Origin of the sequence: Segatella copri (assembly GCF_026015295.1) — a bacterium.
GTDB lineage: Bacteria > Bacteroidota > Bacteroidia > Bacteroidales > Bacteroidaceae > Prevotella > Prevotella copri_C.
Map to the genome: position 1 here is coordinate 2,217,501 of NZ_JAPDUW010000001.1, position 57,671 is coordinate 2,275,171.

A 57,671-nucleotide genomic window follows, 5' to 3' on the forward strand; every position below is an offset into this window, starting at 1 on the left:
TCGTTATGGCACTTAAGCCGACACCTCACGGCACGAGCTGACGACAACCATGCAGCACCTTCACAGAGGCCCCGAAGGGCGTCATTGTCTCCAAATCCTTCCTCTGCAATTCAAGCCCGGGTAAGGTTCCTCGCGTATCATCGAATTAAACCACATGTTCCTCCGCTTGTGCGGGCCCCCGTCAATTCCTTTGAGTTTCACCGTTGCCGGCGTACTCCCCAGGTGGGATGCTTAATGCTTTCGCTTGGCCGCTGACCTATTCAGACCAACAGCGGGCATCCATCGTTTACCGTGCGGACTACCAGGGTATCTAATCCTGTTCGATACCCGCACTTTCGAGCTTCAGCGTCAGTTGCGCTCCAGTGAGCTGCCTTCGCAATCGGAGTTCTTCGTGATATCTAAGCATTTCACCGCTACACCACGAATTCCGCCCACTTTGTGCGTACTCAAGGAAACCAGTTCGCGCTGCAGTGCAGACGTTGAGCGTCTACATTTCACAACACGCTTAATCTCCGGCCTACGCTCCCTTTAAACCCAATAAATCCGGATAACGCCCGGACCTTCCGTATTACCGCGGCTGCTGGCACGGAATTAGCCGGTCCTTATTCATAAGGTACATGCAAAAAGTCTCACGAGACTCACTTTATTCCCTTATAAAAGCAGTTTACAACCCATAGGGCCGTCATCCTGCACGCTACTTGGCTGGTTCAGACTCTCGTCCATTGACCAATATTCCTCACTGCTGCCTCCCGTAGGAGTTTGGACCGTGTCTCAGTTCCAATGTGGGGGACCTTCCTCTCAGAACCCCTACTGATCGTCGCCTTGGTGGGCCGTTACCCCGCCAACAAGCTAATCAGACGCATCCCCATCCATCACCGATAAATCTTTAATCTCCTTCAGATGTCTTCTAGAGATATCATTGGGTATTAGTCTTACTTTCGCAAGGTTATCCCCAAGTGATGGGCAGGTTGGATACGCGTTACTCACCCGTGCGCCGGTCGACGCCCATCAAAAGCAAGCTTTCGATGTCGTTTCCCCTCGACTTGCATGTGTTAAGCCTGTAGCTAGCGTTCATCCTGAGCCAGGATCAAACTCTCCATTGTAAAATATCATTTCTACCTAGCCTTGCGGCTTGGTTTGTTTGTTGTCTGTACTTAGGACGAATATCCTTTTCGTTTATTGAAGCTTAGTAAACCTGACTTGTCAATTGCTTGACGGTTCGTTTCTTTTACCCAGTCAACTTTCTTATTTCTAAGAAGTTAACCGCTTCTTGTACTACTTGTCTGTTTATGTAAAATCTTTCAAAGAACTCTTTCTTTATTGCTATGAGTAATGCTTGATTTCTCAAAAGCGAGTGCAAAAGTACTAACAAATTTCCATTCCACCAAATATTTCTAAGAAAAAGTTTGTTTTTACCCTATTATTTAACACTTGTAAACAGTAAATTGGTATTTTGAAGCTATTTTCGCCTATTTTAGCGAAAAGACAAGGAATACCATTTAATGCGGAAAAGAATCACTTTTATGTTAAGATTAAGCAAAAGTCAAGAAAGATGAAACTGTAACAAACATTCGCGCGTGCGCACAGGAACATTATATTTATTATCTCAAAGATATGCAGAAGAACAGGGCACCCATAGAGAGAACAAACGACAACCAAAACGTACTAAGCAGAGTTTTAAGACAGAATTGACATATATCAGCACAAAGTGCTATACATTTCACTTAATGTCCGTTAACACACAAGAAATCGATGAGTTAAAGGGGCTGAAAGGCTTAAAAAAGTAAAAGCCTACATAAAACAGACATTTTAACAGCAAAAAAGCGACGAGTTTGCGAAAAAAAATATGCCTTTACACCGTATATATACATTATATTAAAGAAATTAAGAGAATTAAATATCTAAGAATGAAATAAAAAAGAGTCAATGCGTGTCCTCAATGCAATGCTACTCAAAGCTACGTTGTCACAGGCGCGAATGGCTTATTTATAGAGTTTGACAACATAAGTTTAATAAATCTGGCTGGGACTAACAAGAACATTGCCCAGCTCATTGCTCAGCAGGCTAAAGATGTAGAGGAGCTTACTAGAAAGTTAGAAGCTATTAAGTCTTGCAGCTGTACAGATGAAAAGACTAAGCAGTTGATTGAGAATCAGATTAAGACAAACCAAAACATCATCCAGGAATTAAAGAGACAGTTGACAAACAACATTACTAATGATGTAGATGTTCAAAATGCGATTTTCAACTTAACTAAAGGCAGTATTGAGGAAGGTCAATTGAACGAGACCATCAAAAAGCTTATATTGGGTGAATACCAGGATTTTAATATCGCCATTCTCAATTCACGGGCTTATAAGGATGTCCTAGATAAAATCGCAAGTAACAATAAAGAGTTGTCTGACAGCGTAGCTAAAATCTGGGGTACTCTTTATGACAACAAAGAGACTGGTACTGTTGGCATCACCTCTAAGGTAGACCAGTTAGTAAAGGACATGACCTATACAAAGGCATTAGCTATAAACAACTCTGTACGTATTGACACTCTGAGTGATCGCTTGTACAAAGAGATTACCAATGCAACTATAGAGGTTAGCAAAAAGATTCTTGAGAAATTAAAGCACCCTAAGTCAACGAACTTGCAGCTTGGCGACATTGCATCTACTCTCAACAGTACATTCAACAACCGTTTAACCATGTATGCTGTAGAGGCATCCTGGTCACAACGTGGTACAGACGGCAAGTTGGTTAATAAGAAAGTAACTTCAAAGTATGAATTGGCAGCAACACCATTAAATCCATTGTCATTCATATTCTTGGAGAATGGCATCAATGCTGACCTCCCTACGATTCCTACATTGCAGTCTAAGATTAACTTTAATAACTACAAGTTTACTTGGACTCCTATTGAGCATATGGGAAATATCAAGACGAAAGTTACTCTCGAAGGTATTCCTGATGTAGATAACATTAAAATCAATGGTAATGTATGGGTTCCAAAGCCTGAAGTTGGCGTAACAATTATTGGTAAGGATAAGATTACAGGTACACTCAGCAGGGTTAACAAGACTGTTATCTTCGACTTATCAAGCCTTGGTGCAAAAGCTGATGTAACAATCGGAAGTGTAAAGATTAACCATGAAGATGTACAGGTAAAAGTAGGAAAGACTACAGGTACATACGATGTTACCAGCCCTATGGATGAGTTCAACAAGATTATCGACAACATTAACAATCAGGTTGGTAACATAATTGGCAATGTTAATGGAATAGTTGACAAGGTTAACAAATTCTCTGATGCTATCGATGGTCAGTTAATCAATCGCATTAACGCTTACATCAATAAGTTCGAGAACTTACTGACAAAGGCTAACTCTTTACTCCAGCCAGCAATGTTCTATACCACTAATAGTGGCAGTTGGGGTCAGTTGGCACGCGTTGAAGAGGGTGCATCTCACCTGAAGTTGAATGGTGGACAGGCTTCTACCGTATTCGTTGCATCTTCTTACTCTGCAGAATTGCTAGCTCCTGCTTACTTAAAGGAGATTTCTGTTGATGGTGGTGCAACTTTGACTGCTGCAGGACAGAGTGGAAGTAAGGTTGTATTGAAAAGTGGCCAGTATAAGGTTGGTTTCAATGCAACAAAGGCAGGAGTTTATACTATTAAATATAGTGCCGTAGACTACTTTGGTAATACAGTTACCAAGGAGTTCTTCGTTAAGGTAGTAGATTAATTTAAGAAACAATTGTTAGTGACAATTTTGATTGTCACTAACAATCTTAAAAAGAATTTTAATAAAGAATTATATTATGAAAATTAAGAGTATATTACTATCAAGTTTATTGGCATTGGGTTGCACAGCAGCTTCTGCTCAAGAAGAAGCTAAGACAGTAAACGTCTTCAACCCTCACGGCTTCGTGTTGTTAACTTCGGTGTATTTGGTGGTATTGGTGCCAACATCGCTTAGAACAATAATGAAGCAACAACAGCACAGGACAACATGAATAAAGCATACAACAGCATGCTCAACTCCGCATATGGTGACAAAGTTAATGATGCTAACAAGATTGCTAAAGCAGAATCAGGCTTGGCTTACCTTTGGACTGATTCAAAAGTTCGCCTTGCTGCCCGTGTTGGAGCTAATGTTGATTTCCGTGTCAGCGACCGCGTAAGCTTGGGTCTTGAGGTTTCTGCTAACACATTGAGCGACCATTACAACTCAAAGAAGGCTGGCAACCCAGACTGGTACTTCAACGCATTGGTAGGTTCAAAGATTGCTTTGGGCAAGACACACACCACCAAGACCATTCCAGCTCCAAAGCCAGTAGAAAAGATTATTGAGCGCGTAATTGAGAAGCAGATTGTTCCAGCTCCAGTAGAGACCAAGAAGGAAGTTGCGCAGAAGAGTTCCGTCGTGATATCTTCTTCACCATCGGTAACTCTGTTATTGCACAGTCACAGGCATCAAAGATTACTGAGATTGTCAACTACATGAAGGAAAATCCAGATGCTAAGATTACTCTTACCGGTTATGCTGACAAGGGTACCGGTTCTGACGCAATCAACGACAAGGTAGCAGCTCGCCGTGCTCAGACAGTTTACAATGCACTTGCAGCTAAGGGTGTTGCCAAGAGCCGCATGATTAAGAAGTCTGCCGGTTCACGCGTTCAGCCATACTCAGAGAACGGAATGAACCGTGTTACAATTTGTATTGCAAAGTAATTTGAAATATAAGAAATAGAAAACACATCAATATTAATAAAAGATAACCGGTTTTCATACTTATCTAATTTATTGTGATAATACATGAGAATCGGTTATTTTTATATTTATAACAGACATAATGAAAAAGATTACACTTTTTTGCTCCTTGCTTGCATGCATGTGGGTACTATGCATGCACAGTTAAAAGGCGATGGTTTCTATCGTATTCAAAATGTAAAGACTGGCAGATACATGACACTTGCTGACCGTCATAGTCGTGGAGCCAATGCACATACCACCACAGTTGATGCAGGAGCTCTCGCTACCAGAAAGAAATGGAGTGATATCGAATCTGATCCAGGTTCAATATTTTACATCAAAAAGGTAAATGGTTCGGAATACAATATTATTTCACAGGGTATAGATATGTACCAACATATTAAATACTATGTACGTATAGATACCGATAATAACGGAGCATCTTATAAATTCTGGGAAACAGATAAAGGCACAAGACTTTATTTGAGCGACGAAAATGTAAGTAACGAAGGTGCTGATAACAGTTACGTAAAAACAAGAGGTGAAGATACCCGTCAATGGAAAATTATACCGCTTAATAATTCCGGAAGCAACTATATTGGCGTTACCCCTCTAGTGAAAGCAAATAATGGCAAATACCATGCTACCTATCTGACTGGATTCCCATACAAACTTCAGTCAAGCGGCATGAAAGCATTCACTATATCATCCATCAACAATGAAAAGGGAGAAGCTACATATCAAGAGATTACAGGCGAAATCCCTGGAAAAACTCCAGTGCTCATTGAGTGCAGTTCTGATAAAGCTAAAGACAACTTAATTACACCATTAGTGAGCACGAGCAATAGCATTAAAGCTACAAACCGCTTAGAAGGATTTTTTTCTGCCTAGGTGATTGGCTAAGCCAACATCTCATCTACACCGAGTTTAATGCCAACACTATGAGAGTATTAGGTATTAATGAAAGTGGCGAATTAGTTTTCAATAACTCAAATAAATACATGTCACCAGTTGAATTTTATAATGGTGACCGCGATTACTATTATATCGCCATTCCTCACAACACAGCCTACCTCCCAGTAACTGCTACAACTCCAAGCGAATTGAAACTGGTTGATTATAATACTGGTATCACACCAATTGTCATTGAATCAGATGCAAACATATCAAACGACATCTATACGATAAATGGCATAAAAGTTCGTGAGAACGCCACATCAGTAGAAGGTCTTCCTGAAGGCATCTACATTTTTAAGAACAAGAAATATGTGGTAAAATAAGGGATTAATCTATCAATTAAACAAAGAGGGTGAATCATGAGTTAATGATTCACCCTCTTTTTGTTGGAATATATAGGATATCTTGTTGGAAAAGATAGGATATATTTTAGAAACAGTTAGTATCCTCGGTCGCACAACAGCTGTTGTGCGCTTGCATAACAGCTGATATGCGCATGCACAACAGCTGATGTGCATGCGGTGGACAGCTGTTATGCGCCAACTATTATTAAGACTTATTACACATCTTCTTTTTCTTTATAAAAAACTCTTTTTCCGGTTAGAAGATACGGTGAGTTAAACGCAACTCCAAGACAGGATAAACTTTTACTGCTTTGAAAAGACTTACATAATCGCCCACTTTTCCAGAGATATTCTTCACATCTTTAGCCAGGTCTACCCCATCGTGAGTAATGATACGGGGAGTTCCACCCCAGAACATGGCACCGCAATCAAACGAAATCCAATTACGGTCGCTACGATTCGACAACTTACCACCATAACCGAAACCTAAGTAAGGACGGAAATTGTTCACCTTAATCTTGCAGGAAACCATATTGTTGGCATCCGGCTCCATACGGTAAGGAGTTCCATCAGGATAATCACCGACATGAACACCCATTCTACCATAATCCATAAACTTATTGTAGAGAGACTCATCAGCATAAATTTTATTACCGCCGATAGAGATATAAGGTATAGGAATCACATTCGGATCATCGCTAATCTGACTCTCCCACGATTCCTTTACACGGTTATAAAGATTATTATAGATAGCAACACTCACCAAAGAGGTAGCATCATAAGCTGCATTTTCAGCCTTGGCTACTGTAGATGGTCCCCAATAGAAACCGGTGGTTACATGCCAATGCTTGTTGCGGAAAGGAAAGACATCCACCAACAGCTTGAAATTCTTCATCGTAGGCTTACCTTTCATATCCACATTACGGTCTACCTCAAATGCGAACATCTCATTCAAGGTCTGAGAGAGTTTGTTGAACTTCTCATCCTGTATCGTAGGATCGGTATCATCACCCACCTGCACCCCGAAGTGCATGGTTTGCTCATAATGCGGAAAGAAGTTGAAACCTGTGCGCACCTGCACCATTTTACCAATAGGCATTGCCAAATCTACACCCACGCCAGTGGTTCCCAAAGAGATAGAACCATCCAGATGATTGAGAATGTTCTTATCTCCCTTATCACCAGAAGGCTCTATCGTCTGTGCAAAGGCACAGGAAGCAGTCAATAAAGCTGCCACGATAAATCCGAAACGCTTTTTCGTAAATAATATAGTTTTACTTTCTCTAGTCACCCAGAACTTCTATACAATTGATATAACGTGGCAAAGATACGACATTTTTTTGAAAAATAACGCCTAAAAAAGCAAAATATAGCAGAATGATGCTTTTATTTTGAGTTTCAAGTGGTTGTGGCTGTTGTTGGCATTAAGTGGCATAGACGAGGAATAGCGAAAAACGCAGATTGGAGAAATAGAAACGCTTTCAAATCATTACCTCGCAGAAACGCCCTAATAAGCATTTTTAACGGTGACGGTTCAAATTTCCCCATTCTGCGTAAGTTTTGATTTTGCCATGCAGCTCTCATAGTTTAATTTTGCACCGAACAAAAAAGTAAGAATTATGAGATGCACTTTCAAGACAGTCTTCTATGTAAATGGAAGCAAGGAGAGAAACGGAATTGTCCCTATCATGGGACGTGTGACAATCAACGGAACTATCGCACAGTTCAGTTGCAAGCAGAGCGTTACCAAGGCTATCTGGGATGCCAAGGGCAACAGAGCCATAGGCAAGAGTAAGGAAGCCAAGGAGGTGAATTTTGCGCTCGACAACATCAAGGCTCAAATCGCCAAGCATTACCAACGACTTTCCGACCGTGAGGCGTTCGTTACCGCTGAAATGGTGAGAAACGCCTATCAAGGCATAGGCACCGAATACGAGACCTTGCTCAGAGCTTTCGACAAGGAGAACGCAGCCTTTGCCAAGCGTGTAGGCAAGGACAGAGCCAAGAACACTTACAACAAGTATCTTGTGGTGAGAAAGTACGTTGCCGAGTTCATCAAGTATCAGTACAAGCGCAGCGATATGTCCATGAATGAGCTTACCGAGGAGTTTATCCGTGACTATTGCCTTTACTTGAAAAATGTGGTAGGGCTTGCGCAGTCCTCCATTTGGATTTACTCAATACCTCTGAAACATATCGTTACGGCGGCACACTACAACGGCAAGATACCGAGAAATCCGTTTGCCATGTACCACGTTGACCCAGACCACAAGGAACGTGAGTTCTTGACCTTGGATGAGCTTACTGCCATGACTAATATAAAGTTGGAAGACCCCAATATGGCATTTGCAAGAGACCTCTTTATCTTTGGTTGTTGGACAGGTATATCATTCATTGACATCAAGAACTTGACTGAGGACAATATCAGCATGGTAAACAGTGCTCCTTGGATTGTGTCCAAGCGTCAGAAGACAGGCGTGCCGTTTCAAATCAAGCTGATGGATATTCCTATGCAGATTGTTGAGCGATACAAATCTTTCAGAAAGGGCAACCACTTGTTCAACATTGGTAATCTTGACGGCATCAACAAGCGCATTAAAAAAGTAGCTGTAATGTGTGGCATCAAGAAGCGGGTTTCGTTCCATGTATCCCGTCATAGTTGGGCTGTTTTAGCCTTGGAGTATGGTATGCCGATAGAAAGTGTGAGTAAGATTCTTGGTCACACGAACATCACCACAACGCAGATATACGCTAAGGTGACAAGCACCAAGCTTGACCATGACATAGCAGTCTTTGAAAGTCGAATCAAGGGGCATTTGCCAGTTATGGGAGGAATGGCATGAAAAGGACTGTAATCACCGTGGGCGGAAATGGAATGTTATCCATTCCGTCCAACTTGGAGAACTTGTGGATGAGTGAGGGCGAGTTGGTGGATATGCTTCATGTTACCGCCCCGAAACTCAACTCTGTGATACGAGCCATATATAAAGAAGGTATGTTGTTGATGTCGGAAGTCCAACAGAGGCAAGAACTTTCCAAAGGTATTTGGCAAACATTGTATGGATTCCCTATGGTTGTTGCCATTTGCTTCCGTCTCACCTCTAATGGTGCAGCGCAACTTCGTGATGCCATCTTCAAGAGGTTGTACGGAGCAAAAGAGAAAACAGCCATTGTCCTGCAACTCTACGGAGGGACAAATGCTTTTAGTTGAGAATGGTCGCATCTTTGACGCTTGGATATTCACTGTCGTATTGACTTATTGATTTACTGATTTACTGTCATATAGATTTATTGATTCACAAAATTCTTGATAGGGTGATTTATATTGCACATGAAGAAAAATATGAAATCTCATGCAAGTTTTTGATACGGTCTGCGTTTATTAGATATAAGTGTAACCCTTTAATATTGAAGAAATGTATGAAAATTAAAATGATTCTTATTGCATTAACCGCTTTGCTATCTTTGGCAAGCTGCGGTGATGATGACTCTGGTATTCAACTCACACAAGACGAAATCATTGGTGACATAAATACTGGTAAAAAGATTGTGATTACCTCTCTTACCACCTATACGGAAAGTAGCAGCAAAGTTAATGTAAATGGAGCTAAAGGCAAAATATCAGCAACATCTTCCGATGAAAGTATAGCCAAAGTCTCGTGCTCAACAAATGAAGCAGAGAAAGAAATCTATGTAAGTGGTGTTTCTGTAGGAAATACCACTATCACCATAACCGATTCCGATGGAAATACTGCTGTATTAAAGGTTGAAGTAAAAGATTGGACGACTCTTTGGGAACTTAGTAGAACAATGTATGTGGTAGATAGAAAATGTTTTGTTGAAGGTGTTTCTTCTGAGGATTCTGCAACTATTGCAGCTGATGCCATAGAGAAAGACTCATACAATAAATATTATACAATACGTACTCGTGATTATATTCCTTTCGGCTCTTATGTAACCAAGAGACTAACCATTACAGATGATAAAGGAAATGTCCGCATGGATGGAATTCTTAAGATTCAGCCAAATGCCGATAACTCCGAAGTTTGGCATTTATTACCTATTGGTAATTATACGGAAGTCGTTTTGGCTACATTTTACTATGACCAAGAAAGTATAGTCAAAGATGTGACAGATTATTATAAAACGGCATATCCTAAGATTAAGAAAGTTGAACTACATGCCATTTATGCAGTAGAAGAATTAGAACCAGACAAGTAAAAGTATAATGTAAAATTACTTTTTGTTCATCCCGAGGAAAGGTTTACAAGGAAGCCTTTCTTTGGGATTTTTTTCGTTTTATTTTATCCCGAAAGCCTACATCAAGCGCCTTGATTTCCAATCTTTTAACATTGCCGGTGCAAACTTCTCCATTCTGCGCAAGTTTGTGTTTTGCGTTTTGATTTTCCACCCTTACCTTTGCAACTTTAATTTTATCAACTCACAAAGGTTAGATTATGAGCAAGACAAACGACAACAAACAACCTGTAGCTGTGGAAAGAAAACAGCCACAGGCAGCACCTCCGCCAAACGAGGTGTTCATCCGTGTTGGCACTACCTTGTACAAGGTGGTTGACCAACCTAACATCAGTGGTGGAAAGGTAAGAAAGCGCATTCCTTGGAACATGGAGACCTTGCGTCAGGACTACGGCAAAGAGTTCGTCAAGTACGTTCACAAGTATGACGGCTTCTGTACCGTTCCCGAACATGTGAACCACCGCACGGTGATAGACGGTTTCCTCAACCTATACGAGCCGATAGGACATAAGCCGATGCAAGGGGACTTCCCTAATATCAAGAAGTTGGTTAGTCACATCTTCGGTGAGCAATATGAGCTTGGCATGGACTACCTGCAACTGCTCTATCTCAGACCTGTGCAGAAGTTGCCCATTCTGCTGCTCGTATCAGAGGAGAGGAACACAGGCAAGACCACGTTCTTGAACTTTCTGAAAGCGTTGTTCCAAGACAACGTGACATTCAACACCAACGAGGACTTCCGCAGTCAGTTCAATTCCGATTGGGCTGGCAAGCTGCTGATTGTCGTGGACGAGGTGTTGCTCAGTCGCAGGGAGGATTCCGAGCGGTTGAAGAACCTCAGCACCACCCTCTCGTACAAGGTGGAAGCCAAGGGCAAGGACAGGAACGAGATTTCCTTCTTTGCCAAGTTCGTGCTGTGCTCCAACAACGAATCACTCCCTGTCATCATTGACGAGGGCGAGACCCGATATTGGGTGAGGAAGATTTCATCGTTGCAATCTGACGATACCGACTTCTTGGAGAAACTGAAGGCGGAGATACCCGCTTTTCTGTTCCATCTGCAAGGCAGAACGCTATCCACAGAGCACAAGAGCCGAATGTGGTTCGCCCCCGAACAGATAGCGACCGATGCTCTGAGGAGAATCATACGCTGCAACCGTAACAGACTTGAGGTGGAAATGTCGGAGCTGTTCCTTGAGGTCATGGAGAACACCCAAACCGATAGTTTGCAATTCTGCCTCAATGACGCAATCGCCTTGTTGCAATGCAACCACGTGAAAGCGGAGAAGCACCTTGTGCGAAAGATAGTGCAGGACTGTTGGAAGCTGCAACCTTCAGAGAACGCCCTCACCTACACCTCATACGAGTACAACTACAATAGCAGCGGTCACTACTCGCCAACAAAACGTGTGGGCAGGTTCTACACTGTAACGAGGGACAAGCTAAATAGCATATAATTTTGTTGAATTGTTGAATATGATGAAAGAAGTGTTGAATATCAAGTATTTAAGGCTCAACATTTTCTCAACAAATCTCTCAACAAAAGAAAGAGACTGTTGAAAAGAGAAAACATGACAGCTAATGCCTGTCTTTCTCTTTTGCCCGATGATTTTGTTGAAAAGAACCATTTGTTGAGAGTTTGTTGAGAAGATAAGTATTTGACTATCATACCAATACATACCATTCTCAACAATTCATCAGAAATACATACACCACTTAATCCACAGTAAAACATGAACATTCAAGAAGCAAAGCAAATCAAGATTGCAGACTACCTGCAAAGTTTGGGACACCGCCCTGTCAAGCAGCATGGCGCAAACCTTTGGTACAAGTCACCGCTGAGAAATGAGAGCGAGGCATCTTTCAAGGTGAACACCATGATGAACAGTTGGTTCGATTTCGGAATGGGCAAGGGCGGCAACATCATCATCCTTGCGTCATACCTCTACGCATCAGACAGCTTGCCATATCTCTTGGACAAGATAGAGAAGCAAGCACCCCATGTACGCCCGATCGACTCTTCTTTCCCTCAGCAAGCTTCCGAGCCGAGTTTTGAGAGATTGGAGGTTAGGGAGCTCAACCACCCTGCACTCCTGCGCTATCTGAGCGAGCGGAATATTGACCTGTGCATAGCCCGAAAGGAATGTGTGGAACTCCACTTCTCGCATAATGGCAAGAACTACTTCGCCATCGGCTTCAAGAACAAGTCGGGCGGTTACGAGGTTCGTAACCGATTCTTCAAGGGTTGCATGTCCCCCAAGGACATCACACATATCCGACAGCAAGGCGAGCCAAGATACTCTTGCTATGTTTTCGAGGGCATGATGGACTATCTTTCCTTTCTCTCGTTACGCATGGAGAAGTTTCCGTCTTGTCCGTCATTGGAAGCGCAGGACTACGTGATACTCAACTCCACAAGCAATGTGGACAAGGCTGTTGACGCACTCCACGGCTACGAGCGCATCAGTTGTCTGCTCGACAACGACGAGGCAGGGCGGAAGGCAACGCTTGCCATCGAGAACGCCCTCAGCTACCGTGTGAGGGATGCATCCCACTTGTACAGCGAGTACAACGACTTGAACGACTATCTGTGCGGAGTGAAATCCAAACAGTCGGTACACCAAGTACAGCCTGTTAAGCGGACTGCTCCACCTCGGAAGAAAGGCGCAGCCTTAGGTATGTAGGCGGTTCCTGCTCCAATGGCTATTCTGAACGGAAAAGCCATAGCTCAATAGGGCGTTTTCTTGACGCAGTGGCACGCCACCGCTAAAAACACCCATTTGAGCAAAGGGGCATCCCCTTTTGAAACCCCGTGAGCCATGCGCAGGGCGCAATGCGGCAAGCGGATTTGTACAACTCAAAAACAAGTTTATTATGGGACATTTCAGTTTGGATTTCAAGAAGGCAAAGGGCAGCTCTGACGCAAGGGAGTCAGACCACATAGAGCGCAAGGTGATACCCGACAACGCTGACCCTACGAGAACTCACCTCAACCGTGAGCTTGTCAAGATGCCGAGCGGTGTGTATGGTCGTGACGAAGCCATCGCCCACCGCATCAAGACGGCAGGCATCAAGCGCAAGATAACCAATGACCAGGTGAGGGTGATTAGAACCGTGCTGTCTGGAACGCACGAGGACATGATGAACATCGCAGCCAATGATCAGCTTGACGATTGGTGCAACGACAGCTTGAAGTGGTTGCAGGACACGTTCGGCAAGGAGAATGTCGTTTCGGTGGTTCTCCACATGGACGAGCACACGCCACACCTCCATGCCTCAATCGTTCCGATAGTGACAGGCGAGCGAAGAAAGGCGAGGAGTAAGACTACGGACGAGGGCAAGCGGACATACCGCAAAAAAGCCAATGCCGTGAGGTTGTGTGCCGATGATGTACTCAACCGAGACAAGATGATTGGCTATCACGACAGTTATGCTGAAGCCATGAACAAGTATGGCTTGATGAGAGGTATCCGTGGATCGGATGCGAGGCATACCACCACGGCACAGTATTACCGCAACATCAAGCGAGAGACGGAGAGACTTCAAAACTGCATGAAACTATTGCAATCCGATGTAGAGGAAGCAGAACAACTTCTACAACAAACCAAGAGTGAAATCAGCACGGAGAAGCTACAGGCTGCTAAGATGGAAGCAAAGACCGCCCTTCTTTCAAAGATTGGTTCTCTTTTGGGCAGTGGAAAATTGAAGGAGGTGGAACAACACAACCGAAAGTTGTGTGAGCTTGTAACAGACCGAGAGCAATACATAGACGAACTCCATGAGAAGGTGCAGCGAATGGAGGACAGCCACAGTAAACAGCTTGGCGAGATGCGGCAGAAGCACCAATCGGAGGTTGCGAATTTAGAGAGCAAGCACACAGAAGAGGTTTCTTTACTCAACGACATCATCCGCAAAGCCAAGCGTTGGTTCCCTATGTTGGATGCACGCTTGCAAATGGAAGACCTGTGCAGGAAGATTGGCTTCTCCATCGAGCAAATCGGAGTGCTTCTGACCGGAAAGGCACTCAACTTTAGCGGTTCACTCTATTCCGAGGAACACAGAAGAAAGTTCAAAGTGGAGAATGCAGAAATCAAGGTGTTCGCTGATTCTACCAAGCCTAACCAATTGTTTTTATATGTCAATAGACAGCCTATTGTTGAATGGTTCAAAGAGCAATGGAATAACCTAAAGTTACATTTGTTTTCAGAAACAAAAAGTCTAAGATTATAAAAATCTATGAGGGTACGCTTAGCGCCCTCATGGATTATCAAGTTTTACGATATAACTTTCCTTTAAAATTTCTCTTTATTACCGATGCTTAATACATACCAGCATGAAGTGGTGAAGAAATTTCTGATATACTTCACTCTCCAGACCCAATGAGGCAAGAGCCGTGGGGTAAGATGGAACTTCTGCTTGTAATGAGGATTGATGAACCAAAGTTTTTGGTCAGTTACCGAAAAGCCACATTGGTGTATGAGTCTTTCAAACAACTCTATACTTGTTCGGCAATCTTTTATGCTCATAAGTTCATTTATTGTTCCTTTCTCTTCATTGCATGTTTTTAGCAACAACTTGTATAAAGGGTTTGACAACAAGTGAATGAATGGAAGATGGGAGCAAAGTTTGCTTCTGCAAATCTGTTGATGTCCCCCAAAAGGCATCTGCCATGCTGGAAATCCGACAAACAGCACACCTTTTGTTTTCAGAAATTTTCTTAGGTGTACAAGAAAAAGTTCTTTTGTCGGAACGTGTTCTATCACATCATGCAATAGTATTACATCATATTTATCCTCTTCATTACATGGAACAGGATATTGCATGAAATCACAGCATACAAATGTTGCATGATTACAGATCTCAGAAAAGTATGCCTTAGCATCTTTGATTCTGCATTCCGCAACATCTATGCCTGTCACCTTGCAGCCCAACTGTGCAAAGGGAACTAAGTTTCCTCCTTCGCCACAGCCAACCTCCAAGATTCTACTCTTTGATGTCAGTTCCGTGAAATCTGACAAGTAACTGATGTAAAACTCCTTAGATGTTATCTCCAAGTCACGGAAATACATCTTCCTGTCTGTATGTCTTTTTTGCATGTATCTTATTTTTTGAACTTTCTGTAAATATAGATACAGAAAGTTCATAAAGACTGCACGCAAAATGAGACTTTTTTACCAAGAGAACCTAATGCCGAAAGGCACAGTCAAGGTAAATGGACGTTCTGTCCAAGCATTCTTGACAGCACTTCCATTCGGAATATACCAATTCAGCGTAGGCTCAACAAATAAAGTCAGCTTTGGTGCAAATTGATATTGTATTCCAATGTTTGTGTTAACAGTCCACTGCATTGAAGATGTTGTCTTCCAATCCGTTGTATAGCCAGACTTTCCTCCTACTATATAATCTGCATAAGTCTTTCCATATAATGGTATCTGAATGCTTGCTCCTGCTGAACCATAAGCTGACAGCCTCTTGTACCTCATGAATTGGTATGAGAGCTTGACAGGAATACCGATGTAATGTAACTTTTGTTCCTTGTCAACACGGTAATCGCCTGTACCTAAGGTGAAGTATGATTTCAAGTAAGAGTATTGGAGTCCTGTTTCCAAACTCCAATGCTTTCCAATATTCTTGTTCACAGCCAATCCTAATGTTATAGGTTTGTCATGATGTTCTGCCTCTTCAATTTTACCCTTGTTGTTATCGGCAATATCCATCATGGCAACATTTTCAGCCGTATGGTCTGTTGGAGTTAAGCGATGTAGATATTCCGCATACTCTTCCCATGTCGTAAAGCTCTTTTCTGATGGTTGTTCACTCGTTATATCATCACCGCTGCCTGCTATAATCTTATAGACGTTTTGTGCAAGAGTAGTACCCAAAGAACCTGCTGCAAGCAATTGCCATTTACTTTTCTTGTGCGTCCTTGTATCACCTGCAATCCATTTTTCCTCATTTGGAATAGGTGTATAGACAGAATCTTTTATGATGATACTATCTCGCTTGTTATCTGCCAAAAAATGTTGGCTCTCCTGCAAAGAATCGGATATTTCGACAATAACATTTTGACCAGCCTTAATAGAATCACTAACAGTTATTACAGTGTTCTTTCCATGTTGAACACTTAGATAATTAGAGCATAAAACAGCATTTTGCGCACTACTAACAGAAACATTAGGTTTCTTTTGCATAGGCGTAATGCCTTTACTTGGCTTTCGGGTTCTAACTATATTCACATCATTTTTAGAAACGAGTTTCTTCTTTGCTGTAAAATATCTATATACAGGAATGACTATCAACGCCAATGCGATGAGAAGCATAGCCCTTGGAAACAATGTATTTCGCAACATTGCCTTTGCCCTTGCCAATTGTGAGGAAGAACTATGTGGGGCAATATCAAGCAATTCTCCGATTTCTCGATGTGATAAGCCATCCAATACGGACATATTGAATATTTTCTTATACCCTTCTGGCAAATTGTCTATTGCCGACATGATTTCCTCATACTGAATTGATTGCTGGGAAGCACTGTCATTTTCCAACACGATACTAAAATCTTCCTCTATTTCAGACAAGGAAATGAAATTGTACTTCTTACCTTTCTCCTGATATTTCAAGACAAGGTTAGTGGTGATACTTGTAAGCCATTGACTAAACCATGAGTATTTTTCAAGTCTTTCAACGAAACAAACGCAAGTACAAAAGCATCTTGGACAAGGTCATCAACGACAGCCTTGTCCTCTCTAAGAATATTGATGCATATCCCTTTCATCTTAGGATAATACATCTGGTATAATGTGCTGAAAGCGTCAGCGTCACCTAGTTTTGCTTTTTCTACTAATGTTGTTATATTCGAAGCCATGAGCGAATTGTTTCGTACTATCTATTTTGATATAGATACACCAATGGCTTGATGACTGCACGAAATTTGGTTAAAGAATGTAAATATGAGTTATTTTAAGGCATTGATTTTGGAACAGACACTCTGCACATGGTCGAGCCCATACAACACTGAGCGAGAATCTATTCCCATCCAAGAGAATAAAGTCTGAATTTTCTGGTATTCATTGACGATGTAACTTGTGTCAATTTCCGATGCATGAAGTCTGAAACAGATAGGTTCATGGTGTGCAATTCTGTTTCTCAAACTGTTCACCTTGTCAAGTTCATTGAATATGTATGTGTTGTTGTATTGAATCGCAGCTGACGAACGAGGTTTGTTAGGGAATGCCCTTAGCAGACATTGTCCTGTCACACGATATTGTAGTGAGGAATACATATATTTCCAAACACCAAATTCCATTTCTGCAATCAGTTTGGAATGAGAGTATATGCCTTGTCTATTCAATCGGTTGTATGCCTTTTCTATGATTTTCCTTGTCTCGTTCATGCGTCCATTGGAGAATATTCCATTGTCTTGAACAGAATCTTTCAGCCAATTCTCTCCCAAGGTCGGCACCAAAAGACTATCAATCGCATTACGCAATGCCACTTCAAAGCAGCTAACTATCGTAAACATCTCCTGCGACAAACGTAAGTTGTAGCGATACAAAGCCATAGCCTTGCGAGTGTCACCATTCGCAGCATCCTTATATCTCTGCATTCGTTTGGCAGACAAGATTCGCTCAAATTCTAAATATTCCATAAAAAATCGTCCATTTACTTGGTTGTAACAAGAAAAAACACTATCTTTGTAGCGTTGATTCCCGGTAGCCTCTGATTCGTCAAGCTATCGGGTCTTGTTTTTATATGATTCTTGCCTACAAAAATACATTTTTTTTCTGTGATTACGATTATGCCACATTATATAATTACAGAAATTTAACTGTAAAAGTTGCAAAAATCCCTTGCGGTTTCGTGTTATTGTTGTAATTTTGCAGTTAATAAGAGTTGTTAGGTAAGCAAACGTATGCAGATTGCAGAAATTAGAACCGTTGCTAAATCATTACCTCCATTGAGGTGAAACACTCATAAATCGCTCATTCTAAGCTATTCAGCAGATTTTAGCGTAATTTTAATGAAAAAATCGCCTATTTTGCTTTATTTTTTAACTCCTTATCCCATTTCTGGAGCATTTTGTACTCGTTCTTGGTAATTCTCATGAAACTGCCATGCTGAGGAGCCGTAACTCCCTTGATATCTACAGGATCGGAGAAATTGCGGAGATACTTATCTGCCTTGCAGATACGATAATGTTTAGGATGGTCGCTGTACTGGATGTAAGCCACACGCCAGGTATCATCACCGATAAGCTGGAAGGCAGAACTTCCTTCTGTCAGTTTATTTCCCTCGAAACTTACAAAGTCATCATCGACAGGAGCGCTCCAACCATGATTGAGATATTTGCTGGTAGCGGTGAAGATACCTCTCTTTCCACCCTCTTTCTTGATGAGCATGTGGTAAAGTCCATCGCTCTTCAGGAAGTTGATATCGGCATCGATGGTAGCATAGCCCCAGTCGAAAAGTAGCTTAGGAGTGGTGAGTTTGGTGAATGTTTTGTCGGCATAACTGTAATACATGCGGTCGTACTTCTCCTCAGCACGGTTGAGCATGGAATAGTAGATCATGTATCCGCCTTTTTCTCCATTTTCCCAACGATAGTCAGGATCCCAGAAAATCTGAGGTGCCCATACACGGTTGATGGTGCTCCAATCCTTATAAGGAGATGTAGCTGTAGCAGCATCGCAGAAGTTCTGCATGCCCTTGCGGAAATCGAAGGTAACGCTGGTCCAGTTCTTCAAATCCTTACTCTTCAGGAGATCGATACCATAGTTATCCCACTTGTGGCTCTTGCGCACGCACATATCGGTGGTAACCATGATGTAACCCTTGCCATTGTGCATGCGGGTGATGTAGGCATCGCGGGTACCGCCTTCGATGCGGGCGTGCTCTTCTGGATTGAAGATTGGGTTGCCACCATTGATGTCCTGATAGTTGTAACCATCACGAGAAATGGCATAGGCTGTCCACTCACCCTTATCGCTCATGTGACAATAGAGATAACCATAATCTCCCTTTACAGGATTCTGTGCTGTCATTGGCATAAAGGCAGCCAATGCTAAAAGAACGGTTGATAATTTCTTTTTCATTTTCTGTTATTTCCTTAGTTTAATTATAATTAGCTGAAGTTTTTTGAGTGCAAATTTACACTTTATATTTGAGAATGCCAAATTATTAAGGGAAATATGGGGAGAATTCACGAATAATGGTCTTTTTTTATTGATTATTATTCATGGGACAGGCGATGGAATCGCCTGGAACGGGGGCAGAAGGGGGACGGAACAGAAGACAAAGGAGAGGGAGGAAAGAAAAAAAGGAGGAAAGAAAAAAGGGAGGGAGAAAAAAGGGAGGAAAACCTCATCACTGAGGTCAACCTCCCTACACTTATAGTTAAAAATAACCGATTTATTTGTTCAGGAACTTATCTACCTGGGCAGCTATTTTTCTGCCGCTTGCCATGGCGCGTACTACCAGAGAGGCACCGCTTGCTGCATCGCCTGCCACGAATACATTCTCGGCAAATTCAGGCTGCTGTGGCTTCAAGAAGCCCATTGCCAGGAATACAGCCTCAGCCTTGATTATTTCTGGCTCACCAGCCTCTACCATCAACGGACGGCCACCCTCAGGGTTTGGTTCCCAATCAATAGGCTGAACCTTCACGCCTGTCAACTTGCCATTCTTTCCGAGGAACTCCAGAGAGTTGATGTTCCAGCGGCGAGTACAGCCTTCCTCATGACTTGAAGTGGTCTTCAGGGTGCGAGGCCAGTTTGGCCAAGGATTCTTAGGATCCTCAGGGCCTTCTACAGGCTTCGGCATGATTTCTATCTGGGTTACGCTCTTGCAACCCTGACGATGAGCAGTTCCGATACAGTCGGAACCCGTATCACCACCACCGATTACCAATACATCCTTGCCCTTGCAGTTAACCAGTTCGTCCTTAGAGAACTCCATACCGGCGAGGATACGGTTCTGCTGAGAAAGCAGCTCGAGGGCGAAATAAACGCCCTTCAATTCTCTTCCAGGAATTTTCAGGTCGCGTGCCGTTGGCGTACCGGTAGATACCACATAGGCATCGAAGCCTTCTGACAACTTGGTAACGTCAATATGCTGGTTGTATCTGAATTCAATACCCTCCTCTTCGAGAAGACGGAGACGGCGGTCGATGATGCTCTTGTTGAGCTTGAAGTTTGGAATACCATAACGCAACAGACCACCGGCATTCTCACGTGCCTCGAATACAGTTACCTTATAGCCCTTATGGTTCAACTGGTTGGCAGCTACCAATCCCGCAGGACCGGCACCGATGACAGCCACCGTCTTGCCATTACGCTCAGGAATCTCAACATGTACATAATCCTCAGAGAAGGCGTGCTCCACGATGGCACACTCATCCTCACGGTTGGTGGTTGGCTCATGATCCATGAGATTCAATACACACGCCTTCTCGCAGAGTGCAGGACAGATGCGTCCTGTGAACTCAGGGAAGTCGTTGGTGGAATTTAGGAGGCGGTAAGCCTGCTCCCAGTCGCCCTTGTAGAGGGCATCATTCCACTCCGGTGCCTTATTGCCCAGCGGACAAGCCCAGTGACAGAAAGGCACACCACAATCCATGCAACGTGAAGCCTGCTGTCGGCGATCGTTGCTATTCAATGTCTGTTCTACCTCGCTAAAGTCGAGGATTCTATCGTGAATTGGTCTATAACCTGCTTCCTTGCGAGGTATAGTCAAAAATGCTTTTGGATTTCCCATCTTTTTTCTAATTTTAAAATTAGTAATCTCGCTGCATATCCGCAATCTTCTGCTGCAACTTCTTTACCTGCTCCTCCTGGAGAACTCGCTTGTACTCGATTGGCACTACCTGGATGAAATCCTCTACGTAGTGGTTCCAGTCGTCGAGCATGGTACGGGCAAGCTTACTGCCAGTGTAGAGATAATGCTGACGGATCAGCTCATGCAACTCCTTGCGATAGGTGCTGTCCTCCACGAGGTTGATCTCCACCATATCCATGTTACAGAAGTAATCGAAGTTGTGGTTCTTATCCCATACGTAGGCAACACCACCACTCATACCAGCGGCGAAGTTACGGCCAGTTTCACCGAGCACTACTACTCTACCGCCCGTCATATACTCGCAGCAGTGGTCGCCAGCACCCTCAATCACGGCGATGGCACCGGAGTTACGAACACCGAAGCGCTCGCCTACCTTACCATTGATATACAACTCACCGCTTGTGGCACCATACAGACCGGTGTTACCGGCGATGATGTTATCCTCAGCAGAGAAGTTGCTGCGGATAGGAGGAAGGATGGAAACACGACCTCCTGAAAGTCCCTTGGCGAAATAGTCATTGGTCTCACCTTCGAGTTTGAAATCCACTCCCTTAACCAGGAAGGCACCGAAGCTCTGACCTGCAGAACCCTTGAACTTCACGTTCACGGTCTTGTCTGGAAGACCAGCCTCACCATATTTCTCGGCAATCATACCGCTCAGCATCACACCGGCAGCACGATCGGTATTCTTGATGGCAAAATCGAGGTTCACCTCTTCCTGGTTCTCGATGGCACGCTGTGCACCACGAATCAACTGCTGGTCGAGTACATTGTCGAGGTCATGAATCTGCTCGGTAGTATGATAGAGCGAGCAATGACCTGTCTCACGATGCAAGAGACGAGAGAAATCGAGCAAGTCGGCCTTCTCCTTGATGCTCTTGGCCACCTCTGGCTCTACGGCATCCGAACCCTCGGTAGGAACAATCTCCTCATCCTTCTTGCGGATGATGAGCTCGGTATGGCCGATGATATCGTTCAATGAGGTGTAACCCATCTCTGCCAGATACTCACGAACCTCCTCAGCGAGGAAGCGGAAGTAGTTGATAAGATACTTGTAGCTGCCACGGAAGTGCGCACGGAGCTTAGGATCCTGTGTGGCAACACCCATAGGACAGGTATTCAGGTTACACTTACGCATCATGACACAACCCAATACGATGAGGGCGGCAGTACCGAAACTGAATTCCTCAGCACCGAGCAAAGCCATCAGAATGATGTCACGACCGCTCTTCAACTGACCATCTACCTGCAGGCGAACCTGACCACGAAGACCGTTCTTCACCAGTGTCTGCTGGGTTTCAGAAAGTCCGATTTCAGGAGAGATACCAGCGAAACGCATACTTGATGCAGGGCTGGCACCTGTACCGCCCTCAGCACCAGAGATAACGATGAGGTCGGCCTTTGCCTTAGCCACACCGGCAGCGATGGTACCCACACCACTCTCAGCAACCAACTTCACAGAGATAGCCGCCTTAGGGTTTACGTTCTTGAGGTCGAAGATGAGCTGAGCCAAATCCTCGATACTGTAGATATCGTGATGAGGTGGAGGAGAAATCAAGCTGATGCCAGGGATAGAGTGACGGGTCTTGGCGATGACCTCGTTAACCTTGAAGCCAGGCAACTGACCACCCTCACCCGGTTTAGCACCCTGTGCCACCTTGATCTGGATTTCCTCTGCATTTACCAAATATTCTGTAGTCACACCGAATCGACCGGAAGCCACCTGCTTAGTTTTGCTTGAGAGGCTGATGCCATCCTGTGTAGAATGGAATCGCTCGTTATCCTCACCACCTTCACCGGTATTGCTTCGGGCACCGAGGGCGTTCATGGCGAGTGCCATTGCCTCGTGAGCCTCTTTGGAGAGGGCACCGAAACTCATCGCACCGGTAACGAAGTGCTTCACGATTTCCTCTACCGGCTCCACCTTATCTATAGAGATAGGATTCTTGCGGAAGGTGAAGAAGTCGCGGATGAAGATAGGCTCCTGCTTATCGTCAACGAGATGTGTATATTTCTTGAAGAGATCATAATCGCCCTTGCGGGTTGCGAGCTGCAGGGTGGCGATGGTCTCTGGGTTCCAAGCGTGCTTGATACCGTCCTTGCGGTAGTGGAACTGTCCCATACTTGGCAGGAACTCGAGCTTCTTGGTCTCGAATGCCTTGTCGTGCAGGCGGATGGCATCACGGGCGATGGTCTCGAGTCCGATACCGCCGATGGTGCTCACCTCTGTTCCGAAGTAGCTCTTCAGGAGGCTCTCGCTCAAACCGATGCTCTCGAAGATCTTGGCTCCACGATAGCTTCGGATGGTAGAAATACCCATCTTAGCCATAATCTTGAACAAGCCCTTCTTCACAGCCTTGATGTAGTTCTGCTCGGCTGTATGGTAATCCTCCTGAATCTTTCCCTTCTTTACAAGGTCGTCGAGGATGGCGTATGTCAAGTATGGACAGAGGGCTGATGCACCGTAACCCAACAGGAGGGCTGCATGCATTACCTCACGAATCTCACCGCTCTCTACGATGAGGGCAGTCTGCACACGCTTGCCGGCATCAATCAGATAATGATGTACGGCACTCACGGCGAGCAGAGATGGAATGGCGGCATGGGTCTCATCCACGCCACGGTCGCTCAAGATGATGTAGTTGTAACCATCATCCACGCTCTGTGCTGCCTGCTTGCAGAGCTCATCCAGAGCCTCATGCAGTCCTTCTTCGCCCTTGGCGGTTTCGAAGAGCATGTGGAGTTTTACTGTATTAAATCCCTTGTAGCGGATATTTTGAAGGATATCCAGCTGAGTATTGGTCAGGATAGGATGTGGCAGACGGACCATCTTGCAGTTGCTTTCGTCTGGGTTCAAGATACCGGAACCTACTCTACCGATATACTCGGTAAGACTCATCACAAGGTTCTCACGGATGGAGTCGATGGCAGGGTTGGTAACCTGAGCAAACTGCTGACGGAAGTAGTTGAAGAAAATCTGTGGCTGGTCGGAAAGCACAGCAAGCGGAGTATCATTACCCATAGAAGCTGTAGGTTCCTGACCCTTGGTAGCCATTGGGATGATGGTACCGTCGATATCTTCCTCGCCAAAACCGAATTCCAATTCCTTGCGAGTGAGGTTATCCACACCATTTTCCACCTTACGACCACTGCGAAGTTTCTCCAGTTCAATACGATTGGTGTTCAACCACTGGCGATATGGATGCTGGGCAGCCAGGCGCTCCTTGATTTCACCATCGTAGTAGATCTTACCTTCCTGTGTATCGATGAGGAGAATCTTACCAGGCTGCAGACGACCCTTCTCGGCAATCTCAGTAGGATCGAAATCCATCACACCTACCTCAGATGCGACTACCATCATATCGTTCTTGGTGATGGTGTAGCGGGCAGGACGCAGACCATTTCTATCGAGCATACCACCGGCGTAGCGGCCATCGCTGAAGAGCAAGGCAGCAGGACCATCCCATGGCTCCATCAGGATAGAGTGATACTCATAGAAAGCCTTCAGATCCTCAGAGATAGGGTTCTTGTCATTGAAGCTCTCAGGCACCATGACAGCCATGGCATGAGGCAATGACAAACCGCTCATCACGAAGAACTCAAATACATTATCAAGGCTTGCAGAGTCACTCATATTAGGCTGAACGATAGGAGAAATCTCACGGATATCGCCCAAAGCCTCACTGCTCAACACACTCTCACGAGCCTTCATCCAGGCACGGTTGCCACGGATGGTGTTGATCTCACCATTATGGGCAAGGAGACGGAATGGCTGCGCCAGACTCCATGTTGGGAAGGTGTTGGTAGAGAAGCGGGAGTGAACCAGAGCCAGACCGCTTGTGAAATAATTATTGGTCAAGTCAGGATAATATTGGCGCAACTGGAGGCTGCTCAACATACCCTTATATACGATGTTCGAATTAGACAACGAACAAATATAGAAATCAGGATCACTGACACGTTTCTCAATACGTTTACGGATAAGATAGAGGGTGCGCTCAAAGACAGGCACCTTATCATCTGTAACACCTGTGATAAACACCTGTTTGATAGCTGGTTCGTTACTCAAAGCAGCCTCACCCAAACAATCAGGGTTAGTAGGCACATTGCGGAGATGCATCAGCTGCAATCCCTCGCGTTCAATTTCCTCAATCATGATAGAGAGAATATCCTGCTGTTTCTTCTCATCCTTAGGCAAGAAGACGAGACCCGTACCATATTTACCTTTTTCTGGCACTGGGATACCCTGAAGAAGAATAAACTCATGTGGAATCTGGAGCATGATACCGGCACCATCACCCGTCTTGTTATCGGCACCCTCTGCACCACGATGACGCATGTTCTCGAGTACCTTCAAGGCGTTATCAACCAGCTCATGACTCTTGTTACCGTGGATATTCACCACCATACCTACGCCACACGCATCGTGCTCATAGGCTGAACTGTACAATCCTTTTTCCATTTCTTGTTCGTTTTATATCGGTTATTTCTAACTATTTTTATTACTTAAATATGAAGTACAAAGTGATTCTTCACTCTTCACTTATTTATACGCCTGTTCGTGAACTCCCGCCACGGCTCTGCCACTAGGGTCGTTCTGGTTCTTGAATGAGGCATCCCAGGCAAGGGCTTCGGCTGTAGAACATGCTACGCTAGGCACACTAGGTACGCTCTTGGCAGCGCTGTCGCTTGGGAAATGCTCGGCGAAGATAGAACGATAATAATACTCCTCCTTATTCTGTGGAGGGTTGATAGGGAATCGCTCAGCAGCATGCGCCATCTGCTCATCGCTGACGGCAGATGCGGTAATCTGCTTCAGGGTATCAATCCATGAATAGCCCACACCATCTGAGAACTGTTCCTTCTGTCGCCATGCCACTTCTTCTGGAAGCAAATCGGCAAATGCCTCACGAACCACCTTTTTCTCGATGGTCTTATCCGGACACATCTTCAAAACCGGGTTCATACCCATCGCTACATCCAGGAACTCCTTGTCGAGGAAAGGCACACGGCCCTCGATGCCCCATGCTGCCAAACTTTTGTTAGCTCTCAGACAATCGTAGAGATAGAGTTTACCCAACTTTCGTACGGTTTCCTCATGGAATGCCTTGGCATCCGGTGCTTTATGGAAGTAGAGATAACCTCCGAATACCTCGTCAGCACCCTCGCCCGAAAGCACCATCTTGATACCCATGCTTCGGATGACTCTCGCCAGCAGATACATCGGGGTAGATGCACGCACAGTGGTAACATCATAGGTCTCGATAAAATAGATGACATCACGGATGGCATCCAGACCTTCCTGAATGGTGTAGTTGATTTCGTGATGCACGGTTCCGATGTGTTCGGCAACCAAACGTGCCTTTGCCAGATCAGGCGCACCCTTCAAACCAACAGCGAAGGAGTGCAGACGTGGCCAATACGCCTTGGTCTCTCCCCCATTCTCTACACGGGTAGAAGAATATTTCTCGGCTACAGCAGAGATAACAGAAGAATCAAGACCACCACTGAGAAGGACACCATAAGGAACATCACTCATCAACTGACGTTTGACAGAAGCCTCCAAGGCATCATGAATCTCTTTCACTGCCGCTTTCTCCTGAGGTTCAGCATCCTTCAGCTGTTCTTCAGCCTTCTTGGCATCATCAATCTGATATTTTTTCTGCATGGCAGCATACTCAAACCAATCGCGTGTATAGTAACGCTTCATGCCAGGGTTCTTGCTATAATAATAATGGCCTGGGAGGAATGGCTCATAGTGGTCGCACTGACCTTCCAAAGCCTTCAACTCACTTGCCACCAGCACCTTTCCACCTTTATCATAACCGATATAAAGAGGAATCACACCGATAGGGTCGCGGGCGATGAGAAACTCATCACGTTCGGCATCGTAAAGTGCGAAGGCAAAGATACCGTTCAGCTCTTCAAGCATCTTGGAGATACGGGCGTGGAGCGCATCCTCACCTTTATATATTAAGGAATCAAAGTCGGAATCTGCTCGCATCTCACGATAGAGAGAAAGAATCACTTCACAGTCGGAACCGGTCTGATACTGGTATTTGCCAGCAAAACGAGCACGGATGTCCTGATGATTATAAATCTCACCGTTTACGGCAAGCACCTGTTTCTTGTCTGGTGCAAACAAAGGTTGGCGACCGCTTTCAGGGTCAACAATACTCAGACGCTCATGTGCCAGGATAGCAGAACCACCACAGTAGATTCCACTCCAGTCTGGTCCGCGATGGCGAATCTTCTGGCTCATACGAAGCGCTTGCTGTCGCAATTCAGGAGTCTGCTCCTGAATATTGAAGATAGATACGATTCCACACATAAATCTTTTCCTTTCTTTTACGGTTATTTTTAACTATTATTCTCTCTTATTCACCTTGGCATGTCCAATCCATTCTTTTAGGAGCAAGCCAAGCAAAAACAAAGCTTAAAATTACTTTTTGCTATGTTTCGGGTGCAAAATTACAACTTTTTGTTAGAATAAAGAAAAGATTAGTAGCATTTTGTCTTTACTTTATCACAACAATAACATATTAACGCATATTAGGTTGAAACATATGATAAACTGAAAAGAAAAATATACTATTTAATTACAATCTGTAAAATACAATCATTTTTAAGATAAATAAAGCGTATCCAGGGCATATTATACGCTAATAGATATGCAACAAAGTATCCAGAGCATTATACACAGTTTCTTACCCCCATATCATACAAAAAAAATGCCGATAGCTCTTTGGTGGAACTATCGGCATTTAAAATAAAAAAATAAAAACTTAAACCTACCAACGTAAGATTATATCGTAAAACCTAAGAGCCTATTATGGCTGCAAGGTAAAACCTACTACCAGGTAAGCTTTTTCGGTGCTAGGGTTAGCAGCTACCTGAGCGAAGACTGGAACAGAGAAAGAATCTGTAATCTTCAAATCCTTGGTAGCTTTCAGTGAAACATTGGTAACTGCAAAACCATTGGCATCACCATAGAAAGATGTAGCAAATGGAACTGCGCCTATACTTGCTGCCCAATCACAACCGCCCAACTTGAATGGGGCTGTAGCCTCAACATATGAAGAATAAGCACGGTCACCATCCTTGTTAAGACCATCTGCTCCCGCAAAGTTGGTATACCAGTTCAAGGCTACAGGACCGAAGTCGTAACCAATATTGGCTTCAAAAACATGTGCTGTCTTATGAGAATCGTACTCGAAGTAGCGACCATCACCAGAATTAAACCAGTAGTCGGTAATTCCAATGGTAAAGCCTCCTGTTGTATAGGCAGCAGTCAGGTCGAATTCCTTGGTATCATCCCATTTAGAAAGGCCTACACTACCCCAACCTGTCAATGAGAAACCTTTATAGCCAATACCAAGTGTTGGCTGGAGAGATACGTTACCGAGATCCTGACCACGCCAGATATACTGGTTTACGACATCTGCAGCGATTGTAGTTTCAACCTCATCCTGAGCAGAAGCAGCAGGAACAAAAGCAACCAAACCGAGTGCAAGGGCACCCATCTTCTTTATATCAAAAATCTTCTTCATATTCTCTTATTTTTATGTGATACATTTTTGTTTTTAAAAGTTTCGGCAGCAAAGGTACTGCAAATCGAAGACAACACAAAATAAATTGCGATTTATTTATATTGTTGAGATGCAGCGTACCTTATTCAAAGGTACTAATTATAACTCTGCTCGCCAAAACTTCTGCTGAAAAATCTCTCTCGCTCGCTATATGAAAGTTTCTTTAGTTGTAGCAACTTTCACCATGCTCATAGATATCGAGACCTTCTTCCTCAATTCTCTTGTCAACACGGAGACCAGCAATCTTCTTGATACCCCAGAAGAGGATGATACCTGTTACGGCTGCCCAAAGGTCGATGCAGAGGATACCGAAGCACTGAGCACCGAAGAATCCGAAGCCACCACCATAGAAGGCGCCACCATCAAGAGCGAAGAGACCAGTCATCAAGGTACCGAAGATACCACAAACACCATGAACAGAACTTGCACCAACAGGATCATCAATATGAAGCTTGGTATCGATGAACTCAATAGAGAATACCAAGATGATACCTGCCAAGAGACCGATGATGGCTGAACCCAATGGACTAACCAAGTCGCAACCAGCAGTAATGGCTACCAAACCAGCCAAGATACCATTCAATGTCAATGAGAATGATGGCTTGCCATACTTAATCCAAGATGTGAACATGGTACCCAAACCACCGCAGACTGCAGCCAAGTTGGTTGTAAGGAATACGTGACTGATAGCAACACGGTTAACCTCACCAGAAGCAGCGAGCTGAGAACCAGGGTTGAATCCGAACCATCCGAACCAAAGGATGAATACACCAAGAGCAGCAGCCATCAGATTGTGACCTGGGATAGCAGTACTCTTACCATTGCGATACTTACCAAGACGAGGACCTAAGCAGATAGCACCAACCAAGGCAAGTACACCACCAACACTATGTACGATGGCAGAACCTGCGAAATCATGGAAGGCAGCACCGAAGGTGTTCATCATGAATGAGCCTGCCTCGCTGTTACAAAGCCAACCGCCGCCCCATGTCCAGTGACCCTCTACAGGGTAGATAATCAATGAAATGAAGAATGAGTAAACGCAGTACATGGAGAACTTGGTACGTTCTGCCATAGCACCTGAAACGATGGTAGCACTAGTAGCGCAGAATACGGTTTCAAACATCAGGAAGCCTTCAGTAGGAAGACCGGCTGCATTTGTATAGAAAGACAAATCGCCGAAGTTAGGCATACCGATGAAACCGGCGCCATCGCTACCAAACATAAATCCGAAACCTACGAACCAGAAGAGAACGGAACCGATCATAAAATCGACAAAGTTCTTAAACAAGATGTTCGCTGTATTTTTACTACGGGTAAAGCCCGCCTCGCAGAGGGCAAATCCCGGCTGCATGAAAAAGACCAACATGGCTGCCAAGAGCATCCATACGGTATCTACTGAAATTCCTAAATCCTGTACACTCATAACATAAAATCTTTAAAGTGTTCTTTAAACCTGAAAACTATTCTCTCTCCTCCAATTAGCATTTTATTTCTCCTGCTCAGCATTATAGAGAGCGATGTCGCCTCTTTCACCTGTACGGATTCTTACGGTATCCTCTACAGGAATTACAAAGATTCGACCATCACCAATCTCGCCTGTACGGGCAGCCTCCTGGATGGCATTAATCGTTTTCTCTACGTTCTTGTCGCGCACGACAACATTCAGCAACACTCGCTCGATACTGCTGGTATCATACATGACACCACGGTAGATTCGAGCCTGTCTCATCTTGCCCTCTCCTCTTACATCGTAGTAAGAGAACCACTCGATGTCGGCGGCAAGCAATGCTTCCTTTACATCCTCAAACTTAGTCTTACGGATGATTGCTTCAATCTTTTTCATGTTAATCTCTCCTATTAATTAATTTACATTTTGTTTGTTTTCTGGTGCAAAGGTACGACATTTTGCTTAATATTTCGCAACATCACTTACTTTTTGATGTTGTTATTTTTATTTAGCTATTATTTTGCATAGTTCTTTTTAAAATACAGAACAAAATGAAAGCAAATTACACATTATTCGTTTCATTTTGAAACAAACAATAAAAAAGCCGCTTGAAAGGCCCCAAAGACCCCTCAAGCGGCAAACCTAAAAACAAACTCTCAACCCTAAAACTAGGGTTACTTTATTATTTGAACTTAATCTTATACCCGTATTTCCGCATATATCTGAGTTTTATAACGGAAATTTTATTTTGCCTTTATTTTGAATGTAAATTCACGATCAGCATAATGGAGACGATACTTCTCCATAGGCTTGGTCATCCAACTGTCGATGCAGCCCAAAGGATACTGGCATTTCTGGATATGCAACTGCACGAGTCCCTTATCCACCAGATCACCACTGTGTTGTCCCCATGCATGCGTCTTCTCGATACCAGAATCCAAATCCTCTACCAGATAAGGGATGGCACTGCACTCCATAGGTTCATACCCCTCGAAGGTAATCCCCTTGCCGGTGGTTGGATTAAAGATAGAGAAATAGCGGATATCGGTATGGTTACCACTCTCCTGCGGACGGATATATGGATAATATTCATCCTTCACGTCAGACTCGTACTTGCCGATAAAAGCAGAAGAATGACGATCTACGTAGTTCTCTTCAGGACCTCTACCATAATACTCGAGCTTAGAGAAAGTAGCAGGCATCTGCAACTGCAGACCGAATCTGAACAGATCGGCAACCTGAACCTCCTTGTCGGTAGTCATCTTCTGGGTAACATTCACCTCGCCCGCAGCACTGATGTCATAGCGGAGCATCAGCTGAGCTTTCACATCAGGCATATCGAAGAGAGCTGTCAGCACCACATTGTCCTTACTCACATTTTTGTCGAAAGACTTCAGATTCATCTGCGGGTTCTTCCATACTCTCATCTCCTTCTGCAGAGATGCTCCATAGTCATTATCGGTAGGAGCACGCCAGAATTCCGGAGTCATACTCTCACGGAACTTCAACATCGGTTCACCATCTACATCGAGATAATCTATCATACCCGTCTTCTTGCCTATGGTAACAGACATTCTCTGTGCGCTGACCTTCACATAAGAGTTGGTTTCCTCCACCTCCATACTGTTTGTCTCCTGCACCTTACCCTTCTTGGTTGGTGCAGCAGCAACAGCAGGAACCGCCGGTTTGGCAAACTGATAATCACTGATGATAAACTGCTGGCGAGCCATCACCTGGCCCTTGTCTACCAGCGGCTGTGTGCCATCGCTTGCAAAAGCAAAGTTAAGAACAATCTCCTCCTTTGCATGCTTCGATTCAGCCTCAGCCACCGCATACTTCAGTTCATCACTCTTGATCAGTTTGGTAGCCTGAGGAGCAATACCCTTTGTTTCAGGAATCTCAACTGTAGCCAGTTTCACACCATTGGCATAAACCGTAGCTGTCAGGTTCAAGTCATCGATATTCCTGAAGAAGTTCTCGTTGTAAACCTTGAAAGCACCATTCACAGCATCCAGGTCCTTAATCCATACATTCTGATGATAGTACTGAATCTCGTAAGCATGAGGATTCAGACGGCGGTCTGGAGCAATGATGCCATTACAGTTGAAGTTATAGTCACTTGCCGGATAGCGGCCGTAATCTCCACCATAAGTAAAGATTTCCTTACCGGTGACAGGACTCTTGTCACGAATGCCCTGATCTACGAAGTCCCAGATATAGCCACCCTGATACTTAGGATACTTACGGATGAGGTCCCAATATTCCTTGAAACCACCTTCCGAATTACCCATGGCATGAGCATATTCGCACTGGATGTATGGTTTAACACCATCACTCTTGCAATATTTCTCACTCTCCTCGTAGTCGATATACATCGGGCAGTAAATATCGGTCTTGCTGTCATAACCGCCACGCTCATACTGAACAGGACGGGTCTTGTCGAGCGCTTTCACCCAGTCATAGGTCTTTTCGAAGTTGATGCCGTAACCACACTCATTACCCAAACTCCATACGATGACAGAAGGGTGATTGATAAAACTTTTCACATTACCTTCATTGCGCTCGATGTGAGTCTGGAGATACTCAGGGAACTTAGCAAGTGATTTCTCCCCATATCCCATACCATGAGATTCGAGGTTAGCCTCAGCAGTAAGATACAGTCCGTATTCATCACAGAGTTCATACCAGCGAGGATCGTCAGGATAATGGCAGGTACGAACCGCATTGATGTTCAACTGTTTCATGATTCTGATATCCTGAATCATGCGCTCTACACTTACCACATATCCACCATCCGGATCCATCTCATGCCGGTTGGCACCCTTAATCAGTACAGGCTTGCCGTTCACCAGCAACTGGGCGTTCTTGATTTCCACATTGCGGAAGCCCACCTTCTGCGGAATCACCTCCGCTACCCCCTGCTTATTCTTCAGAGAGATGTATACCTTATATAAATAAGGTGTCTCAGCAGTCCAAGCCTTCACCTTCGGTACTTTGATTACACCCTGAGCTCCGGTAGCCGATGCTATTTGCTTGCCATCCTTATCGCACAAGGCAACAGTCACATCAGTCTTGCCGCCCTTCAGTGCTATCTGATAGTTCAGGATACCATCCCGATAATTATTCATCAAACCGGCATCAAGACGGATATCGGCAGCATGAAGTTTCGGACGTGCATAGAGATAAACCTCACGGGCTATACCAGTAAAGCGCCAGAAGTCCTGATCCTCGAAATAAGAACCATCGCACCAGCGCATCACCTGCATAGCTATCAGGTTCTTGCCCGGCTTCAGATACTTGGAGATATTAAACTCGGCAGCCACCTTGCTGTCTTCACTATATCCCACATACTTGCCGTTCACCCAAAGGGTCAGGTTGCTGGTAGCCGAACCTACATGGAAATAGACATCCTTGCCCTTCCAGTCCTTAGGAAGTTCGAAGGTACGACGATAAGAACCCGTATAGTTGTTGAGTTCGCTGATGTATGGAGGATTCGGATCAAACTGGGTAGCCCAGGCATAACCGACATTCTTATAAGTAGCATCTCCATAACCGTTCAGTTCGAACAGCCCCGGTACAGGGAAATCCTTCCACTCCGAATCGTCATAATTGGCTGCAAAGAAGTTGGCAGGACGCTTGTTATAATCCTTCACGAAGTTAAACTTCCACATGCCTTCCATCGAAAGATAGTTGACCGACTTCCTCTTGTCAAAACTCTGTGCTTTGTCAAGGGTCTCGTATGCAAAGAAAGCAGCACGGCGAGGTTCGCGGTTCTGCTGGTTGATATCCACATTATGCCAGCGCGACTCGTTCTGAGCCGCCACGCCATTGCCGACAGACAGCAAGGCGAGGCAAAGCGATACATTTGCTATATTTCTGATGCTCATATCTGTTTTATTATTTTCTGAAAAACATAGAGTTATCTACTGGTGTAAACTTCTGTTCGCTGTCCTTGCGCATTTCAATGCCGAGACTGCTCCACCATGAAGGCCAGCCGCCAACGATATTGCTGAGGAAAACCACCTTGAAAGGATGCAATCCCTTAGCCAATGCTACAGAAGTATCATGATTGGTACCAGCCTTCACATCCCCCTCATTGCTGATCATGAGTTTGTTATCAATCCAAACCTGCTCCAGACGGGAAGAGAGATAATAGACACCATCCTCCGGAATATTGATGTAGCCCTCAGCGATGGCAGCATAATTATTGGCACCGCGCAAGGTAGCAGCATCATCCTTCTGCTGAATCTTCATCTGCTCCAAGCCCTCGATGTTTGCACACTCCCAGGCAGCATCAGCCCATTCCAGCTGGTCAACCTTCAGATAGTTGCCCTTAATGCGCTTCATCTGCAACCCAGGTTTTGCGTCCTCCACCTTAACAGCAGGAGCATAAGTCTGCTTCTCAACATCAATGGTTCTGATACGGCTCATCTTGCCTGAAGGCAATATGGTTGCTATCTTGATAATGGTGTTTCCACTCACCCTGATAGGCTCTGCATAAGCCGAAGAAGAAGGAGTTGGTGTACTTCCATCCAATGTATAAACCATCTTCATAGGACGCGAGGTGGTAAAGGTTACCGCAGTATCCCCAGTAATGACCACCTTATCACAAGAACCGAAAGGCTGCTCAGGCAATGGGATATGATAACGGATATGGCGCTCGTCCAGGCGAACACAGTTTGCATCCAGTCGGCGGCAGAAATCCTTGAAGTTTTTCCTGCTCACTGGCGACCATGCAATCTCAGAGAGAGCAATGGCACGAGGATACATCATATACTCCATCTTGGCATTGGAATACATATATTCTGACCAGTTGTTACACTGAACGCCCAGAATATGATGAGCCAGTCCCAACGCCTTGATGGTATCAGGTACCGGATTATAATTATAGGTAGAAGCCAGATATCTAGGAGGACTAGGAATGGTTACAGGCTCCACCTTGCTGTCGCCCTGATACCAGTCGAGATACATACCGTCGCTGCCCGGCGTCATGATGACATCATGCTTCTGCATGGCAGCCTCGATACCTCCTTCCGTTCCACGCCATGACATCACGGTAGCATTCTCACTCAATCCGCCTTCCAGAATCTCGTCCCATCCGATAATCTTTCTGCCACGCTTCTCCAGCATTTTCTCTATGCGTTTGATAACGTAGCTCTGCAATCTTTCCTCTGCCGAATGCTTTCCTTCTGCCTGCAAACCCTCAGTCTGAATACGCTTCTGACAGGTAGGGCAGTTTTTCCAACTGGTCTTCGGACACTCGTCGCCACCGATATGGAAGTACTTACCTGGGAAGAGAGGAACAATCTCACTAAAGATGTCATCCAGGAAGCGGAACATATCTTCCTTGCCCGGACACATCACGATATCCTCTACACCCCAAACAGTTCTCAACGACCACTGCTCACCTTTGCATGAAAGATAAGGATAAGCAGAGATAGCTGCCATCATGTGACCAGGAAGGTCGATTTCCGGAATCACGGTAATATAGCGCTTGGCAGCATAATCCACTATTTCCTTAATCTGCTCCTGGGTATAGAAACCGCCATAAAGAGAGCCATCGCCCTCGGTACGGATACTGCCCACAGAAGTAAGTTTAGGATATTTCTTGATTTCGATACGCCAGCCCTGGTCTTCCGTCAGATGGAAGTGCATGGTATTCACCTTGAACATAGACATCAGGTCCAGTTGCTTCTTCACATTCTCGACAGAAATGAAATGGCGGCATGGATCGAGATGGAATCCACGGTAGCCGAAGCGTGGAGCATCTTGGATATCACAGCATTGTGCTACCCATTTCACCCCATCCACCCGGGTTGCGCTCTCTATCTGGGCAGGGAGTAACTGCATGAAACTCTGCATACCATAGAAGGCGCCCTTGGCGGTCTTCGCCTTAATAACAACCCCCTTGGCGGTTACGGTAAGGCGATAACCTTCCTCGGCAATTTTCAGCGAAGGAGAAATCTGTATAGAGATATTCCCCTTCTTTCCACCTACCGTTACCTCATAACCTGTAGAAGCCTTCAGTTTGTCAGCCATGTACTGGGCGATATTTCTGCCTTCAGCCGTCTGGTAAGCGATTACCACCTTCTGTGGCAATACGAACTCACCTTTCTGTACCTGAGTCTTCACCGGTATCGGGATAATATTAATATCGGCAGCAGATACCGGAGAGGAGATACCACCCAGCATCGCTGCACAGGCTACAAACGAGCCTAATAAACGATTGAACTTTGCCATGATTTAAATATATTAATAAGGTATTACAATGGTTTGTACTCCACGAAAGCCTCCATGGCCTCATAGCATGCCAGACCCAACTGGTCGTAGAGCGATGCAGTAGCACGGTTACGGTCTTCGGCTCTCTGCCAGAACAGGCGCTCGTCGTTGCCCAAGAAAGGAGCACTCTCCATCTGCGACTGATGCTTGAGAATAGAGTTACGCTTTGCCCGCAACTCCTCAGGGCTCAATGGAACACACATTTCGATATTCTCAATCTCCCATTCTGCCCAGGCACCACGATACATCCAGATGCGACAGTCCTTCAACCATTCTGCACCCGCTTTCTTCTCTTCGTCGATAGCTGCCAGAACGGCATCAGTACACTTCTTGTGGGTTCCGTGAGGGTCAGCAAGGTCGCCGGCAACATAAATCTGATGCGGCTGCACCTTCTGCAACAGAGCTCTCACTACCTCTACATCCTTCTCGGTCATTGGCAACTTTTCTATCTTGCCGCTCTCATAGAATGGCAGGTCGAGGAAGTGGACATGGTCAAGCGGAATTTCATTATAAGTACAAGCGGTACGAGCCTCACCACGGCGGATCAGTCCCTTGATGGTCAGGATATCTCTCGTATCGAAGTCACTCTCCTTCTTCTTGGCAAAGAAGGTCTTGATTTCCTTATATTTATTAGAGATGATGCTGTCTTTTGAGTCTGCAAAAAGCTGGTTGAAACCATTGATAAAGTGCATGAATCTTGTTACTTCCTCATCACCCACAGCAATGTTTCCTGATGTTTCGTAAGCTACATGCACATCGTGGTTCTGCTGTACCAGTCGGCGGATGGTTCCTCCCATAGAGATAACATCATCGTCTGGGTGTGGAGAGAATACGATAACCTTCTTAGGGAATGGTGTTGCACGCTCTGGGCGATAGGTATCATCGGCATTCGGCTTACCACCTGGCCATCCGGTAATGGTATGCTGCAAATCATTGAAAATCTTGATATTGGCATTATAGGCTGAGCCATAGAGAGCCAGAAGTTCGCTCAGTCCGTTCTCATTATAATCCTTATTGGTCAACTTCAGGATAGGCTTACCGAGTTTCTGGCAGAGCCATACCAGTGCCGAACGCACCAGTTTATCACTCCACTGGCATGAAGTTACGAGCCATGGATGCTCAATACGTGTCAGATGATGAGCAGCACCCAGGTCGATGACAACATGAGCATTCGGATGAGTCTGAAGGAATGATGCCGGCAGGGTATCTGTGATAGAGTTCTCCACCACCTTCTGCATAATCTCTGCCTTCTCTTCGCCCCAGGCTGTCAGATAGATGCTCTTGGCTGAGAGCAAGGTAGCGATACCCATGGTGAGCGAACATGGAGGAATGGTTTCCTTGGTCTGCTCGCTGTTCTCCATCTCTTCGCGAGAGGTATTGCCGATGAGGATGATACGTGTCATCGACTGGATGCCCGAACCTGGCTCGTTGGCAGCAATATTACCCGAACGGCCTATACCTATGAGAGCTACATCGAGACCGCCAAAGGTCTTGATACGCTGCTCATAAAGACGGCAACTGTCCTGTACGGCATCCTGTGCCACAAAACCATCCAGTGTAAAGATGTTCTGCTCAGCCACATCCACATGATTGAGGAAACGATCCTTCAACTGGTTGATGGTACGGAGAGAACTGTCCTTCTGGAGCGGATAATATTCGTATGCATTGAATACAACAACATTGCGGAAGCTCAGGGTCTTCTCGTTGTAACGGCGAACGAGTTCATCGTATACAGAATAGAGAGAAGAACCGGCACCCAGCGCCATCACATAGAATTTGCCTTCCTGCTGTGCCGCCTTGATACCAGCTTCTATTTTATCAGCTACATGACTGGCACCTTCTGCCATAGAGGCAAAGATATCTGTATGAATCTTCTCCATTCTGGAGATTTCAGAGTATTCTACAGTCGTCTTTGGCTTGTAGAACTCTACAGGTACTTTATTGAGTACGATTTGCGAACTAAGATTGAGTCTCATATCTTTATCTATATTTAAATAGGTTATATTTTTTTTTAAAATGACGGATTAGAGTTCAGATGCCATTGCTGCAGCACCCAGGATAGCAGCCTTGGCACCATCCAGTCCGCTCATCAGAAACTTAGCCTTACCTTTATATAATGAGAGCACATGCTCGTTATATGCTTCTTCAATAGGACGGAAGAGCAGATCGCCAGCCTGTGCCAATCCTCCGAAGAAGATAAAAGCCTCCGGGCTCAGAAAGGTAGCTATCTCTGCACAGGCCTTGCCAATTCTTGTACCGGTTTGTCTGAACACTTCCCGTGCCAGTGTATCTCCTGCCATGGCTGCCTTATAAACTGCATAAGATGTAATTTCTTCCCTTGGAATATTTCTCAGCTCAGTTGCCCCAGTTGATGCTTCGAGCATGGCCAAGGTAGTACGGACCACGCCTGTAGCCGAACAGTAGGTTTCCAGACAGCCCTTTCTGCCACAGCCGCATGGTCTACCGTCAGGATCCACTACCATGTGTCCCAACTCACCGGCAAAACCGTCGCAACCATAAATCAGCTGTCCGTTAGCCACTATACCCGATCCTACGCCTGTTCCGAGAGTGAGTTCTACGAAGTTTTTCATACCAACCGCAGCACCATATTTCATTTCTCCCATAGCAGCCGCATTTGCATCATTGGTAATAGCAACCGGAATGCCCAGTTTCTCTGCAAACATGTCAGCCAGCGGTACAATACCCTTAGCCCATACCAGGTTTGCTGCATTTTCAATGGTCCCCTTGTAATAGTTACCACAAGGCGCACCGATGCCCATGGCACGAATTTTCTCCATACCACCTACCTGTTCTACTATCTGCATCACAGCTTTTACCGACTCCTCTACGTATTGTTCTACGCGTTGGAATGTCTGGGTCTTGATTGAGGTTGTAGCTATTATTTCTCCGTCCCCATCAACGATGCCGAAAACGGAATTGGTTCCACCCAAATCCAAGCCAATCACTAAAGACTTTACATCGTATTCCATACTTCTTTTAATTAATAGGTTAAAATCGAAAAATAACGAGGAGCGATACAAACTTTTATTTATTAAATTCTTTATTAACGCTCAGTTCGTTACTAAAATATTTTATTTTGCAAAGTTACTAGTTTTATCAAACACAGCAATGAAAATAGCGTTAATATTTCTAAAACAGAAACATTTTTTATACTTTGAGCCTTCTTATGGCCGAAATACCTGCACTTCGCTCGCTTCTGATGCCGATTAAGTGTAACCCCCTTTTGTGCACTTACGTATCCAACCTCTCTATATATAATAAGGTATAGGATGAAACAGAATGTTCGAAAACGACGAAAAGTATACTATTTTTCGCTATTTAAGTTTTATTAACAGCAAAAATATTGCACCAATACAGAAAAACCTTATCTTTGCAACTAAAAAATATTAGTTATGAAAGCTGACTTAATAAAATATCTTAGAAAGATAAACAAAAAGCCCTCAGTTCAGGGCAAGCTCCTGGAGCAGTTTATCTCTCACGGAGCCTCCACCATCCCAGAGATGTCGAAGGCTATCGGAGTTAGCTTACCGACAACAACAAGTGCCCTCAACGAGTTGATAAAAGAAGGACTCGCCAGAGAGATTGGAAAGAAAGACAATTCTTCGGGACGCATCCCGATGGTTTACGACCTCGTTCCAACAGCAGGCTACTTCATCGGCGTCAATCCTGAGATGAACTGCCTGGCACTTGCAGCAAGCGACTTCGCAGGCAATCTGATTACCGAAAAAACAAGAGTGCCTTACGTATATGAGAACTCTCCTGAAAACCTGGAAGAGATAAGCAGAATCATCAATGAGTTTATCGAAAGCCTTCCTGTTTCAAGAGAAGAAATACTTCAAGTTTGCGTGAACGTGGCTGAGCGCGTGAATCCTGTACAGGGAAATGCCTACAACATGTTCACCTTCCTGAAAGAATCATTGGCCGACAAGTTGACCCAGCTTATACAGCTACCTGTATGTATCGAGAACGATACCCGGAGCATGGCTTTCGCTGAGTTGATTAAGGGACAGTGCAAAGGCCTGAAAGACGCCATCTTCGTGAACGTATGCTGGGGCATCGGAATCGGAATCATCATCGACGGCAAACTCTATTACGGCAAGTCGGGATATTCTGGCGAATTCGGTCACATGACTGCCTACAACAACAACATCATCTGCCACTGCGGCAAGATTGGTTGCATAGAAACAGAAGTTTCGGGCAGAGCACTCAAAAGGAAACTCATCGAGAAGATAAAGGAAGGAAAGACTTCCATCCTCTCTGAAAGAGTTCTGAAAAAGAATGAAGACCTATCACTCCAGAATATCCTGGACGCCATAGCAAAGGAAGATGTACTGAGCCTTGCCACACTGCAGCGCATAGCAGATGAACTTGGCAAGCAGCTGGCAGGAGTCATCAACATCTTCAACCCAGAAATGCTGGTCATCGGAGGAGAAATGTCGGTTACAGGCGACTACCTCACGCTACCGGTAAAAATGGGTATCAAGAAATTCTCTCTCAACATCATGAATGAGGATTCTATGATCGTTACCTCAAGTCTGAAAGGTCTTGCAGGAATCACGGGAGCCTGTCTGATGGCAAGATACCGGCTTCTGAATGAGAACATCGACAAATAAGGAATTTAAACAACCAATACAAAACCTATTTTAAGTATGAAGAAGTCTCTTCTTTTTGCACTATGCCTGGGGCTGGCAACCATAACAGCTGCCGCCCAGCGCAACTACAGCCAGGTAGACCCCATCCAACCTGTGCCAACCGCCAAGCAGGTGGCATGGCAGAAACTGGAAACCTATGCTTTTATCCATTTCGGCCTCAACACTTTCAATGATAAGGAATGGGGATACGGAAATTCGGATGTAAAGACCTTCAATCCTAAGAAACTGGATTGCGAACAATGGGCAAGAACCCTGGTTGCTGCGGGCATGAAAGGAGTCATCATTACAGCCAAACATCACGACGGCTTCTGCCTCTGGCCTACACGCACCACAGATTACTGCATCCGCAACACACCTTATAAGAATGGTGAAGGTGATGTGGTAGGAGAACTCTCCCAAGCATGCAAGAAATACGGTTTGAAATTCGGAGTTTATCTCTCGCCTTGGGACAGACACCAGGCAAGCTACGGTTCTCCCTACTACCTGAAGCTCTACCAGCGCCAGCTCAAGGAACTTCTGAGCAACTACGGCGAACTTTTCGAAGTATGGTTTGACGGAGCCAACGGAGGAGACGGCTGGTACGGAGGTGCCGAAGAAAGCAGAACCATCGACAGAAGGAACTACTACAATTTTCCTAGGATTTTCGAAATTGTTGACAGTTTACAACCCAATGCCATTCTTTTCGGTGATGGCGGACCGGGATGCCGATGGGTAGGAAATGAAAATGGATTTGCAGGCGAGACCTGCTGGTCTACAATACCATCCAACACCGTCTATCCAGGCTTCAAAGACTACAAACAGTTGCAGTTTGGATGGGAAGACGGCGACCAGTGGACACCAGCTGAGTGCGATGTTTCTATCCGCCCGGGATGGTTCTACCATGAGAAAGAAGACAGTAAGGTAAAAACCGTTGAAGACCTGTGCGATCTCTACTACAAGAGTGTAGGACACAACGCTACCATGTTACTCAACTTCCCGGTAGACAAGGATGGACTCATCCACCCTATCGACTCTGCAAATGCAGTAAACTTCCACAGGAAAATCCGACAAGAATTATCTGTCAATCTACTGAAAGGCATCACACCTAAAGTAGACAGCCAGCAAGGCAAGTACATTGGCAAGAATATCACAGACGGCCAGTATGACACCTTCTGGGCTTCTAAAAAGAAAAAAGATGCCTATATCGAGTTTCAACTCGGAAAGCCAAAATCTATCACACGCCTCATGCTCCAGGAATACATACCTCTGGGGCAGCGCGTAAAAGCCTTCTCAATCTATTACCGACAAGGCAAAAACTGGGTAAGGATCGACCCTAAGGAAGAGACTACCACTATCGGCTACAAGCGAATACTTCGCTTCGATATGATTACTACAAGTGGCATCCGCATCGTAATCGACGATGCAAAGGGATGCCCTTGTATAAACTCTGTTTCAGCATTCTAATAACTAGAAAGAAGTACGAAAATTTTTATAACTAACAATAAATAATAGCCCTATGAACAAAAGAGCAAATTTGTATTTTGCAGCGCTTTTAGGTGCGATGTCACCTCTTTGCACTGTTTCTGCATTGGCTGCTCAAAGCAATTCTACCATTGCTACAGCTACCCAGCAGCAAAACTCATGTACAGGTACTGTTAAAGACGCTACCGGAGAACCTATCATCGGCGCAACCATCAGAATCGAAGGTAAGACCGGTGGAACCGTAACTGACCTGGATGGTAACTTCACCCTTAGCAACATCGAAAAGGGTGCCAAACTTACCATCACTTATGTGGGTTACAAATCACAGACCCTCACATGGAGCGGTAGTCCGCTCAACATCACTTTGCAGGATGATGCCAACATGCTTGAAGAGACCGTAGTCATCGGTTATGGTACAGTAAAGAAGGCTGACTTGGCTGGTTCTGTGGCAGTTTTGGACAGCAAGAGTTTCAAGGACCAGCCTGTTGCACGTGTTGAGGATGCCCTCAACGGACGCATGTCTGGTGTGCAGGTAATGTCAAGCGGTGTTCCTGGTGGAGCCATGAAGATTCGTGTACGTGGTACAAGCTCTGTAAACAAGAGCAACGACCCTCTCTACGTAGTAGACGGTATCGTTCGCGAGACAGGTCTTGAGGGCATCAGCCCTGAAGATATCCAAAGCATCCAGGTATTGAAGGACGCATCTTCTACCGCCATCTATGGTGCCCGCGGTGCCAATGGTGTAGTTATGGTACAGACCAAGAGCGGTTCTGCCGGTGCTACCCAGGTAACATTCGATGCAAGTTTCGGTATCTCTAACGCTTACCACATTCCTGAGGTAATGGGAACCAAAGAATATGCACAGGCTTTGATTGACTACAAGGGTGTAGCCAAGAGTGCGATGCAAGGTTATCTTGACGGAACCAAACCAGGTATCGACTGGATGGACGAGTTGCTCCAGACTGGAATCACCCAGAACTATAAGGTAGCAGTTTCTCAGGGCAATGAGAAGACTCAGACCTACTTCTCTGCCAACTATATGGACCAGAAGGGTGTTATCACAGATACAAAATCAAGACGTTACGCTATCAAGGCTAACATGCACAATAAGATTTTCGACTGGTTAGAGATGACCACCGATATCAACCTTGCTCAGACCGACAACTCTGGTGCAGGTTTTGCGCAGAACCAGTCTAACCCTATCTGGGTAGGATTGAACTACTCTCCAACGATGGAAATGATGGCACCTAACGGCAACTACAATGTGGATCCTTACAACTGTATCCAGAACAACCCTTACGGTATTCTCCATGATGGCGACAACGACCGCAAGCGTACCATGGTAACCGGCCCATTGACTTGAAGTTCAACCTTCTCAAAGGCTTGACATTCACCACCACAAATGGTATCGACTATAATGATTATAAGTGGTACAACTTCACTTCAACCAGAGTAAATGTTTCAGGTAACTCCATGACAAATGGCGATGCTACAGTAACCGCTTTGCAGTCTACCAACAATTTGACTTACATGGGCAAGTGGGGCGAGCACGCATTGACAGCTACCGGTGTATGGGAAGTTTCTTCTAACGAGGTTCGCAAAATGCAAATGACCGGTACCGGTATTGCCCACGAGCAGTTAGGTTACTGGAATATCCAGGATGCAGCTTCCAAGAATCCGACTAATGGTTACAGCAAGTGGACCATGCTCTCTGGCGTTGCCCGCGTCATGTACAACTATGCAGACCGCTACATGCTGACCGGTACATTCCGTGCCGATGGTTCCAGCCGTTTCACCAACAAGAAGTGGGGTTACTTCCCATCTATCGCAGGTGCTTGGACTGTTTCTAACGAAAAGTTCTGGGAGCCTATCAGAAATGCAGTAGAATACATGAAGATCCGTGCCAGCTATGGTATCATCGGTAATCAGGACATCGCTCCTTATTCTACTCTTGGAACTTTGGAATCAACAGGTTTCTCATACGGAACAAACCAGTCTTATACAGGTTACTGGGCAAACAGTTTTGCTACACCAGACCTGACCTGGGAGAAGGTTCACCAGTTTGACCTCGGTGTTGACCTCGGTTTCTTCGGTAACCGTTTGAGCATCAGTTTCGACTACTTCAACAAGACCACCAAGGATGCTCTTTTGCAGACGGCAGCTCCTGGCTACTTGGGTGCAACCAAATATTGGGTAAATGCCGGCGAGGTAAACAACAAGGGTGTTGACGTAACCATCAATGGTCAGATTATCCAGACCAAGGATTGGTCATGGTCATCTACACTCAATGCCAGCTACATCAAAAACAAGGTAACTAAGATGACAGCCGATGAACCTATCATTTATGGCGAGAAGCCAGCTCCTGGTACTGTTGACCCATGTACTATCATTAAGGAAGGTGAAGCTATCGGTACATTCTACGGATTCAAGTGGGCTGGAGTAGAAAAGAACGACAAGGGACAGTATGTAGACATGTACTATGCAGCAGACGGAACCAAGACTGCTTCTCCAAATGCAGGTACAGACCGTTTCGTATTGGGTCGCTCAAATCCTGATGTCACATTAGGTTGGAACAACACCATTACCTATAAGAACTGGGACTTCAACATGTTCTGCAATGCAGCCTTCGGTGCAAAACGTTTGAATATCGTACGTTTCGCAATGAATGCAGAGGTTGGTGCTTCAAGATTCGTTACAGACAAGGATCACTTCAGTAATATAGGTGTAACAATGCCTACCATCGGTGCAGAGAACAAGAACTATGGTAATTCAGACAAGTGGCTCGAGAATGCCGACTACTTCCGTTGTGAGAATATCAGCGTAGCTTATACATTCCCACGCAGCGTAACCAAGTTGGCAGACATCCGTCTTTCACTCTCAGCTCAGAACCTCTTCACCATCACAGGTTATAAGGGTATTGACCCAGCAGGTGCTTCTTTCAGTGATGCCAACGTAGACCGTGATAATGGTTTGGATATGGGTGCTTATCCTAATCCTCGTACCATCACAATGGGTGTTCGTGTAACCTTCTAAATTCAACAATCTAAAAACTGTAAGAATTATGAAAACTAAGAAATTATTATATACAGGTTGCTTCATGGCAGCTTCCATGTTGTCACTCACATCATGTGGCGATTTCCTGGATGAGGATCCAAAGGGTCAGTTGAATCCAGACACATTCTATACCATCGAAGACGACTACACCGCAGGTGTTAATACGCTGTACGATAAAGTGAATCAGACACAAAGTTGGACTAACCCTATGTATCCACAGTGGCAGGGAGACGATATCACTGCTAACCCTGGTTCCAACAAGCAGGCTTGTGCTGCGCTCGATGCATTTGATTCTGATGGTGCCAACAAGGGTGTTACAGAAGCCTGGACTCAGCATTATGCAGTTATCAAGACTGCCAATCTGATTATCGAGGGCTCTGAGAAATTCCCTGGTGATAAGGCTAAGATTGCTACCGCATTGGGAAACGCTCACTTCTGGCGTGCTTACTCGTACTACTATCTGGTACGTGTATTCGGCAAATTGCCTATTATCACTAAGACCAACATAGAACAGTTTGATGCTCAGCCATCTGAGATTGAGAAAGTATACGAATTGATCGTTCAAGACTTGAAGGATGCCATCAACGAACTTCCTACAGGTTATGACAAGGAGCCTGCCCGCTTGTTCGGAGTTGACGTTTGGGCTACCAAACAGGCTGCACAGTCTACCTTGGCAGCAGTTTATATGTCAATGGCAGGTTATCCGCTCAATAAGGGAACAGAATACTATAAGCTCGCTGCTGAGTTGGCTAAGGATGTCATCACCAACAATGGTACCTATGGCTTCATCTTGAACCCAGACTGGAAGGACGTTTACTCTATGGGTAACAATTACAACATGGAGACCGTGCTCGGTATCAACAACGATGCCAAGGGTTGGTGGGATCATGACTCACAGCTTTCTTCCTGCTGTCGCTTCGAAGGTCTCGGCGATGGTGGCTGGGGTGACGCCTGGGGCGAAATTGCTTTCTGGAAGAGATATCCAGAGGGACCTCGCAAGAATGCTATTTATGCTCCTAAAGTTACATTCCAGGAGACTATCACTGAGAAAATCGGCGATAAGGAAGTTAAAAAGGATAAGATCAGCAAGGCCGTTTACTGGTGGGAACTTGACAACAATGGCAAACCTGTCGTAGATGCTTATCACCCTATGTTCACTATCTTCACTGTCAATGCTGACGAAAAGGGTAATATGCTCAAACAGCCATACGATTACATGGGAATCAACTATAAGGGTATGGTTAATGACCGCCGTCATAACCTCATCCGCTATTCAGAGGTTCTCCTCTGGTATGCTGAGAGTGCAGCCCGTGCAGGCCTCTCTGACTTGACAGAAGCTAAGAAATGCTTGAAGCTGGTTCGCAGCCGTGCCGTAACAGATGTTGAAAATGTGACACTTGGCGACGGAACTACCGTAAAGATCGACAACATGAGCGCTGCCCAACTTGCTGAGGCTTGCTACATTGAACACGGATGGGAAGTTGCAGGTAACTGGGTATCTATGGTTACCCGCCGTTCAGATGAGCTCCGCATGGACGAGCTCAAGAAGAACTTCGAGTATCGCGTTGCCAATGCTCCTATCGTTGTTGCGAAAGAGGGTGGCAAGGAATATACTGCCAAGGAGAGCGTTACCGTTAAGGGTACTTGGTCTGAGGATAGAATTTACTGTCCATATCCAACAACCGACGGTGAGAAGAACCCAAACTTGAAGAGGTAAACTTTTTAAGTAACCAATTCATAAGAAATCAACTATTCTATGTTATATCAACACATCATGTACGAGAATAGACTAGGTTGTGTGCCCTTTCTGTCGTGAAACAGGAAGGGCACTGTTGCTTTATGAAGAATAAGAGAAATATTCTTAAGAAATATCCCGAAATTTTTGGTAATTACGAATATTCAGCGTACCTTTGCAAGATATAACTTAATACAAAACATTATGGCTAATAATTATCAACCTTTCAACCGATCTTTGCTGGCGATGGCTGCCCTTCAAGCCTTGCCGCTATCTCTCTTCGCCCAGAATACAGGCGAAAAACCAAACATCCTGTATATCATGTGCGATGACCACGCCATACAGGCTATCAGCGCCTACGGCAGTGCCATCTCCCAACTGGCGCCTACCCCAAATATTGACCGACTTGCAGAAAGGGGAATGAAATTCAACGAGGCTTTCGTTGAAAACTCGCTTTCTACACCAAGCCGTGCCTGTCTGATGACCGGTCTCTACAGTCATCAGAACGGACAGCGCATGCTGGCAGAGGGCATCGATTCCACCAAAACCTTCTTCTCTGAAATGCTGCAGAAGGCAGGCTATGAGACGGCAGTAGTGGGAAAATGGCACATGTCATGCCGTCCTAAAGGTTTCGATTTCTATCACATCCTCAACGACCAGGGACAATATTACAACCCGACCTTCGCATCAACAGACCATTACGGAGAATACAAGCAGGAAATGGGATATGCCACCGACCTCATCACAGACCATGCCATCGAATACCTCGACCAAAGAGACAGAAACAAGCCATTCTGTCTGCTGGTTCATCATAAGGCACCCCACCGTCTGTGGATGCCTAGCACCAAGTATGTTGGGAAATACGGCAAAGTAAACTTCCCGCTACCTGAAACTTTCTGGGACGACTATGCGACCCGAGGCTCGGCTGCATCCACCCAGAAGATGACTATCGGTGAATATATGGAAATGGTACGCGACCTGAAAGTGCCCGAAATGTACGACCCTTCTACACCGGAAGGCAGAGACTCGTATGCCGGACTCATGGGAGAGATGAACCGCATGACACCGCAGCAGCGCGAGGCTATTGATGCCTATTACATGCCGAGAAACAGAGAATTCCTGAGCAAGAATCTCACGGGTAAGGAACTGGTAGAATGGAAATACCAGAACTATATCCGCGACTATATGGCAGTGATTGCTTCGGTGGATGAGAGTGTAGGCCGACTCCTGACTTATCTCGATGAGCATCATCTCACGGATAATACCATCATCGTATACACCTCCGACCAGGGATTCTACATGGGCGAACACGGCTGGTTTGACAAGCGTTTCATGTATGAGGAATCATTCCATACACCGCTCATCATCAGCTATCCTAAGCATATCCAGCCTAAGAGCGAGTGCAACCAGATGGTACAGAACATCGACTTTGCTCCTACCTTCCTCGACCTGGCGGGCTTGAAGAAGCCTGCCTATATGCCGGGCACTTCGCTCCAACCATTGTTTGCCGGACAGCCTGTAAGAAAATGGCGTAAGAGTCTGTATTACCATTATTATGACTACCCTAATTATCATCTGGTACGCAAGCACGATGGTGTGAGAACCGAGCGCTACAAACTGATTCATTTCTACGGCAAGGGTGGCGAAAGAGCCGTTCCAGAAAACAAGTATCAGTGCCAACCGGGAACTTCAGAAAACTGGTGTTTCGAATATCTCAAATCCATCAACTACATCACCAATGATGCCGATATTGACTACTACGAGTTGTATGATATCCAGGTTGATCCGAACGAGCTGCACAACCTCTACGGCAAGCCTGGCATGCAGAAGGTAGAAAAGGAAATGAAGAAACTCCTCGCTACCTATCGCAGAAATCTGAAGGTAGATGAGTAAAGGAACCGAACAAAATAATATTGATATGAACAAGACAATATGGCTTACAGGGGTAGGTTTGGCGTGTCTTCCTACCCTGCTCTGTGCAAAACAGAACACCCCGCCCAACATTCTCTTCATACTGTGTGACGACATGGGATATGGCGATCTGGCTTGTTACGGCCAACCTTATATCCACACGCCTAATATAGACCGGATGGCACAAGAGGGAATGAGATTCACCCAGGCTTATGCCGGTTCTCCCGTCTCGGCTCCGTCGAGAGCTACCCTCATGACGGGTCAGCATACGGGACATACACATGTGCGTGGAAACAAGGAATACTGGAGAGGTGTGCCAATGGTAAAATATGGCAACAACGAGGAGTATTCTGTCGTAGGACAGGAACCTTACGACCCGCAGCATAAGATTCTGCCCGAAATCATGAAGGACAAAGGATACAGAACCGGTGTATTCGGGAAATGGGCTGGCGGATATGAGGGTTCGGTTTCTACTCCCGACAAGCGTGGCGTGGACGAATTCTATGGCTATATCTGCCAGTTTCAGGCTCATCTCTATTATCCTAACTTCCTGAACCGCTACAGTCGTGCAATGGGAGATACAGCGGTGGTAAGAGAGGTAATGGAACAGAACATCCAGCATCCGATGTTCGGCAAGGATTATTTCAAGCGCAAACAGTATTCTGCCCGCATCATCCACGACAAGGCACTGGAATGGATAGACAGACAGGATAAGGAACATCCTTTCGTAGGATTCCTTACCTATACCCTGCCGCATGCCGAACTTGCCCAGCCGGAAGACTCTATTCTAGAGAATTACCAGAAACAGTTCTTTACCGATAAAACCTGGGGCGGATGGGAAGATTCGAGATACAACGCTGCGATTCATACCCACGCACAGTTTGCCGGAATGATTACCCGACTAGACCAGTATGTGGGCGAAATCTTCGCCAAGCTGAAGGAGAAGGGACTCGACAGGAACACCATTGTCATCTTTACTTCAGATAACGGACCACATGAAGAAGGTGGTGCCGACCCGGAGTTCTTCGGTCGTGACGGTAAGTTGAAAGGTCTGAAACGCCAGTGCTACGAAGGCGGCATCCGCATACCGTTTATCGCCTGGTGGCCTGAGCATATCAAGGCAGGAGCGGTGAACGATACCCAGTTTGCCTTTTACGACCTGCTGCCTACTTTCTGCGATTTGGCTGGCATCAGAAACTTTGCCAAGCGTTATACCAACAGAAAGTTGGCTGGTGATGGTTTCGACGGAATCTCTATCGCTCCTACCCTTCTGGGCAAGGATGCAGAGCAGAAACATCACGATTACCTGTACTGGGAATTTCACGAAACCGACCAGATTGGCGTGAGAAAGGGCGACTGGAAACTGGTGGTAGTAAAAGGCGAGCCGCGGCTCTATAATCTGGCTTCCGATATCCACGAAGACCATAATGTGGCGGCAGAACATCCTAAGATTCTTACCGAACTCCTGGCTGCCATCAGAAAGGAGCATCGAGACAGCAAGGATTTCGAAATTACGCTGCCAAAGTTCTGATTTTCTCTCCCGGTTACAGAGAGATAGAGATTACAACTAGATTCAAGAAAAAATGATGAACGACAACATAGCAAATCCCTTTGCCAAGCCACTCTATGTAATGCTGAAGCCTGCAGGTGCCCATTGCAACCTGGCATGCAAATACTGTTATTATCTGGAGAAGAACAAGCTCTATCCCACTGCTCAGCGACATCTGATGAGCGATGAGATGCTGGAACAGTTTACCCGAGAATATATTGAGGCGCAAACCATGAACCAGGTGCTCTTCACCTGGCATGGTGGCGAGCCTCTGCTGCGCTCCATCGACTTCTACCGCAAGGCTTTATCCCTACAGCAAAAGTATGCTGGAGGCAGGCGCATCGACAACGTAATTCAGACCAACGGCACGTTGCTGACCGATGAATGGTGCGAGTTTTTCGCCCAGAACCATTGGCTGGTAGGCATCTCTATCGATGGTCCGCAGCCTGATCATGACCATTACCGGCTGACGGCTGCGGGAAAACCATCGTGGAAGAAGGTGATGCAAGGCATCAAACTGCTGAAGAAACACGGGGTAGAATGGAATGCGATGGCGGTGGTGAATGCCTATAATGCCAATCATCCGATAGAGTTCTACCGCTTCTTCAAGGAAAACGGCTGTCAGTTTCTGCAGTTCACACCTATCGTTGAGCGACTGACCCGACATGAGGATGGCCGTACCCTGGCAAGTCTTGCCGACAAGAATGAGATTCCGCTGAGCGAGGCATCAGTTGCGCCGGAGCAGTGGGGCTACTTTCTCTGTGCAATTTTCGATGAATGGGTTCGGAAGGATGTGGGCAAAATCTTCGTTGAGATTTTCGACTGCACACTGGCAAACTGGATGGGTATTTCTCCCGGCATCTGTGCTTATTCCAAGGAATGCGGTCATGCGGGAGTGATGGAGCACAATGGCGATGTTTATTCCTGCGACCACTTTGTTTTTCCGGAGTATAAGTTGGGCAATATCCGTGACCATTCGCTCATCGATATGCTTTATGGTGAGCAGCAACAGGAGTTCAGCCGTCTGAAACACAGTTCTCTTCCCCGCCAGTGCAAGGAGTGTGACATGGAGTTTGCCTGTCATGGAGAATGCCCAAAGAACCGCTTCATGAAAGATAAGTATGGCGATTCCGGTCTCAACTATCTCTGTCTGGGTTATTACCATTATTATCAGCATGTAGCGCCCTACATGGATTATATGAAGCAGGAACTCATGGCGCAGCGCCCACCTTCGAACATCATGAAAGTTGTACAGTAAGCATGACAGATTCTAAAAAAACAGCAAAATACTTGGAAAAAAGTCAGAAATATCGTACCTTTGCAGGCAAAAAGCAATTTTACGAATATGAAAAGAATCAAAATGCCACTTTTGGCAAGAATCATCATTGCCATCCTGTTGGGTGTAATCTTCGGCAATTTCTTCAATGAAGCGGCCGTCAGAGCGTTTCTCACCTTCAACGGCATCTTCAGCCAGTTTCTGGGCTTTATGATACCGCTCATCATCATCGGTCTCGTTACGCCAGCCATTGCCGACATCGGTCATGGTGCCGGAAAGCTCCTCCTTGCCACCGTGGGCATCGCCTTTGCCGACACCATCCTGGCGGGTCTGCTAGCCTATGGCACCGGTTCGGCACTCTTCCCACACATGATAGCCAACTCAGCCCATGTGGCAGTAGATAAGGCTGAAGAACTCAAACCCTTCTTCGAAATCAAGATACCTGCCATGGTAGATGTGATGAGTGCACTTGTGTTCTCGTTCATTGCCGGACTGGGCATTGCCCACAAAGGCAGCCGCACCATGCTGAACGTTTTTCAGGAATTCAAGGAAATCGTATCAGGTGTCATTGCCAAAGTCATCATTCCCCTACTGCCCCTTTACATCTTCGGCATCTTCCTGGGCATGACATTCTCCGGCGAAGCCTACCACATTCTGCTGGTCTTCGCACAGATTATCCTCGTGATTCTCGTACTTCATATCGTCATCTTACTTTACGAATATCTGTTGGCTGGCGGCTTGTCCCACAAGAATCCTTTTAAGCTGTTGCTCAACATGTTGCCAGCCTACTTCACGGCACTTGGCACATCATCATCGGCAGCCACCATTCCTGTAACACTGAAGCAGACCTTGAAAAACGGCGTCACCGATGGCATTGCCGGATTCACCATTCCGCTCTGTGCCACCATCCATCTCTCGGGATCAATGATGAAGATTACCTGTTGTGCGCTCACCATCTGTCTCATCAATGGCATGCCGTGCAATCTCCCCCTCTTTCTCAACTTCATCTTCGTGCTCGCCATCTGCATGGTAGCAGCTCCGGGAGTTCCGGGAGGAGCTGTCATGGCAGCGCTAGGTCCGCTAGCCTCAGTTTTAGGTTTCAATGCTGATATGCAAGCACTTATGATAGCCCTCTATATTGCGATGGACAGTTTCGGTACCGCCTGCAATGTAACCGGCGATGGCGCCATTGCTATAGTCGTGGATAAGATATTCAGAAAGGATAAATAAAAAATAAAAGAGGGTGTGTCACAGACTTATGACACACCCTCATCTTTATATAAATCTCTCTCTATTTCTAAAGTGATTCACATATATATATTATGTATATCGTATGTTCTATTCTTACTTGCTCAAGCTAACAGAATGGCTCATGTTAGTCATTTCTGGAATTGAGTTTACTACGTGTTTCAAGAACATGCCCATGCAAAGAACCATACCTGAAAACATAACTGCGGCGAAAGCCATTGTAAAAATAGTCATCATAATTATTAACCTTTTTAAAATTTATTATTTGTTATTCCTTAAACACGAGTGCAAAGTTAACACTTTTTTATCGAATAACGGCATCTTTTGCCGAGAAATATCATTGCAATATGTTTTTCTTGATATGGGTCAACCACTTGTTTTTAGCCTTGAAAATGACATTTTGCTATCGGATATGTTGTTTTTGTAGCAATAATTTATATATATCATTTTTCTCGCTTTGTTATGTGTATAACAAGATAGGGATTCCTGTCAGATGATAAGAAGTCAGAATCGAAGTGAAAGCCAATCATCGAGCTTCACGTTCTGGAAGGTATGGATGCCCAGCTTCTCGGCAGCCTCGCAGTTTTCCTTCAGATCATCGATGAAGAGGGTTTCATCGGGATAGATGTTCGCCTGCTTGACTACCTCTTCATAGATACGGGCATCAGGCTTAGCCAAGTGCATTCGCTGAGAGAGGAAACAGTGCTCGAAATAATCCTCTACCCCATGGTTACGATAAGGGAAGAGATGCTCCACGCAATAATCCCAATGTATATCAATGGTATTGCTCAAGAGGAAGAGGCGATAACCAGCTTTCTTCAACTGCAGGAGTCGCTCCTTTTTCTCATCAGGAATCTCCACCAGCATCTTGTTGGCAGCATCAATGATTTCTTCATTCGTCACATCTGCTCCTGTCAACTCACGGGCTGCATCGCAGAATGCTTCGGTGGTAATCATTCCCACACCCAGTTTGCTCATCAGCTTCATCCCTTCACTCTGGGGATTCGGATTAGCCAGTTCCCCCATTCCTATCGCCTTGAAAGCCCCGATGCATCCTTCCGGATTGAGCTTCACCAGGACATTTCCCAAATCAAATATGATATTCTTGTATTGCATAATCTACACCTTATTTTAAATTTCACTTTTAATCTTTAATCAGATACTTACTGCAAAAGTACTGTAAATTCGGGAGAGAACAAATGATTTCAAGAAGTTATAACAAGAATATAACATTTATTAGTAAAAAAGGAAAGCCTATGTATGAGAAATGTTTTTCTAAAACTATTGCCACTATTGCCACACTTAAAGTTAACCAATTGGTTTTTAGCTATTTAAGCGTTGCAACAAGGGCATTTTCTATTATCACCTATTGCCACCTATTGCCACACTCGGGCGAAAAACGGGGGATTCTCAGCGAAAAAGCAGAGGAATACTTATTGTTTTCGCAGAAAAACATTAAAAAAGTGGAGGAAAAGGCTTGCGGTTTCGAACATTTTTTTGTATTTTTGCAACCAACAGGAAAAATTCCTGCCGATTCCACCTAGAAGCTTACGACTCCTGTGAAACCACTTTTTATATAATTTTAATTCCAAAAACCTATGACACAAGCAGATTTAGTCAGACTCTACTTCAACAAAGAAAGTGCTTACAACTCATGGGACTATTGCTTCAATTGAGCACGGATGACCGAGACAACGGGCACGAGTGCCCGGCATAGTCGGGCACATTTACCCAACGCCTTGGGCAAAGCTGGGCAAAACCATCGGCAATCCTAAGTATCACCCTATCAATAAATTAACAGAAATATGAAGTTTACTATAACAAGAATCAACAAGCAGAACAAGTTGATGGTCAGTTCGAAAACCATAGAACGGTTTCTGGAGCGCATCGCTAAAGATGATGCCAAACAGAGTGTCACCAATTTCAGAATGAGTGTGCCGCTCATGGAGGCCGACTACCAGTACTACAAAGGCGTCAAGGAATGGCAACACGTTTATCCAGCCGCAGAATTCAACAAGGATGAAAGCGGCAATCTCGTCTTCCAGAAATCAAACGGGCTGGTGATGCTCCACTTCATCAACCTCATGTCGGAGCAGGAAAAAGATGCCGTCAAGAAGACGGTCAGTCTGCTGCCGATGACCTTCGCTGCCTTCGAAGGAGCCGACGGCAGAAGCCTCATCGTACTCGTAAGCATCTGCAACGAAGAAGGAAAAATCCCGACAAAAGAAGCCGACGCCGACTTACTCTACCAGTCTGCCTACGAACAGGTAAAGACGCTCTACCAGTCGCAGGTACAGGCAGCCATCAAACCCGAAAAGCCATCATTGGCATCCAACTTCATGCTTACGCTGGATGCCTCTCCTTATTATAACAGCAAGGCTGTGGCGATGCGCATCTCCCAAAATATGAAGAAGGTAGCCTCAGCCCCTAAGAATGTAGACGATTTAAAGACATACGATGACTATGAGTTTCTTTACCGCAAGGCAGCAGAAGAGACGAAGGAAGAGATGAAAAAAGCCAACATCTCATGGCAGAACGATGAAGACCGGTTCCTTGCCTGTTTCTCAGCCATCGCCATCAAGCTCTGCAACATGGGTCTCAGCGAAGAAGAAGCTTTCATCCATATCCGCCGCAACAACTGGGGACATGTGACAGAAGAGAAACTCCGCCAAATAGTGGGCACCGCTTACGATACCCATTCCAAAGACAGGAAGACAGAGAAATCAGGCTCAGGCAGAAAAGGCCGTGCCGAAATTCTGCAGATGATCAGATACCTGGAGAGCCGGTACCAGTTCCGTTACAATACCGTGATGAAATATACCGAATACCGCCCGAACAATTCATGGGTTGGCGATTTCAGACCGGTGGATGCCCGTGTGCAGAAAAGCATGACGCTGGATGTTCAGATAGCCGACATCCACGTAAGCATCAAGGATGTAAGGAATTTTCTAGAGTCAGACCGCATCAGAAACTACAGCCCAATAGAGTCCTATCTCTATGACTGTCTGGGAAAATGGGATGGTAAGGACCGCATCCGTGCCCTGGCACGAACCGTACCCACCAACAATCCTCATTGGGAAGACTGGTTTTACACCTGGTTTCTGGGAATGGTTGACCAGTGGCGCGGCATGTATCGCCGTCAATATGGCAACAGTACCATGCCGCTGCTCATTTCCAAGCAAGGTTACAACAAGAGCACCTTCTGCCGCCGTCTCATCCCTACCGAACTGTCGTGGGGCTTCAGCGACAACATGATTCTGTCAGAAAAGCGTCAGGTATTGCAGGCGATGTCACAATTTCTGCTCATCAATCTCGATGAGTTCAATCAGATTTCACCACAGGTGCAGCAGGGATTTCTGAAGAATCTGCTGCAGTTGCCTACGGTGAAAATCAAGCCGCCATACGGAAGTCATGTACAGGAATTTCCTCGTCTAGCCTCCTTCATCGCCACGAGCAACATGACCGATATTCTTTCCGACCCATCCGGCAACCGCCGTTTCCTGGGAGTAGAACTGACGGGACCTATCGATGTGAGTGGCAGACTGAACTATGAGCAGCTTTATGCGCAGGCGATGCAAGCTTTGGAGCGTGGCGAAAAATCCTATTTCGACGCCAAGGAAACCGCCATCATCATGCAATATAACAGACAATTTGAGCAGATTTCCCCTATCAAGCAATGTTTTCTGCAGGTTTTTGAGCCTGCAAGTACCCCGGAAAATGGCGAATATCTGATGGCAGCCGCCATTTTCGACATTTTGAAGCAGAAATTCGGCTCTTCTCTCCAGGTTTCGAGTATACAGAAATTGGGCAGAGAACTTCAGAATATTGAAGGTTTGAAGAACCGAAGAACAAGATTTGGTACTGAGTATCTGGTAGTTAGGAAATAACCTACTCACCTTCCATCTCATTCTCTCATAAAAAGAGTGTGGCAATGCGTGGCATTAGGTGGCAACAGAAATACCGCTTACTGCCACGCATTATTCATTTATAATCAGAGAGTTAAATGCATTGGTGATAGATGTGGCAATAAGAATAGAAAAACATTTTCGTATAAGAATTATAAAGGTAGGAGTAAACCACTTTTTGCTTTACCTTTTGCATGTATTGGCAATTGTGCAGAAATCATGAACTTCATTATGCGAACTCATCCACTTCATTTCACGACTTCATCTACTTCATTTCACGACTTCATCTACTTCATTGAGTTGACACATACGGCTGCGGTGGCTGAAGGAGACGACTGAGTTAGCAGAATGAGACGGCTGCATTAGCTGAAGGAGTCGAATGCGATAGCTGAAGGAATCGAATGCAATA

Annotated in this window: 37 protein-coding genes, 1 rRNA gene and 2 pseudogenes (1 of these 40 only partly in view); 22 read left to right on the plus strand and 18 right to left on the minus strand. The window is 45.2% G+C overall.

Going from position 1 to position 57,671, the window contains the following annotated elements; genetic code table 11:
* Positions 1-1,103: ribosomal RNA gene (locus ONT18_RS09455) — 16S ribosomal RNA — on the minus strand; it reaches 429 nt to the left of the window's first position.
* 1,038 nt (positions 1,104-2,141) lie between these two features.
* On the opposite strand from ONT18_RS09455, the gene ONT18_RS09460 reads away from it, so the two are divergent.
* From ONT18_RS09460 to ONT18_RS09480, 5 genes are all read left to right on the plus strand, one after another.
* Entirely contained in the window at positions 2,142-3,734 is a 1,593-nt protein-coding gene (locus tag ONT18_RS09460) for a DUF5011 domain-containing protein (protein ID WP_264905165.1), read from the plus strand.
* Positions 3,735-4,001: 267 nt separating this feature from the next.
* On the plus strand, positions 4,002-4,496 hold the full coding sequence (locus ONT18_RS09465) for a hypothetical protein (RefSeq protein WP_264905166.1): 495 nt from the start codon (positions 4,002-4,004) through the stop codon (positions 4,494-4,496).
* Positions 4,481-4,723 (plus strand): OmpA family protein, encoded by a 243-nt coding sequence (locus ONT18_RS09470; RefSeq protein ID WP_259322912.1) that lies wholly within the window; start codon positions 4,481-4,483, stop codon positions 4,721-4,723. Before ONT18_RS09465 ends, ONT18_RS09470 begins: the two co-directional genes overlap by 16 nt.
* Positions 4,724-4,807: 84 nt before the next feature.
* The gene (locus ONT18_RS09475) at positions 4,808-5,635 is read left to right on the plus strand and encodes a hypothetical protein (RefSeq protein ID WP_264905168.1); all 828 of its coding nucleotides are present in this window, start codon (positions 4,808-4,810) and stop codon (positions 5,633-5,635) included.
* Positions 5,636-5,745: 110 nt separating this feature from the next.
* A complete protein-coding gene (locus ONT18_RS09480; protein WP_264905170.1) occupies positions 5,746-6,024 on the plus strand; it encodes a hypothetical protein in 279 nt (92 codons plus the stop codon).
* 277 nt (positions 6,025-6,301) lie between these two features.
* Here ONT18_RS09480 and ONT18_RS09485 read toward each other — a convergent pair whose 3' ends face one another.
* Positions 6,302-7,336, minus strand: a complete 1,035-nt coding sequence (locus ONT18_RS09485) for a hypothetical protein (RefSeq protein ID WP_264905172.1) — start codon at positions 7,334-7,336, stop codon at positions 6,302-6,304.
* 328 nt (positions 7,337-7,664) lie between these two features.
* Here ONT18_RS09485 and ONT18_RS09490 point away from each other — a divergent pair, with 328 nt between their 5' ends.
* From ONT18_RS09490 to mobV, 6 genes are all read left to right on the plus strand, one after another.
* Positions 7,665-8,888, plus strand: a complete 1,224-nt coding sequence (locus tag ONT18_RS09490) for a site-specific integrase (protein ID WP_264905174.1) — start codon at positions 7,665-7,667, stop codon at positions 8,886-8,888.
* Complete coding sequence (locus tag ONT18_RS09495; protein ID WP_009018146.1) at positions 8,885-9,256, plus strand: hypothetical protein; 372 nt, start codon at positions 8,885-8,887, stop codon at positions 9,254-9,256. The genes ONT18_RS09490 and ONT18_RS09495 overlap by 4 nt, the downstream gene beginning before the upstream one ends.
* A 209-nt stretch (positions 9,257-9,465) precedes the next feature.
* Positions 9,466-10,266, plus strand: coding sequence for a pilus assembly protein N-terminal domain-containing protein (locus ONT18_RS09500; protein ID WP_264905178.1), 801 nt, complete (start codon positions 9,466-9,468; stop codon positions 10,264-10,266).
* A 233-nt stretch (positions 10,267-10,499) separates the two neighbouring features.
* Positions 10,500-11,759 carry a primase-helicase family protein gene (locus ONT18_RS09505; RefSeq protein WP_437183736.1) on the plus strand — a complete coding sequence of 420 codons (1,260 nt, stop codon included), beginning with the start codon at positions 10,500-10,502 and terminating at the stop codon, positions 11,757-11,759.
* 276 nt (positions 11,760-12,035) lie between these two features.
* Positions 12,036-12,986, plus strand: a complete 951-nt coding sequence (locus ONT18_RS09510; protein WP_264905181.1) for a toprim domain-containing protein — start codon at positions 12,036-12,038, stop codon at positions 12,984-12,986.
* Between the two features lie 190 nt (positions 12,987-13,176).
* On the plus strand, positions 13,177-14,532 hold the full coding sequence (gene mobV, locus ONT18_RS09515) for a MobV family relaxase (protein WP_264905183.1): 1,356 nt from the start codon (positions 13,177-13,179) through the stop codon (positions 14,530-14,532).
* A gap of 62 nt (positions 14,533-14,594) precedes the next feature.
* Here the strand turns inward: mobV and ONT18_RS09520 are convergent, their stop codons facing one another.
* From ONT18_RS09520 to ONT18_RS09540, 5 genes are all read right to left on the minus strand, one after another.
* The gene (locus tag ONT18_RS09520) at positions 14,595-15,398 is read right to left on the minus strand and encodes a class I SAM-dependent methyltransferase (RefSeq protein WP_100766125.1); all 804 of its coding nucleotides are present in this window, start codon (positions 15,396-15,398) and stop codon (positions 14,595-14,597) included.
* 75 nt (positions 15,399-15,473) lie between these two features.
* On the minus strand, positions 15,474-16,919 hold the full coding sequence (locus ONT18_RS09525) for a sigma-70 family RNA polymerase sigma factor (RefSeq protein WP_264905185.1): 1,446 nt from the start codon (positions 16,917-16,919) through the stop codon (positions 15,474-15,476).
* Entirely contained in the window at positions 16,916-17,164 is a 249-nt protein-coding gene (locus ONT18_RS09530; RefSeq protein WP_264905187.1) for an RNA polymerase sigma factor, read from the minus strand. The genes ONT18_RS09525 and ONT18_RS09530 overlap by 4 nt, the downstream gene beginning before the upstream one ends.
* 90 nt (positions 17,165-17,254) lie before the next feature.
* On the minus strand, positions 17,255-17,947 hold the full coding sequence (locus ONT18_RS09535; protein WP_264905189.1) for an Abi family protein: 693 nt from the start codon (positions 17,945-17,947) through the stop codon (positions 17,255-17,257).
* A 385-nt stretch (positions 17,948-18,332) separates the two neighbouring features.
* Positions 18,333-19,391 (minus strand): glycoside hydrolase family 43 protein, encoded by a 1,059-nt coding sequence (locus ONT18_RS09540; protein ID WP_264905191.1) that lies wholly within the window; start codon positions 19,389-19,391, stop codon positions 18,333-18,335.
* A 43-nt stretch (positions 19,392-19,434) separates the two neighbouring features.
* Here ONT18_RS09540 and ONT18_RS09545 point away from each other — a divergent pair, with 43 nt between their 5' ends.
* Positions 19,435-19,692, plus strand: a complete 258-nt coding sequence (locus ONT18_RS09545) for a hypothetical protein (RefSeq protein WP_182000951.1) — start codon at positions 19,435-19,437, stop codon at positions 19,690-19,692.
* A 15-nt stretch (positions 19,693-19,707) separates the two neighbouring features.
* On the opposite strand, the gene ONT18_RS09550 is transcribed toward ONT18_RS09545, so the two are convergent.
* The 10 genes from ONT18_RS09550 to ONT18_RS09595 all read right to left on the minus strand — a co-directional run bounded on the left by ONT18_RS09550 (position 19,708) and on the right by ONT18_RS09595 (position 39,440).
* Positions 19,708-21,051: a glutamate synthase subunit beta gene (locus ONT18_RS09550; RefSeq protein ID WP_264905194.1), complete on the minus strand. Its 1,344-nt coding sequence runs from the start codon at positions 21,049-21,051 to the stop codon at positions 19,708-19,710.
* A 19-nt stretch (positions 21,052-21,070) separates the two neighbouring features.
* A complete protein-coding gene (gene gltB / locus ONT18_RS09555; protein WP_234563821.1) occupies positions 21,071-25,594 on the minus strand; it encodes a glutamate synthase large subunit in 4,524 nt (1,507 codons plus the stop codon).
* Positions 25,595-25,675: 81 nt separating this feature from the next.
* The gene (asnB, locus tag ONT18_RS09560; RefSeq protein WP_264905196.1) at positions 25,676-27,463 is read right to left on the minus strand and encodes an asparagine synthase B; all 1,788 of its coding nucleotides are present in this window, start codon (positions 27,461-27,463) and stop codon (positions 25,676-25,678) included.
* A gap of 499 nt (positions 27,464-27,962) precedes the next feature.
* On the minus strand, positions 27,963-28,682 hold the full coding sequence (locus ONT18_RS09565; RefSeq protein WP_264905197.1) for a hypothetical protein: 720 nt from the start codon (positions 28,680-28,682) through the stop codon (positions 27,963-27,965).
* Between the two features lie 202 nt (positions 28,683-28,884).
* Positions 28,885-30,147 (minus strand): ammonium transporter, encoded by a 1,263-nt coding sequence (locus tag ONT18_RS09570; protein WP_118153030.1) that lies wholly within the window; start codon positions 30,145-30,147, stop codon positions 28,885-28,887.
* A gap of 63 nt (positions 30,148-30,210) precedes the next feature.
* Positions 30,211-30,567 carry a P-II family nitrogen regulator gene (locus ONT18_RS09575; protein WP_006848366.1) on the minus strand — a complete coding sequence of 119 codons (357 nt, stop codon included), beginning with the start codon at positions 30,565-30,567 and terminating at the stop codon, positions 30,211-30,213.
* 347 nt (positions 30,568-30,914) lie between these two features.
* Positions 30,915-34,058 carry a glycoside hydrolase family 2 TIM barrel-domain containing protein gene (locus ONT18_RS09580; protein ID WP_264905200.1) on the minus strand — a complete coding sequence of 1,048 codons (3,144 nt, stop codon included), beginning with the start codon at positions 34,056-34,058 and terminating at the stop codon, positions 30,915-30,917.
* A 10-nt stretch (positions 34,059-34,068) separates the two neighbouring features.
* The gene (locus ONT18_RS09585; RefSeq protein WP_264905202.1) at positions 34,069-36,411 is read right to left on the minus strand and encodes a family 20 glycosylhydrolase; all 2,343 of its coding nucleotides are present in this window, start codon (positions 36,409-36,411) and stop codon (positions 34,069-34,071) included.
* A gap of 23 nt (positions 36,412-36,434) precedes the next feature.
* On the minus strand, positions 36,435-38,426 hold the full coding sequence (locus ONT18_RS09590; RefSeq protein WP_264905203.1) for a glucosamine-6-phosphate deaminase: 1,992 nt from the start codon (positions 38,424-38,426) through the stop codon (positions 36,435-36,437).
* A 48-nt stretch (positions 38,427-38,474) separates the two neighbouring features.
* Positions 38,475-39,440, minus strand: coding sequence for an ROK family protein (locus ONT18_RS09595; RefSeq protein ID WP_118081189.1), 966 nt, complete (start codon positions 39,438-39,440; stop codon positions 38,475-38,477).
* 423 nt (positions 39,441-39,863) lie between these two features.
* Here ONT18_RS09595 and ONT18_RS09600 point away from each other — a divergent pair, with 423 nt between their 5' ends.
* The 8 genes and pseudogenes from ONT18_RS09600 to ONT18_RS09640 all read left to right on the plus strand — a co-directional run bounded on the left by ONT18_RS09600 (position 39,864) and on the right by ONT18_RS09640 (position 53,339).
* Positions 39,864-41,084: an ROK family protein gene (locus ONT18_RS09600; RefSeq protein ID WP_264905205.1), complete on the plus strand. Its 1,221-nt coding sequence runs from the start codon at positions 39,864-39,866 to the stop codon at positions 41,082-41,084.
* 36 nt (positions 41,085-41,120) lie between these two features.
* Positions 41,121-42,563, plus strand: a pseudogene (locus ONT18_RS09605) (alpha-L-fucosidase); the annotation flags it as partial.
* A gap of 100 nt (positions 42,564-42,663) precedes the next feature.
* Positions 42,664-45,617, plus strand: a pseudogene (locus tag ONT18_RS17400) (SusC/RagA family TonB-linked outer membrane protein).
* Positions 45,618-45,645: 28 nt separating this feature from the next.
* Positions 45,646-47,355 carry a RagB/SusD family nutrient uptake outer membrane protein gene (locus tag ONT18_RS09620; RefSeq protein WP_264905210.1) on the plus strand — a complete coding sequence of 570 codons (1,710 nt, stop codon included), beginning with the start codon at positions 45,646-45,648 and terminating at the stop codon, positions 47,353-47,355.
* 264 nt (positions 47,356-47,619) lie between these two features.
* Entirely contained in the window at positions 47,620-49,266 is a 1,647-nt protein-coding gene (locus ONT18_RS09625) for a sulfatase family protein (protein ID WP_118141011.1), read from the plus strand.
* A 25-nt stretch (positions 49,267-49,291) separates the two neighbouring features.
* The gene (locus ONT18_RS09630) at positions 49,292-50,815 is read left to right on the plus strand and encodes an arylsulfatase (RefSeq protein WP_118141034.1); all 1,524 of its coding nucleotides are present in this window, start codon (positions 49,292-49,294) and stop codon (positions 50,813-50,815) included.
* Between the two features lie 55 nt (positions 50,816-50,870).
* The gene (locus tag ONT18_RS09635; protein ID WP_264906847.1) at positions 50,871-52,091 is read left to right on the plus strand and encodes an anaerobic sulfatase-maturation protein; all 1,221 of its coding nucleotides are present in this window, start codon (positions 50,871-50,873) and stop codon (positions 52,089-52,091) included.
* Positions 52,092-52,178: 87 nt separating this feature from the next.
* Positions 52,179-53,339, plus strand: a complete 1,161-nt coding sequence (locus ONT18_RS09640) for a dicarboxylate/amino acid:cation symporter (RefSeq protein ID WP_264905213.1) — start codon at positions 52,179-52,181, stop codon at positions 53,337-53,339.
* Between the two features lie 522 nt (positions 53,340-53,861).
* Here the strand turns inward: ONT18_RS09640 and ONT18_RS09645 are convergent.
* A complete protein-coding gene (locus ONT18_RS09645) occupies positions 53,862-54,473 on the minus strand; it encodes an HAD family hydrolase (RefSeq protein WP_264905215.1) in 612 nt (203 codons plus the stop codon).
* A gap of 83 nt (positions 54,474-54,556) precedes the next feature.
* On the opposite strand from ONT18_RS09645, the gene ONT18_RS09650 reads away from it, so the two are divergent.
* Both ONT18_RS09650 and ONT18_RS09655 read left to right on the plus strand, forming a co-directional pair.
* On the plus strand, positions 54,557-54,901 hold the full coding sequence (locus ONT18_RS09650) for a hypothetical protein (RefSeq protein ID WP_118255158.1): 345 nt from the start codon (positions 54,557-54,559) through the stop codon (positions 54,899-54,901).
* A gap of 261 nt (positions 54,902-55,162) precedes the next feature.
* On the plus strand, positions 55,163-57,244 hold the full coding sequence (locus tag ONT18_RS09655; protein ID WP_264905218.1) for a VapE domain-containing protein: 2,082 nt from the start codon (positions 55,163-55,165) through the stop codon (positions 57,242-57,244).
* The last annotated feature ends 427 nt before the right edge of the window (positions 57,245-57,671 follow it).

Excerpts from the sequence above, each read along its gene's own strand:
- ONT18_RS09465 (WP_264905166.1), top strand. The coding sequence starts at position 4,002 with ATGAATAAAGCATACAACAGCATGCTCAACTCCGCATATGGTGACAAA.
- ONT18_RS09475 (WP_264905168.1), top strand. The coding sequence starts at position 4,808 with ATGAGAATCGGTTATTTTTATATTTATAACAGACATAATGAAAAAGAT.
- ONT18_RS09480 (WP_264905170.1), top strand. The coding sequence starts at position 5,746 with ATGTCACCAGTTGAATTTTATAATGGTGACCGCGATTACTATTATATC.
- ONT18_RS09490 (WP_264905174.1), top strand. The coding sequence starts at position 7,665 with ATGAGATGCACTTTCAAGACAGTCTTCTATGTAAATGGAAGCAAGGAG.
- ONT18_RS09495 (WP_009018146.1), top strand. The coding sequence starts at position 8,885 with ATGAAAAGGACTGTAATCACCGTGGGCGGAAATGGAATGTTATCCATT.
- ONT18_RS09500 (WP_264905178.1), top strand. The coding sequence starts at position 9,466 with ATGAAAATTAAAATGATTCTTATTGCATTAACCGCTTTGCTATCTTTG.
- ONT18_RS09510 (WP_264905181.1), top strand. The coding sequence starts at position 12,036 with ATGAACATTCAAGAAGCAAAGCAAATCAAGATTGCAGACTACCTGCAA.
- mobV (WP_264905183.1), top strand. The coding sequence starts at position 13,177 with ATGGGACATTTCAGTTTGGATTTCAAGAAGGCAAAGGGCAGCTCTGAC.
- ONT18_RS09520 (WP_100766125.1), bottom strand. The coding sequence starts at position 15,398 with ATGCAAAAAAGACATACAGACAGGAAGATGTATTTCCGTGACTTGGAG.
- ONT18_RS09530 (WP_264905187.1), bottom strand. The coding sequence starts at position 17,164 with ATGGCTTCGAATATAACAACATTAGTAGAAAAAGCAAAACTAGGTGAC.
- ONT18_RS09535 (WP_264905189.1), bottom strand. The coding sequence starts at position 17,947 with ATGGAATATTTAGAATTTGAGCGAATCTTGTCTGCCAAACGAATGCAG.
- ONT18_RS09540 (WP_264905191.1), bottom strand. The coding sequence starts at position 19,391 with ATGAAAAAGAAATTATCAACCGTTCTTTTAGCATTGGCTGCCTTTATG.
- ONT18_RS09550 (WP_264905194.1), bottom strand. The coding sequence starts at position 21,051 with ATGGGAAATCCAAAAGCATTTTTGACTATACCTCGCAAGGAAGCAGGT.
- gltB (WP_234563821.1), bottom strand. The coding sequence starts at position 25,594 with ATGGAAAAAGGATTGTACAGTTCAGCCTATGAGCACGATGCGTGTGGC.
- asnB (WP_264905196.1), bottom strand. The coding sequence starts at position 27,463 with ATGTGTGGAATCGTATCTATCTTCAATATTCAGGAGCAGACTCCTGAA.
- ONT18_RS09565 (WP_264905197.1), bottom strand. The coding sequence starts at position 28,682 with ATGAAGAAGATTTTTGATATAAAGAAGATGGGTGCCCTTGCACTCGGT.
- ONT18_RS09570 (WP_118153030.1), bottom strand. The coding sequence starts at position 30,147 with ATGAGTGTACAGGATTTAGGAATTTCAGTAGATACCGTATGGATGCTC.
- ONT18_RS09575 (WP_006848366.1), bottom strand. The coding sequence starts at position 30,567 with ATGAAAAAGATTGAAGCAATCATCCGTAAGACTAAGTTTGAGGATGTA.
- ONT18_RS09580 (WP_264905200.1), bottom strand. The coding sequence starts at position 34,058 with ATGAGCATCAGAAATATAGCAAATGTATCGCTTTGCCTCGCCTTGCTG.
- ONT18_RS09585 (WP_264905202.1), bottom strand. The coding sequence starts at position 36,411 with ATGGCAAAGTTCAATCGTTTATTAGGCTCGTTTGTAGCCTGTGCAGCG.
- ONT18_RS09590 (WP_264905203.1), bottom strand. The coding sequence starts at position 38,426 with ATGAGACTCAATCTTAGTTCGCAAATCGTACTCAATAAAGTACCTGTA.
- ONT18_RS09595 (WP_118081189.1), bottom strand. The coding sequence starts at position 39,440 with ATGGAATACGATGTAAAGTCTTTAGTGATTGGCTTGGATTTGGGTGGA.
- ONT18_RS09600 (WP_264905205.1), top strand. The coding sequence starts at position 39,864 with ATGAAAGCTGACTTAATAAAATATCTTAGAAAGATAAACAAAAAGCCC.
- ONT18_RS09620 (WP_264905210.1), top strand. The coding sequence starts at position 45,646 with ATGAAAACTAAGAAATTATTATATACAGGTTGCTTCATGGCAGCTTCC.
- ONT18_RS09625 (WP_118141011.1), top strand. The coding sequence starts at position 47,620 with ATGGCTGCCCTTCAAGCCTTGCCGCTATCTCTCTTCGCCCAGAATACA.
- ONT18_RS09630 (WP_118141034.1), top strand. The coding sequence starts at position 49,292 with ATGAACAAGACAATATGGCTTACAGGGGTAGGTTTGGCGTGTCTTCCT.
- ONT18_RS09635 (WP_264906847.1), top strand. The coding sequence starts at position 50,871 with ATGAACGACAACATAGCAAATCCCTTTGCCAAGCCACTCTATGTAATG.
- ONT18_RS09640 (WP_264905213.1), top strand. The coding sequence starts at position 52,179 with ATGAAAAGAATCAAAATGCCACTTTTGGCAAGAATCATCATTGCCATC.
- ONT18_RS09645 (WP_264905215.1), bottom strand. The coding sequence starts at position 54,473 with ATGCAATACAAGAATATCATATTTGATTTGGGAAATGTCCTGGTGAAG.
- ONT18_RS09650 (WP_118255158.1), top strand. The coding sequence starts at position 54,557 with ATGATTTCAAGAAGTTATAACAAGAATATAACATTTATTAGTAAAAAA.
- ONT18_RS09655 (WP_264905218.1), top strand. The coding sequence starts at position 55,163 with ATGAAGTTTACTATAACAAGAATCAACAAGCAGAACAAGTTGATGGTC.